Source organism: Pedobacter sp. 22163 (assembly GCF_052045595.1).
Lineage (GTDB): Bacteria > Bacteroidota > Bacteroidia > Sphingobacteriales > Sphingobacteriaceae > Pedobacter.
Map to the genome: position 1 here is coordinate 115,343 of NZ_JBQEPM010000011.1, position 57,671 is coordinate 173,013.

The 57,671-nt window shown below is 36.8% G+C and carries 60 protein-coding genes and 5 tRNA genes (2 of these 65 running past the window's edge); 46 read left to right on the forward strand and 19 right to left on the reverse strand.

What is annotated here, in order from left to right:
* A protein-coding gene (locus ACTJKN_RS23930) for a helix-turn-helix domain-containing protein (protein WP_440828207.1) crosses the window boundary here: on the forward strand, positions 1-121 show its 3' portion. It extends 185 nt beyond the left edge of the window; the window shows 121 of its 306 coding nt (coding positions 186-306); its start codon lies beyond the left edge, outside the window; it ends in the stop codon at positions 119-121.
* Between the two features lie 27 nt (positions 122-148).
* Entirely contained in the window at positions 149-3,535 is a 3,387-nt protein-coding gene (locus tag ACTJKN_RS23935) for an SNF2-related protein (protein ID WP_440828208.1), read from the forward strand.
* A gap of 205 nt (positions 3,536-3,740) precedes the next feature.
* Here ACTJKN_RS23935 and ACTJKN_RS23940 read toward each other — a convergent pair whose 3' ends face one another.
* From ACTJKN_RS23940 to ACTJKN_RS23960, 5 genes are all read right to left on the reverse strand, one after another.
* Positions 3,741-4,562 (reverse strand): SDR family oxidoreductase, encoded by an 822-nt coding sequence (locus tag ACTJKN_RS23940; protein ID WP_440828209.1) that lies wholly within the window; start codon positions 4,560-4,562, stop codon positions 3,741-3,743.
* 47 nt (positions 4,563-4,609) lie between these two features.
* Positions 4,610-5,542, reverse strand: a complete 933-nt coding sequence (locus ACTJKN_RS23945) for an NAD-dependent epimerase/dehydratase family protein (RefSeq protein ID WP_440828210.1) — start codon at positions 5,540-5,542, stop codon at positions 4,610-4,612.
* A 73-nt stretch (positions 5,543-5,615) separates the two neighbouring features.
* The gene (locus ACTJKN_RS23950) at positions 5,616-6,029 is read right to left on the reverse strand and encodes a Crp/Fnr family transcriptional regulator (protein WP_440828211.1); all 414 of its coding nucleotides are present in this window, start codon (positions 6,027-6,029) and stop codon (positions 5,616-5,618) included.
* Positions 5,986-6,222, reverse strand: a complete 237-nt coding sequence (locus tag ACTJKN_RS23955; RefSeq protein WP_440828212.1) for a hypothetical protein — start codon at positions 6,220-6,222, stop codon at positions 5,986-5,988. The genes ACTJKN_RS23950 and ACTJKN_RS23955 overlap by 44 nt, the downstream gene beginning before the upstream one ends.
* 45 nt (positions 6,223-6,267) lie before the next feature.
* Complete coding sequence (locus ACTJKN_RS23960) at positions 6,268-6,849, reverse strand: thymidine kinase (RefSeq protein WP_440828213.1); 582 nt, start codon at positions 6,847-6,849, stop codon at positions 6,268-6,270.
* A gap of 123 nt (positions 6,850-6,972) precedes the next feature.
* Between ACTJKN_RS23960 and ACTJKN_RS23965 the strand changes: the two genes are divergently transcribed.
* Entirely contained in the window at positions 6,973-8,160 is a 1,188-nt protein-coding gene (locus tag ACTJKN_RS23965; RefSeq protein ID WP_440828214.1) for a hypothetical protein, read from the forward strand.
* 586 nt (positions 8,161-8,746) lie between these two features.
* Here the strand turns inward: ACTJKN_RS23965 and rodA are convergent.
* The 7 genes from rodA to ACTJKN_RS24000 all read right to left on the reverse strand — a co-directional run bounded on the left by rodA (position 8,747) and on the right by ACTJKN_RS24000 (position 16,884).
* Positions 8,747-10,009, reverse strand: coding sequence for a rod shape-determining protein RodA (rodA, locus tag ACTJKN_RS23970; protein ID WP_440828215.1), 1,263 nt, complete (start codon positions 10,007-10,009; stop codon positions 8,747-8,749).
* A gap of 1 nt (position 10,010) precedes the next feature.
* Positions 10,011-12,020: a penicillin-binding protein 2 gene (gene mrdA, locus ACTJKN_RS23975; RefSeq protein WP_440828216.1), complete on the reverse strand. Its 2,010-nt coding sequence runs from the start codon at positions 12,018-12,020 to the stop codon at positions 10,011-10,013.
* On the reverse strand, positions 12,020-12,535 hold the full coding sequence (locus ACTJKN_RS23980; protein ID WP_029277298.1) for a hypothetical protein: 516 nt from the start codon (positions 12,533-12,535) through the stop codon (positions 12,020-12,022). Before ACTJKN_RS23980 ends, mrdA begins: the two co-directional genes overlap by 1 nt.
* Entirely contained in the window at positions 12,528-13,367 is an 840-nt protein-coding gene (gene mreC, locus ACTJKN_RS23985; RefSeq protein ID WP_057932503.1) for a rod shape-determining protein MreC, read from the reverse strand. Before mreC ends, ACTJKN_RS23980 begins: the two co-directional genes overlap by 8 nt.
* A gap of 85 nt (positions 13,368-13,452) precedes the next feature.
* Positions 13,453-14,475, reverse strand: coding sequence for a rod shape-determining protein (locus tag ACTJKN_RS23990; protein ID WP_010601761.1), 1,023 nt, complete (start codon positions 14,473-14,475; stop codon positions 13,453-13,455).
* Between the two features lie 318 nt (positions 14,476-14,793).
* Entirely contained in the window at positions 14,794-16,320 is a 1,527-nt protein-coding gene (purH, locus tag ACTJKN_RS23995) for a bifunctional phosphoribosylaminoimidazolecarboxamide formyltransferase/IMP cyclohydrolase (RefSeq protein WP_440828217.1), read from the reverse strand.
* 192 nt (positions 16,321-16,512) lie between these two features.
* Positions 16,513-16,884 carry a winged helix-turn-helix transcriptional regulator gene (locus tag ACTJKN_RS24000; protein WP_440828218.1) on the reverse strand — a complete coding sequence of 124 codons (372 nt, stop codon included), beginning with the start codon at positions 16,882-16,884 and terminating at the stop codon, positions 16,513-16,515.
* A gap of 28 nt (positions 16,885-16,912) precedes the next feature.
* Here ACTJKN_RS24000 and ACTJKN_RS24005 point away from each other — a divergent pair, with 28 nt between their 5' ends.
* Positions 16,913-18,370 (forward strand): MFS transporter, encoded by a 1,458-nt coding sequence (locus ACTJKN_RS24005; protein ID WP_440828219.1) that lies wholly within the window; start codon positions 16,913-16,915, stop codon positions 18,368-18,370.
* 32 nt (positions 18,371-18,402) lie between these two features.
* Here ACTJKN_RS24005 and purN read toward each other — a convergent pair whose 3' ends face one another.
* A complete protein-coding gene (gene purN / locus ACTJKN_RS24010; RefSeq protein WP_440828220.1) occupies positions 18,403-18,981 on the reverse strand; it encodes a phosphoribosylglycinamide formyltransferase in 579 nt (192 codons plus the stop codon).
* Positions 18,982-19,223: 242 nt separating this feature from the next.
* On the opposite strand from purN, the gene rpsT reads away from it, so the two are divergent.
* The 17 genes from rpsT (at position 19,224) to ACTJKN_RS24095 (ending at position 36,631) form a co-directional block, all read left to right on the forward strand.
* Positions 19,224-19,478 carry a 30S ribosomal protein S20 gene (gene rpsT, locus ACTJKN_RS24015; protein WP_029277289.1) on the forward strand — a complete coding sequence of 85 codons (255 nt, stop codon included), beginning with the start codon at positions 19,224-19,226 and terminating at the stop codon, positions 19,476-19,478.
* Between the two features lie 70 nt (positions 19,479-19,548).
* Positions 19,549-19,830 (forward strand): UPF0758 domain-containing protein, encoded by a 282-nt coding sequence (locus ACTJKN_RS24020; protein WP_440828221.1) that lies wholly within the window; start codon positions 19,549-19,551, stop codon positions 19,828-19,830.
* 8 nt (positions 19,831-19,838) lie between these two features.
* Positions 19,839-20,246: a JAB domain-containing protein gene (locus tag ACTJKN_RS24025; RefSeq protein ID WP_440828222.1), complete on the forward strand. Its 408-nt coding sequence runs from the start codon at positions 19,839-19,841 to the stop codon at positions 20,244-20,246.
* A 105-nt stretch (positions 20,247-20,351) separates the two neighbouring features.
* A complete protein-coding gene (locus ACTJKN_RS24030) occupies positions 20,352-21,188 on the forward strand; it encodes an endonuclease/exonuclease/phosphatase family protein (RefSeq protein WP_440828223.1) in 837 nt (278 codons plus the stop codon).
* Positions 21,189-21,191: 3 nt separating this feature from the next.
* Positions 21,192-21,950 (forward strand): prolipoprotein diacylglyceryl transferase, encoded by a 759-nt coding sequence (locus ACTJKN_RS24035; protein ID WP_440828224.1) that lies wholly within the window; start codon positions 21,192-21,194, stop codon positions 21,948-21,950.
* A 5-nt stretch (positions 21,951-21,955) separates the two neighbouring features.
* Complete coding sequence (locus ACTJKN_RS24040; RefSeq protein ID WP_440828225.1) at positions 21,956-23,350, forward strand: radical SAM protein; 1,395 nt, start codon at positions 21,956-21,958, stop codon at positions 23,348-23,350.
* A gap of 1 nt (position 23,351) precedes the next feature.
* Complete coding sequence (locus tag ACTJKN_RS24045) at positions 23,352-23,546, forward strand: hypothetical protein (RefSeq protein WP_215129284.1); 195 nt, start codon at positions 23,352-23,354, stop codon at positions 23,544-23,546.
* Positions 23,547-23,555: 9 nt separating this feature from the next.
* Positions 23,556-23,750: a hypothetical protein gene (locus ACTJKN_RS24050; RefSeq protein ID WP_230145378.1), complete on the forward strand. Its 195-nt coding sequence runs from the start codon at positions 23,556-23,558 to the stop codon at positions 23,748-23,750.
* Positions 23,751-23,884: 134 nt separating this feature from the next.
* Positions 23,885-26,284 carry a phenylalanine--tRNA ligase subunit beta gene (gene pheT / locus ACTJKN_RS24055; RefSeq protein WP_440828226.1) on the forward strand — a complete coding sequence of 800 codons (2,400 nt, stop codon included), beginning with the start codon at positions 23,885-23,887 and terminating at the stop codon, positions 26,282-26,284.
* A gap of 31 nt (positions 26,285-26,315) precedes the next feature.
* Complete coding sequence (locus ACTJKN_RS24060; protein ID WP_057932492.1) at positions 26,316-26,606, forward strand: hypothetical protein; 291 nt, start codon at positions 26,316-26,318, stop codon at positions 26,604-26,606.
* A gap of 33 nt (positions 26,607-26,639) precedes the next feature.
* On the forward strand, positions 26,640-26,930 hold the full coding sequence (locus ACTJKN_RS24065; protein WP_086545136.1) for a cell division protein ZapA: 291 nt from the start codon (positions 26,640-26,642) through the stop codon (positions 26,928-26,930).
* 296 nt (positions 26,931-27,226) lie between these two features.
* The gene (rny, locus tag ACTJKN_RS24070; RefSeq protein WP_029277270.1) at positions 27,227-28,798 is read left to right on the forward strand and encodes a ribonuclease Y; all 1,572 of its coding nucleotides are present in this window, start codon (positions 27,227-27,229) and stop codon (positions 28,796-28,798) included.
* A gap of 147 nt (positions 28,799-28,945) precedes the next feature.
* Complete coding sequence (locus ACTJKN_RS24075; RefSeq protein WP_276902222.1) at positions 28,946-29,461, forward strand: Mpo1 family 2-hydroxy fatty acid dioxygenase; 516 nt, start codon at positions 28,946-28,948, stop codon at positions 29,459-29,461.
* Between the two features lie 111 nt (positions 29,462-29,572).
* Complete coding sequence (locus tag ACTJKN_RS24080) at positions 29,573-32,389, forward strand: TonB-dependent receptor domain-containing protein (RefSeq protein WP_440828227.1); 2,817 nt, start codon at positions 29,573-29,575, stop codon at positions 32,387-32,389.
* A 130-nt stretch (positions 32,390-32,519) separates the two neighbouring features.
* The gene (locus ACTJKN_RS24085; RefSeq protein WP_440828228.1) at positions 32,520-33,725 is read left to right on the forward strand and encodes a hypothetical protein; all 1,206 of its coding nucleotides are present in this window, start codon (positions 32,520-32,522) and stop codon (positions 33,723-33,725) included.
* Positions 33,726-34,035: 310 nt separating this feature from the next.
* Positions 34,036-35,208, forward strand: coding sequence for a M57 family metalloprotease (locus ACTJKN_RS24090; protein WP_440828229.1), 1,173 nt, complete (start codon positions 34,036-34,038; stop codon positions 35,206-35,208).
* A 253-nt stretch (positions 35,209-35,461) separates the two neighbouring features.
* A complete protein-coding gene (locus ACTJKN_RS24095; protein ID WP_440828230.1) occupies positions 35,462-36,631 on the forward strand; it encodes a M57 family metalloprotease in 1,170 nt (389 codons plus the stop codon).
* Between the two features lie 103 nt (positions 36,632-36,734).
* Here ACTJKN_RS24095 and ACTJKN_RS24100 read toward each other — a convergent pair whose 3' ends face one another.
* Entirely contained in the window at positions 36,735-37,040 is a 306-nt protein-coding gene (locus ACTJKN_RS24100) for a hypothetical protein (protein ID WP_440828231.1), read from the reverse strand.
* 148 nt (positions 37,041-37,188) lie between these two features.
* On the opposite strand from ACTJKN_RS24100, the gene ACTJKN_RS24105 reads away from it, so the two are divergent.
* Positions 37,189-37,341: a hypothetical protein gene (locus ACTJKN_RS24105; protein ID WP_215129302.1), complete on the forward strand. Its 153-nt coding sequence runs from the start codon at positions 37,189-37,191 to the stop codon at positions 37,339-37,341.
* Here ACTJKN_RS24105 and ACTJKN_RS24110 read toward each other — a convergent pair.
* The 4 genes from ACTJKN_RS24110 to ACTJKN_RS24125 all read right to left on the reverse strand — a co-directional run bounded on the left by ACTJKN_RS24110 (position 37,338) and on the right by ACTJKN_RS24125 (position 41,962).
* Positions 37,338-37,613 (reverse strand): hypothetical protein, encoded by a 276-nt coding sequence (locus ACTJKN_RS24110; RefSeq protein ID WP_440828232.1) that lies wholly within the window; start codon positions 37,611-37,613, stop codon positions 37,338-37,340. The genes ACTJKN_RS24105 and ACTJKN_RS24110 overlap by 4 nt on opposite strands.
* 115 nt (positions 37,614-37,728) lie before the next feature.
* Positions 37,729-38,883: a hypothetical protein gene (locus ACTJKN_RS24115; RefSeq protein ID WP_440828233.1), complete on the reverse strand. Its 1,155-nt coding sequence runs from the start codon at positions 38,881-38,883 to the stop codon at positions 37,729-37,731.
* Between the two features lie 176 nt (positions 38,884-39,059).
* The gene (locus ACTJKN_RS24120) at positions 39,060-39,872 is read right to left on the reverse strand and encodes a lysophospholipid acyltransferase family protein (protein ID WP_440828234.1); all 813 of its coding nucleotides are present in this window, start codon (positions 39,870-39,872) and stop codon (positions 39,060-39,062) included.
* Positions 39,873-40,210: 338 nt separating this feature from the next.
* Positions 40,211-41,962 (reverse strand): lysophospholipid acyltransferase family protein, encoded by a 1,752-nt coding sequence (locus tag ACTJKN_RS24125; protein WP_440828235.1) that lies wholly within the window; start codon positions 41,960-41,962, stop codon positions 40,211-40,213.
* A 95-nt stretch (positions 41,963-42,057) separates the two neighbouring features.
* On the opposite strand from ACTJKN_RS24125, the gene ACTJKN_RS24130 reads away from it, so the two are divergent.
* The 3 genes from ACTJKN_RS24130 (at position 42,058) to ACTJKN_RS24140 (ending at position 45,069) form a co-directional block, all read left to right on the forward strand.
* Entirely contained in the window at positions 42,058-42,957 is a 900-nt protein-coding gene (locus ACTJKN_RS24130; protein ID WP_440828236.1) for a ComEA family DNA-binding protein, read from the forward strand.
* Between the two features lie 520 nt (positions 42,958-43,477).
* Positions 43,478-44,632, forward strand: coding sequence for an acyl-CoA dehydrogenase family protein (locus tag ACTJKN_RS24135; protein WP_440828237.1), 1,155 nt, complete (start codon positions 43,478-43,480; stop codon positions 44,630-44,632).
* Positions 44,633-44,895: 263 nt separating this feature from the next.
* Complete coding sequence (locus ACTJKN_RS24140; protein WP_440828238.1) at positions 44,896-45,069, forward strand: DUF6496 domain-containing protein; 174 nt, start codon at positions 44,896-44,898, stop codon at positions 45,067-45,069.
* A 92-nt stretch (positions 45,070-45,161) separates the two neighbouring features.
* On the opposite strand, the gene ACTJKN_RS24145 is transcribed toward ACTJKN_RS24140, so the two are convergent.
* Positions 45,162-45,548 carry a hypothetical protein gene (locus tag ACTJKN_RS24145; RefSeq protein ID WP_440828239.1) on the reverse strand — a complete coding sequence of 129 codons (387 nt, stop codon included), beginning with the start codon at positions 45,546-45,548 and terminating at the stop codon, positions 45,162-45,164.
* Positions 45,549-45,717: 169 nt separating this feature from the next.
* Here ACTJKN_RS24145 and rpsU point away from each other — a divergent pair, with 169 nt between their 5' ends.
* The 21 genes from rpsU to rpoB all read left to right on the forward strand — a co-directional run.
* Positions 45,718-45,912, forward strand: a complete 195-nt coding sequence (rpsU, locus tag ACTJKN_RS24150) for a 30S ribosomal protein S21 (RefSeq protein ID WP_025143268.1) — start codon at positions 45,718-45,720, stop codon at positions 45,910-45,912.
* Positions 45,913-46,072: 160 nt separating this feature from the next.
* On the forward strand, positions 46,073-46,957 hold the full coding sequence (locus tag ACTJKN_RS24155) for a tyrosine-type recombinase/integrase (RefSeq protein ID WP_440828240.1): 885 nt from the start codon (positions 46,073-46,075) through the stop codon (positions 46,955-46,957).
* A gap of 14 nt (positions 46,958-46,971) precedes the next feature.
* Positions 46,972-47,319 (forward strand): ribosome hibernation-promoting factor, HPF/YfiA family, encoded by a 348-nt coding sequence (hpf, locus tag ACTJKN_RS24160; RefSeq protein WP_440828241.1) that lies wholly within the window; start codon positions 46,972-46,974, stop codon positions 47,317-47,319.
* A 535-nt stretch (positions 47,320-47,854) separates the two neighbouring features.
* Positions 47,855-47,927, forward strand: a tRNA-Thr gene (locus ACTJKN_RS24165).
* Positions 47,928-47,965: 38 nt separating this feature from the next.
* Positions 47,966-48,048 (forward strand) — tRNA-Tyr (locus ACTJKN_RS24170).
* Positions 48,049-48,129: 81 nt separating this feature from the next.
* A tRNA-Gly gene (locus ACTJKN_RS24175) sits at positions 48,130-48,205 on the forward strand.
* An 82-nt stretch (positions 48,206-48,287) separates the two neighbouring features.
* Positions 48,288-48,359: transfer RNA gene (locus tag ACTJKN_RS24180), tRNA-Thr, on the forward strand.
* 125 nt (positions 48,360-48,484) lie between these two features.
* Entirely contained in the window at positions 48,485-49,672 is a 1,188-nt protein-coding gene (gene tuf, locus ACTJKN_RS24185; RefSeq protein ID WP_057932476.1) for an elongation factor Tu, read from the forward strand.
* An 84-nt stretch (positions 49,673-49,756) separates the two neighbouring features.
* A tRNA-Trp gene (locus tag ACTJKN_RS24190) sits at positions 49,757-49,827 on the forward strand.
* Positions 49,828-49,936: 109 nt separating this feature from the next.
* Positions 49,937-50,134 carry a preprotein translocase subunit SecE gene (gene secE, locus ACTJKN_RS24195; RefSeq protein WP_029279332.1) on the forward strand — a complete coding sequence of 66 codons (198 nt, stop codon included), beginning with the start codon at positions 49,937-49,939 and terminating at the stop codon, positions 50,132-50,134.
* A gap of 8 nt (positions 50,135-50,142) precedes the next feature.
* Positions 50,143-50,682, forward strand: a complete 540-nt coding sequence (gene nusG / locus ACTJKN_RS24200; protein ID WP_025143263.1) for a transcription termination/antitermination protein NusG — start codon at positions 50,143-50,145, stop codon at positions 50,680-50,682.
* 167 nt (positions 50,683-50,849) lie between these two features.
* A complete protein-coding gene (locus ACTJKN_RS24205; protein WP_440828242.1) occupies positions 50,850-51,383 on the forward strand; it encodes a hypothetical protein in 534 nt (177 codons plus the stop codon).
* Entirely contained in the window at positions 51,352-52,296 is a 945-nt protein-coding gene (locus tag ACTJKN_RS24210) for a hypothetical protein (RefSeq protein WP_440828243.1), read from the forward strand. The genes ACTJKN_RS24205 and ACTJKN_RS24210 overlap by 32 nt, the downstream gene beginning before the upstream one ends.
* Before the next feature lie 63 nt (positions 52,297-52,359).
* The gene (locus ACTJKN_RS24215) at positions 52,360-52,875 is read left to right on the forward strand and encodes a hypothetical protein (RefSeq protein WP_440828244.1); all 516 of its coding nucleotides are present in this window, start codon (positions 52,360-52,362) and stop codon (positions 52,873-52,875) included.
* Between the two features lie 78 nt (positions 52,876-52,953).
* Positions 52,954-53,589 carry a hypothetical protein gene (locus ACTJKN_RS24220; RefSeq protein ID WP_440828245.1) on the forward strand — a complete coding sequence of 212 codons (636 nt, stop codon included), beginning with the start codon at positions 52,954-52,956 and terminating at the stop codon, positions 53,587-53,589.
* A gap of 380 nt (positions 53,590-53,969) precedes the next feature.
* Positions 53,970-54,506 carry a hypothetical protein gene (locus ACTJKN_RS24225; protein ID WP_440828246.1) on the forward strand — a complete coding sequence of 179 codons (537 nt, stop codon included), beginning with the start codon at positions 53,970-53,972 and terminating at the stop codon, positions 54,504-54,506.
* Between the two features lie 223 nt (positions 54,507-54,729).
* Positions 54,730-55,173, forward strand: coding sequence for a 50S ribosomal protein L11 (gene rplK / locus ACTJKN_RS24230; RefSeq protein WP_010601094.1), 444 nt, complete (start codon positions 54,730-54,732; stop codon positions 55,171-55,173).
* A 20-nt stretch (positions 55,174-55,193) separates the two neighbouring features.
* The gene (gene rplA / locus ACTJKN_RS24235; protein ID WP_029279316.1) at positions 55,194-55,892 is read left to right on the forward strand and encodes a 50S ribosomal protein L1; all 699 of its coding nucleotides are present in this window, start codon (positions 55,194-55,196) and stop codon (positions 55,890-55,892) included.
* 2 nt (positions 55,893-55,894) lie between these two features.
* Positions 55,895-56,416, forward strand: a complete 522-nt coding sequence (rplJ, locus tag ACTJKN_RS24240; protein ID WP_057932472.1) for a 50S ribosomal protein L10 — start codon at positions 55,895-55,897, stop codon at positions 56,414-56,416.
* A gap of 64 nt (positions 56,417-56,480) precedes the next feature.
* Positions 56,481-56,858 carry a 50S ribosomal protein L7/L12 gene (gene rplL, locus ACTJKN_RS24245; RefSeq protein WP_029279312.1) on the forward strand — a complete coding sequence of 126 codons (378 nt, stop codon included), beginning with the start codon at positions 56,481-56,483 and terminating at the stop codon, positions 56,856-56,858.
* A 157-nt stretch (positions 56,859-57,015) separates the two neighbouring features.
* A protein-coding gene (gene rpoB / locus ACTJKN_RS24250) for a DNA-directed RNA polymerase subunit beta (RefSeq protein WP_057932471.1) crosses the window boundary here: on the forward strand, positions 57,016-57,671 show its 5' end (the start). Its footprint extends 3,148 nt past the window's final position; 656 of the gene's 3,804 nt are visible here — the first part of the coding sequence; the start codon lies at positions 57,016-57,018; its stop codon lies beyond the right edge, outside the window.

The window sequence follows — 57,671 nt, forward strand, 5'->3', positions numbered from 1 at the left end:
CACAACGAAAACTTACATTTCAAGAATCGAAAATAATGCGAGTGACATTAGGTTGTCAACTTTAATGAGAATTATTAAGGTTGGGCTTGGCGGACATTTAAATCTAAACGTAAGTTTATAAAAGATAAAACCTCCTATTTTAGTTTAAATGAGTGAACAGGTAACCGCGCATCCAGTATCAGAACAAAATCCTTACGATTATATCTTAAAAGATTTTAACCTGAAAAATCTGAGCCAGATTGTTATCCTCAAACATTTAAGTGGACTCATTCATACTGATGTAAAGGGTTTTTACCAGCTGTTTCCGGAGCAGATTGAAATCGATTTTGCAGCCTTTAGCGATGAAGCCTCTGGATTACCCTTCCCAATTGTTCAGGTACAGCAGCACTCAGACTCCGTAAAACTTTCTTGTCGTTGCGCTACACCGAAGCATAAATTGTGTGAGCATCAGGCAAGGGTTTTATACAATATTCTTCAGCGCCAGGATCTGCTTATTTTCTTTGATAGTAACCTGCGGAAGCAAAAGCTTTTAAAAATAGCAATTGACTATGGTTTAGAAAAAGAAGAAAACCTCGATCTTCTTTTTAACCTGAGCTACGAAAATGGTCAGGTTGAAATCAAGCCAAAAATGGATGCCCTCCAGCCATTCAATAAAGAAGCACAGCAAAATTTACAGGAACTTTTACTCCCGGCAAATAAAGCTAAAACAAAAGTTCAGACTAAAAACGATCAGGGTAAAATGATCCTGGTTTTTGGGCAACACCGCTATTACAACAATTTAACGGTAGAATTATTTGAAGCCGAAACCACTAAAAGCGGCAAGGTTAAAAACCCGATAAAAGGAATAAATCCCGCTGATTTATTGTTTAAAACAAATGATAACGATCAGGTAAAGTTTTATAGCGGCATTACCACTTTTCAACAGAATTACAATAGTGATCAAAGCGAGGCGGAGATCGAAGCCTTAAAAGCGATCGTTAAAAACCCTGAACAGATCCCTTTTTACCTGCAGGATAGTAAGCAATCTGTCGCTATTCAAGCGTCGACCATTAGAGCAGTTGATGTTCATTTATTAGAAGTAGACCTGCGTCTTTCGGTAAACCAACGTGATGATTATTACGAAATTACCGGGCGGCTGATCATTGAGGGGAAATCTTACGAGCTGGACAACCTGGTATTGGTGCACCAGTATTTTGTTAAACTTAAAGATCAGCTATACTTAATTGGCAGACTCGATTTTCTACGCGTAATCGGGTTTTTCAAAAAGCAGAGCAACAGATTAATTCTGCACAAAACAAAATATCCTGAGTTTCAAAAAGTCATTTTGGTGCCTTTAGAGGGAAGTATCCATGTCGATTATTCTTATTTAAAACCAGCTACCAAAAGCCAGATCGAAGAAAAAGGTTTTGATCTTGAAAACGAGCAACTGATCTACCTGTCAGAATCTGAAGATTATATTCTCCTTACACCTGTAATGCGTTATGGGAACCTGGAAATTCCTGTATTGTCTAAAAAACAGATCCAGGCGCAGGATAAACTGGGCAACCTTTTTACCTTACATCGTGACGAAAAGGCTGAGCTTCAGTTTATTGGAAACGTATTGAAACAGCATCCTTATTTCTACGATCAGGAAAGCAACGATTCTTTTTACCTGCACCGCAAACGCTTCCTGGAAGAAGCCTGGTTTCTCGAAGCTTTTGAAGTATGGAGGAACAAAGGCATTCATATTTTAGGCTTCAACCAACTTAAAAACAATAAACTGAGCGAATTTCAGGCTAAAATTAATATCGAGGTTTTAAGCGGAACAGATTGGTTTGAAACCAAGGTAAAATTAAAGTTTGGCAAGCAACAGGTTGCGCTGAAGCATCTACATAAATCGATCAGGAACAAAAGTAAATTTGTAACGCTTGATGATGGAACACAAGGCATACTGCCGCATGAGTGGATCGAAAAATTTGCTGCTTATTTTAGCGCAGGTGAAGTAACCGAAAATACCATTCTTACGCCAAAAATTAAGTTTGCTTCTATAAACGAGCTTTATGAAGATGCTTTGTTAGACGGTGATGTAAAGAACGAATTGAAACTTTACACACAAAAGTTTGAAGGGACTGATTCAATTCAAGAGGTAGAGGTACCGAAAGGTTTAACAGCAACGTTACGCCATTACCAGAAAGACGGCCTAAACTGGCTCAACTTTTTGGATGATTTTAACTTTGGTTCTTGCTTGGCCGATGATATGGGATTGGGTAAAACCATTCAGGTTTTGGCTTTCATTTTATCACAGCGCGAAAAAGTAAAACACAACACAAATCTGGTGGTGGTTCCGGCTTCGTTAATATTTAATTGGAAAGCCGAAGTAGAGAAGTTTGCACCATCCATAAAGGTAAAAACCATTTATGCTGGCGAACGGACCAAAACAACTGACACTTTCGATGATTATGAAATCATTTTAACCTCTTACGGAACGCTGCTTTCTGATATCCGTTTCTTAAAGGATTATCGCTTTAACTATATCTTTTTGGATGAATCGCAGCTGATCAAAAACCCAGATTCGCAACGTTATAAAGCGGTTCGGATGTTGCAATCGAGGAATAAAGTAACCATGACGGGAACGCCCATAGAGAACAATACCTTTGATTTGTATGGGCAGCTATCATTCGCTTGTCCAGGTTTGTTTGGCAGTAAACAGCAGTTTGCCGATTTATATTCTACCCCAATCGATCAGTTTAAAGATAGCAGAAGGGCAGAGGAACTCCAGAAAAAAATAAGGCCGTTTATTCTGCGCAGAACAAAAGAACAGGTGGCGAAAGAACTTCCCGATAAAACCGAAATTGTACTGTATTGCGAAATGGGGGCAGAGCAGCGCGAAGTGTACGAAGCGAACAAAAAGGAAATCCAGGATTTTATTCTGGGTAAACAGGAAGATGAGTTACCTAAAAGTTCGATGCACGTGCTGAAGAGTATTACCACCCTTAGGCAGATTTGCAATTCGGCCGCATTATTGGCAGATGGGAAATCTTATTTACAGGCCTCATCAAAAATTGATGTGCTGATGGAGCAGATTGAGAGCAAAGCTGGAAAACATAAAATACTGGTTTTTTCTCAGTTTGTAACCATGCTTGATCTGATTAAAAAGCAATTGGAAAACCGCGGCATTAAATACGAATACCTTACCGGGCAAACACGTAAAAGAGCCGAAGTAGTTACCTCATTTCAACAAAACGCCGATATTCCGGTTTTCCTCATCAGTTTAAAGGCTGGTGGTACTGGACTGAACCTTACTGAAGCTGATTATGTTTACCTCGTAGACCCTTGGTGGAACCCTGCTGTAGAAAACCAGGCCATAGATCGGGCATACCGGATCGGCCAGCATAAAAATGTAATGGCTGTGCGTTTAATCTGCCCTGATACCATTGAAGAGAAAATTATGAAACTTCAGGCCACAAAAAAAGATCTGGTTAAGGATCTAATCCAGACTGACGGAAGTTTATTCAAGAATTTAACTAAGAAAGAATTATTGGGGTTGTTGAGTTAAATTAATCCATGTTGTAAACAAAGAGATCAATGTGGATTTCAAAAATCGGTCGTCATTCCCACGCAGGTGGGAATCTTAAAACTTATTGCATTACGATTATTCATAAGCTTTTCTCTCTTCAAGGGCATTCATGAGCACTACGTGGTTCCCAATCAAGTTGGAATGACGCTGCGACTTATAAATGCACCTTAGTTAAGGCGAACATTTAAATCCCAACCTCAAACGTATAATCCAAAAAATCAGGTACATTAACACTTTCCACAATTTTCCAATCTTTCTTTTCTGTAATAAAATCAGGTATGGCAAGTCCTGTGGTTTTGGCTGCATTGGCATAGAAATCCATTTTTGCAGGATGGTTTGGTGAGCAGGCATTGTATGTTTTGCCGAATGCCTGTTTTTCCAAAAGTTTGACCGCAATCCCTACAGCATCTGTTTGGTGAATTAAGTTTACGGGAGCTAAACCATTCGGTATATTACTTTTTCCGGCAAAAAATCGCCCCGGGTTACGGTCAGGGCCTATTAAACCCGCAAAGCGGATCACTGTGCAGTTTTCGGGGAATAGTTGCTTAAATAGAATTTCTGCAGCTAAAACGACTCTTCCCGAATCAGTATCAGGATGTGTCTCGCTGGTTTCATTTACTGTTTTGTTTTCATCAGCATAAACACTTGTCGAACTGATCAACACCACATGTTTCGATTTATCTTTCGCAGCAGCTAAAATTGAATTTATCTTTTGAGGATAATCAAGAAGTTCAGCCGAATTGCGCTTTGGCGGAATACAGATAAACAAGGTGTCGGCATTAAAAAATGCTGGATCGGCTACAATCGCTTCTGCCGTAAAATTGATCAAAAAAGGCTGTATATTCTCAGCCTTAAGTATTGCTAACTTCTCCCGACTAGTGGTAGAGCCTTTAACGGTATAATTTAACCCGATCAATTTTTTGGCTAAAGCCAGGCCAAACCAACCACAGCCTAAAACCGATATGGTTTTAATGCTGTTTTTACCTGTTGTATTATCTTGAATCATTTGCGCTAAAGATAAATAGTTAGCTTTATAATTTGCCCTGATTCATGTCAATTCTGCTTCTTATACATCGTTTTCGACAATTTTAAAATGCCATCATAATAAGGTGTAGGTTTGAAATTAAATGCCTTTTCAAATTTGGTAGAATCGAAATGATAATCATGATCGTACTGATAGTACATTTCTACAGTACCTGCAATTACCTTTTTAAATAAACCTACTAAACGTAGCATCAGTTTATTAATGGTCGAATATTGAGGTTTGGTTTCATAAATCTTTGCAGCCATTTCTATAAAAGCTTTTCCTTTTAAAGGCGCTGCAGTTGGCAGGTGCCATATCTGGTTGCCAGAATCAGGTGTTTGTCCTAACAGAAATAGAGCTTTTCCAGCATCTTCAATGTAAGTAAAACTGTGTAGTGTATTTGGGTCTCCTATCCATTGAGCGCTATTTTTTTTGGCAAATTTGTCGAGTACCATCATGTCAAAAAAACTGTTCATCGAATCTGCTCCGTAAAAATCTGCAGCACGGGCAATGGTTACATTTATTTTACCCGCTTTCGATTCGTTCATTAATTGTTCGGCTACCTTTGCCCTTATTTCTCCTTTTAAACTACAGGGATGGTAAGGCGTATCTTCCCTCATTGGACCATTTACCAGGCCATACATATAAACATTATCAAAAAATATCAGTCTTGCACCAGTTCGTTTAGTTAAGTTAATTACATTTTGAATAATAATAGGCCATTGTTCTTGCCATATTTTAGCATCGTAAACCAAACCAGCGCACAGATATATAACTTTCGAACCTTCAGCAGCAGCAAGAAGCTCGGCTTCATTTAATAAATCGGCCTTAACCCAGCTTGCATTTGGGTTGCTTGCAGAAATTGGTTTTCGGCTAACCAATCTAATGGTTTCGTTAGTATTGGTTAACTCTCTGATCAGTGCGTTTGCTGTTGGTCCGCCGGCGCCAAGTATAGTGTGCATATCTTCGTTTTTGATTAGTTCAAAGTTATGTGGCATTGAACCATAAAAACGTTAACAAAAGATAAGGATTAATTTAATCCTTCAAAATGAGTGTGCGTTTACGGATACGCGAGAGTGAAACAGGGGTAATGCCTAAAAAATTGGCGATATAGTGTTGTGGAACACGCTGAAAAATATCTTTTGCGGTTTTTTCAAGAACAGTATAACGCTCTTCGGGACTTTGGGTAACAAAAGCATTAAGGCGGTCTTCAAAACAGCAGATGTAATATTCAGCAACCAGACGGCCAAACCGTTCCATTTTCAGCGCCAGCACGGGATGGTTTAACATTTTCTGAAGATCGGCATAAGCAATAAGAACAAGTTGGGTTTCCTCCAGGGCCTGAATAAAGTTTGTACTCGGTACTCTTTTTACAAAGCTCTTATAGGCACTTACCAGCTCGTTTTCAAAACAAAAAGTAACCGGTAATTTCCTGTCCGTCTTTAACATGATAATGCCTTACAGCGCCCTGGATAATAAAGGCAATATAATCGCATACTTTTCCTTCAATTACAAAATGTTCCTTTTTCTTTAGGGTAGAAAAACTCAGGTACTGCGTTAAGATTTCCCATTCGCTTTCTTCGAAAGTTACGAATTTTGCTAAACCAGTTCTAAAAGCATTAATTTTAAATTGTTTATCCATAATATTTAAGTGCAACTTAAAGGTACAGATTAATCAATCATGATATTATCCTTTGCCCAGATTATAGCAAGCCCTGCACCGTGGCTCATAACTTTCCTTTTCGCCTAATAAAACGGTAGCTTCATCAGCAACTGTACGGTAACTGTATAGGGCTGGGTTTCCACAGCAAACACAAACGGCATTTACTTTGGTAACATGTTCGGCAATGGCCATTAAAGCAGGCATGGGCCCAAAGGGTTTGCCCGTAAAATCCATATCCAGACCCGCAACAATAACGCGTATGCCTTTAAGGGCTAGTTTATTACAAACATCTGGGAGTTCGTTATCAAAAAACTGCGCTTCATCTATCCCAACCACCTGTGTATTGGTGCCAAGCAGTAAAATAGCCGAAGCGCTATCAACAGGAGTAGAGTTTATAGAGTTTAAATCGTGCGAAACCACAGCAGTTTCATGGTAGCGGGTATCGGTACGGGGTTTGAAAATTTCGACATTCAGTTTAGCAATCTGGGCTCTTTTTAACCTGCGGATCAGTTCTTCCGTTTTACCAGAAAACATAGAGCCACATACCACTTCTATACTTCCCGAAAATTCGCCCCTTCTTCTAAAATTTTGTTCGCTAAATAACATGCCTGTTTTTTTATTCCCCTATGTCCGTTCTATAATTTTTAAACCGAACAAATATGAGAATTATGTGTTATTTTTGAACACATAGTTACCAACATAAATCGACTAAAAATTCGTTTTAATTTTATGATGAACCAACAGGATATTTTCAGAAAGATCGGCAGCATTTTAACAGAATTAAATGAGCAATATCAGTTTTTAGCTCAAAATCCTCAGCAATTAAACGATTTGGAGCTGGAGCTTTTTCTGGCCAATGCCCATTTCCTTTCTGATCACGTGAATATCGTCAAAAAATTAAATACCATAATAGAAGATAAGCCCGCCGAACCTGGAAACCATGCTTTATTGGCCGAACAAAATACCATTATCCTGCCCGAAGTTGAAAAAAGTTATGTAGAAGACGATGAGTGTTTCGATCCGCAGGAACTGGAAGAAGTGGCTACTGCCCAGGAAGAAGAAGAACGTGTGGATGTGAAGCCCGAACAGGAAGTGCTGGATGATGAAATTATTGAAGAAGAAAAAGCTGCATCGCTTTTGAATAAAGATTTCTTTAAGCCAGACCGGGACAACCATACTTTTGAATTTGTACTAGATACACACGATGAAAATGATCAGTTTGAATACGAGGCAAAATCTGTTGAAGAAATTTTCGATCGCCCTTTAAGCAAAGAAGAAGCTGAAATTTTAGCGCAGAAAAAGAAAATACATGAGAAAGAGGCTTCAGCTGTCCAGGAGGAGGTTTTACCAACAGAAGATGATGAAGTTGGTCCCGAACCTTTTTTAATTCCCCACGAAGAAGAGGAAGAACCTTTAGTAATTGCCGAGGAAGAACCTGTTGCAGTTGTTAAAGAAGTGGAACTGGTTGCTGCGCCAAGTGAGCCTATTGATGCAATAAAGGATGTAAAATTGGATGATCCCATTATTTCGCCACCCGTTGAACAGGAGCGCCCTTTGTTTAGACCTGAAGCTGTTCCGGTAAAACCAGCCCCACAACCCGAAGCGGCTAAACCTGCACCAAGTTTAAATGATCTGCTCGCCAAAACAAATGGTAAAAGCGATGAGCCTGTTAAAGCACCTATCACCGATTTAAAGCAGGCGATTAGTTTAAATGAAAAGTTACTTTTTATCAAAGATCTTTTTAATGGGTATAATCTGGCCTATTCGGAAGTAATTGATATCATAAATAAGATGAGCAGTTTCGAAGCAGCAGATAGCTACCTACAGAATAATTACGCAGCGAAAAATAACTGGGCCAATAAACAGGCTACAGTTGATCAGTTTTACGAATTATTGAACCGTAGGTTTAGCAAGTAGGGCGGTAGGCGTAAGGCGTTCGGAGACTGGCCTTACACCGCGCATCGTCTGGCTATGTTAAAAGATCTCTCCACTACGGTCGAGATGACGAGACCTCGTAACCTGTCATCTTATCCCATTGTTTTCTAAAAGCTGAACCTTCAGGATGACGCATCTCTTTTGATATATCAACTTTAGCTTAAGAACCGTGATCATAGAAAAACCATTCCAATTTCGTAAATGATTAGGAAATGATTGTTCAGCATTTCATTGGTGCTGTAGCTCTACCACTACTTCAATCTTTTTGTAAATTTAACTTAATGGGAAATATGATTTTTCCAAAAAGGATTTCCGTTAAATGGGTTTATTAACCCAAAACAGTAGCACAGAACTGCCCACCTAAACCCGATAAAAGCGAACACGAAGCCCGATTTTTTCCATCGAGAGAAGTAAAGCGGTTAGCGGGAATACACATTGATTTTAGAAGAACTTTTGCTTTCCAATAAATAGATTTTCGACCTAAACGCATCCTTAAGAATGCTTTTGCTTCGGAATGAAGAATTCCTTTTGATATATCGACTGCAGACTAAGGACTCCCGACTTAGGACTAAATAAACCCCATCCGGTTAGAATCGAGCTTTAAAAAGATAAACAGTAAGATCGTAAAACTCCATAAAGATGAACCACCATAACTAATTAGGGGTAGCGGAATTCCAATTACGGGAATAATACCAATCGTCATCCCGATATTAATAAAAACGTGGAAAAAGAGGATACAAGCTACGCTATAGCCATACACCCTGGAGAATGTAGATCGTTGCCTTTCTGCTAAATTAACCAATCGGAGGAGCAGGAACATATACAAGCCTATCACTACAGCACAACCCATAAAGCCCCATTCTTCGCCGATGGTAGAGAAGATAAAATCGGTACTCTGCTCTGGTACATAACCATATTTAGTTTGTGTGCCCTGTAAAAATCCACGGCCGGTTGCCTGCCCTGAGCCTATGGCAATTTGCGATTGGATTACATTATAGCCTGCACCTTTATTATCGGTTTTAAGCCCTAACATTAATTCGATACGGCTACGTTGGTGGGGAGCTAAAACTTTTTCGTAGGCAATTTTTATTAAAAAGAGATAGCCAATGGCGAAAACGGTTACCAAGACAGTAGAGAAGATTATTTTTTGTTTTCTCCTGTTGTTATAAATGAAAAGGCCGGCAATTGTGGTAATAATGATGATCAAGATATAGGTAGGGACCAAGAAATCGGCAATAAAGAGCACAATCATTCCCAAAAATATCAATAGAAAATAACCTGATAAACCTTCCCGGTACAATGGGAACATAAATGCAAGAAATACCAATGCCGAACCAGTATCGGGCTGAAGCATAATTAACAATAGCGGTGCGCCTACAATTAATCCAGCAATCATGATTGATTTAACATCGCGGAATTTAGGGTTAAATGCGCCTACATATCTTGCCAAAAGCAAGGCTGTGCCAAACTTGGCAAATTCTGCAGGTTGAAGTTTAAATGAGCCTATTGCGATCCATGCCTGGTTCCCGGCCACTTTGTTTCCAATTACCAATACGGCCATTAACAACAACAGTGTGCCGCCATAAATAAAAGGCGAGAAGACATTGAAAAGCCTCCCATCAAATAATAAGATAGATAAGCCTAAAATTAAACCAGTAATGATATAAATGAGCTGTTTGCCATAAAGCGTGCTAAAGCCAAATACAGCGGTTTGCTCTGGCGGAACTGAAGCATAAATATTGATGAAACCAATAGCGCATAAGGCAATATAGATTAAAACAGTAATCCAATCTACATTAAAGAAAAAACGGTTTCCATGTTGCTGCTGCATTTTATTTCTGGATTACAGGTTTATCGATGATTACTGATTTTAATTCTTTAGGTTTTGTAGTAACCGTTTGTTTTATCGTTGCCGATTTAATTCTCAAACTGTCTTTTATCCTTTTGGTTGAATCTGCTTTTTTAAGCAACAGACTATCTGCCTTCGTTAATTTGATTTTTTTTGTTTTGTCGATTAATAACGGAAGCAGGTTTTGATTCTTCATCCATTCTACCTGAGCAGCTCTTCCACCACTAACACTACCTTTCAGATATTTTTCGATCATATAACTGGCTATCGGCGCTGCATAAGTACTACCAAAACCAGCATTTTCTACAATTACGGCAATAGCAATTTTCGGATTATCGCGTGGGGCAAAACCTATAAAAACAGAGTGGTTTTTTCCGTGTGGGTTTTGTACCGTTCCTGTTTTTCCACAGAGTACTATATCAGGAATCCGCGACAGTATGGCGGTTCCCCAGCTGCTGTTTACGGCATCCTGCATACCATCAATTACAGGTTCGAAATGTTTGGCATCTACCCCAACATAATTTTTAACTACATATTCTTTTTTAACCAGATTTTTATCGCCTATACCTTTAATTAAGTGCGGTTTAATGTAATAACCACGATTAGCAATAATAGCCATGGCATTTGCCATTTGCAATGGGGTAGCGGTAATCTCACCCTGACCAATAGCCTGCGAAATTACGTTGGTGTAGCCCCATCTTTTGCCATAAATTTTATCGTAGTGGTCTGCGGTATAAAAATAGCCTTTTCTTTCATAAGGCATATCAATGTCGAGCTTTGATCCGAAACCAAATTTGGCTACTTTATCGCGCCATTCCTGATAAGTTTGTCTTTGGTTTTTCATCCCGTTTTTGGTAATCAACTTCTGAAAAACATAACAGAAGTAAGTGTTGCAGGAACGGGCAATACCTCTTCTCAGCGAAATTGAACCATCAAAGTGTTCACATTTAATTTTTCTATTTCCAGCCTGATAATAGTGTGGACAAAAGAATGTGGTGTTGGGATCTATTACGCCTTCTTGTAATCCGATTAGCGCATCAACTGGCTTAAATGACGATCCTGGGGGATAGTAACCCATTATTGGCCTTACTAAAGATGGGCGGTATGGATTACCCACAATAAATTCCATGTAATTGTTCCCCTGGTTTCTGCCCACCAAAAGATTTGGATCATAGCCCGGACTACTTACCAATGAAAGAATTTCTCCGGTAGCAGGCTCAATCGCTACAATTGCCCCAACCTTGTTCATCATCAATTCCTCACCGAGTTTTTGAATTCTCATATCAATTCCTGAGATCAATCTTTCTCCCGAAACTGCATTTACATCGTATTTACCATCGGCATAACTTCCCTGTGGGGTATTGTGCGCATCGTATACTGTATTAATTACACCCTTTTCGCCCCTTAAAGTTTCTTCATAAGAAAACTCTAAACCACTTTTGCCCTTATAATCGCCAGGTTTGTAAAAGCCTTCAGATTTTTCGATATCGGTGGGGCTTACTTCTTTTACATAGCCAAATAATTGTCCACCAACACTATCGGGATAATGCCTGATGGTTCTGTCTTGTGTTCTAAAGCCCGGAAAACGGTAAAGGGTTTCCTGCAGACGGGCATAACTTTGAACAGAAATCTGTTTGAGGAAGGGGGTAGCCTGATAACTCGATTTTCCCCTTGCTTTTTTAAGGTTTTTGCGAACGTCCTCAAAAGTAATGTCTAACGCCTGTGCAAGTGCCAAGGTATCAAACGGTTTTACTTCATTTGGCGTAACCATTAAGTCGTACACAGGTTCATTTTGTACAATTACCTTCATGTTCCGGTCTAGAATGGCACCGCGGGCAGGGTATTTATAGATTTTGCGTAAAACATTACTTTCTGCAGAAACGAAAGCTGCATCGCTAATAATCTGGATATAAAATAACTTCCCCAATAAAATCAGGGCGATTACAATAAATAATCCTTGAATGATATATTTTCGGTTAAATAATTGATCCATTAGCGTGGTGTTCTTCTATAGAATATAAACTCTACCAATAAAATAATAAGCAGTGTAAAGATACAACTTAAGCCGCATCTCATTAAGGTATAACCAATTTCGGTTAGCCTAAATGTTTCTAAAAAGAACAGCACCAGGTGGTGTGCAACAACGCAAAGAAAAGCATAAAGTGAAAACCATTGGAAACCCATATAACTTAACGATGGTTCTGGGTCGTCAATTGCGTCGCGGTTTAAACTTATCGATATAAAGGAAATCCTTACAAAAGCCAATACCACGCAGGCTGTAGCATGTACACCCATGGTATCGTAAAAAGCATCGAGCGTTAAGCCTGTTCCAAAAGCCAATAAGTACAGCAAAATATTGGGGATTCCGAATGGAAGCAGGAGCAAAAACAGCACGTAGATAAACGGTGTGGAAAGATCATAAAAGCCCATGTTTTTGAGCAGGAAGATCTGCACAAAAAGCAGTAAAAACCACCTGATCACATTTACAATTATGATTCTACTATTCATTCGGTTTAACTAAGCTTTCCAAAGCCTTTTGCTCTTCGGCCTTTTTATCTTTAACCACATATACATATTGCAATGTGCTAAAATCTGTAAATAAATTTAATTCTCCTGATAAGAAATTATCATTGGTAGCTACATTAGGCTTAATGATTTTTCCAACCAAGATTCCGGCAGGAAAGGATCCGTAACCCGAGGTAACAACGGTATCGCCCACATACATTTTAATGTGGTTCGGCACCTCTTTTACGAAGGCTTTTTTAATGTCGAAATTTCCGTCACCCCAAACCAACGAACCTAGAGCATTATTCTTTTTTAAAGTCACACTTATTTTGGTGTCTTTATGCAATAGCGATTGTATGGTTGCCAAATGTGCGGAAACATCGCGAATAAAGCCCACCACACCCCGTTGAGGCGCGATAACGGCCATGCCACTTTTAATGCCGTCAACAGTACCTTTATTAATTGTCATTACGTTGTTGCGTAAAGTGATCGAGTTTTTAACCACTTTGGCAGCCAAATAAGTGTATTGCTGATTGGTAACTGTATCTACCACTTTAACATCTTTGGTCGTATCTACCGTAGTTAATCCCAGTAACTGGCTTTTAAGCTTAGCGTTTTCTGCTGCAAGGCTATCATTAACCATACCCAGGTTTAAGTATCGTTTAAAAACATTTAACCTTTCGTATGCCGTGCCCACAACCTCATTGCTTGAGTTTAAAGTTACGCTACGCTGATAGGAGTTGTTTTTCACCGTTAGATAGATCCCTACGATAAAAAAAATGATAAATAAGAAAAATGCGTTGTATCTGCTGATGAAAATCCAAAGGTTACGCATTGCTCATGAGATATGAGATTTGAGATATGAGATATGAGTTTGGATAATTAGTCTCAAATCTCACATCTCATATCTCAAATCAAGGTTATTGCATTAAGAATTTATATCCGCCAATGTTTTTAAGGGCGATGCCGGTTCCACGAACTACTGCACGAAGCGGATCTTCTGCAACGTGAACAGGTAATTTGGTTTTAGCAGCTACACGCTTATCTAAACCTCTTAACAATGCACCACCACCGGTTAAATAAATACCAGTTTGGTAAATATCTGCCGAAAGCTCTGGAGGCGTAATCTCTAAAGCTTTTAAAATTGCTTCTTCAATTTTAGAGATCGATTTATCTAAACAGTGTGCAATTTCGGTATAAGAAACCGTGATCTGCTTTGGTACACCGGTCATTAAATCGCGACCTTGAACTGCAAAATCAGCAGGAGCATCCTGTAATTCAGGTAAAGCTGCACCAACTTCAATTTTAATTTTCTCAGCGGTACGGTCACCAATCATAATGTTGTGTTGACGGCGGATATAGTTTACAATATCAGAGTCGAAGTTATCCCCGGCAACGCGAATAGATTGATCGCACACGATACCTGATAAAGCGATAACTGCAATTTCTGTCGTACCGCCACCTATATCGATAATCATGTTACCCATTGGCTCTTCTACATCTATCCCGATACCTACGGCAGCTGCCATTGGCTCATGAATTAAGTATACCTCTTTTGCTCCTGCAATTTCAGCAGAGTCGCGCACTGCACGTTTTTCTACTTCAGTAATACCGGATGGAATACAGATTACCATACGTAAAGATGGGAACATCCATCCTTTACCGCCATTAAGCATACGGATCATGCCTTTAATCATCGCTTCAGCAGCGTTGAAATCGGCAATAACGCCATCTTTTAATGGACGAACGGTTTTAATATTATCGTGGGTTTTACCCTCCATTTGCATTGCCTGACGACCTATAGCAATGACTTTGTTTGTAGTACGATCGAAGGCAACGATAGATGGCTCATCTACAACTACTTTGTCGTTATGTATAATCAGGGTATTCGCAGTGCCTAAATCGATGGCAACTTCTTGCGTAAACCAGTTAAATAATCCCATGTATAAGGTATGTTTTCTTTATTTTATCAAATCTATACTATTCCTAATGTAAAAATAGCTTTTTTATTGTTTTAAGTTTTATTTTCTTCAGTTATTAAATTGTTTTTGAGGCAATTAAAATGTTCAGAAAATAAAAAGCTGTAATTCTTAGGTTAAAGCAGTCCCGCTATCCGATCAATCCGATGAAATCGGTTTAGTTACCAGGAGCCGGCTTTTCAAATTTCCTTTCCCTGCCCCTCCAAGTTTCATACCCGCATGGTGAATTTGAGCTTTCGATAGGTAACCTTCCGCCTTTAAACCCTCTACCTTTTAACTTATCTAGTGTTTAAAATGTCTTACCCCAGTGGTTACCATTGCAATACCTTTTTCGTTTGCTTTAGCAACAGAATCAGCATCTTTTATTGATCCGCCAGGTTGCAGCACAGCTGTAATTCCTGCTTCGGCAGCAATTTCAACACAATCAGGAAAAGGGAAGAAAGCATCAGAAGCCATAGCAGCACCTTTAACACTGAATCCGAAAGCCGCTGCTTTTTCAATCGCTTGTCTTAAGGCGTCAACACGTGAAGTTTGACCAACGCCGCTTGCAATTAAAACATCATCCTTTACCAAAACAATGGTGTTCGATTTAGTATGTTTTACAATTTTATTGGCAAAGAATAAATCTTTTAACTCTTGTGCAGTTGGTGCTTTATCGGTTACGGTTGTCATTTGTTCAGGGCCTTCGATAATTAAATCTTTATCCTGCTCAATTACGCCGTTTAATAAGGTTTTAAATTGTTTTTTGCTCAACTCAACCTCGTTACGTTGTAAAATAACGCGGTTTTTCTTTTTGCTGAATAACTCAATCGCTTCTGCTTGGTAAGCAGGAGCGATTAACACTTCAAAGAAAAGATTGTTGATTTCTTGAGCCGTTTCTAAATCTACCGCAACATTGGTAATCAATACACCACCAAAAGCAGAAACCGGATCACAGGCCAATGCATCAATCCAGGCTTGTTTAACAGTAGGGCGGGAAGCAATACCACAAGCGTTTGTATGTTTTAAGATTGCAAAAGTTGGATCTTCAAATTCGTCGATCAACGCAACAGCTGCATCTACATCTACCAGATTGTTATAAGAAAGTTCTTTACCGTTCAATTTGGTAAACATAGCATCTAAATCCCCATAAAATACACCACCTTGATGAGGGTTTTCGCCATAACGCAAAGTTTTAGCTTCTGTTACGCTTTGTTTGAAAACATCAATAGGTTCTTCTGTATTGAAGTAATTGAAAATTGCCGTATCGTAGTGCGAAGAAGTGTGGAATGCTGTTTTAGCGAACGATTTACGTTGTGCTAAAGTAGTTTCACCATTTTGCGCTTCTAATTGGGCCTGTAAAGTAGGATAGTCGTTTTTCGATGCGATAATTACCACATCGTTGAAGTTTTTCGCAGCTGCACGGATTAAGGAAATGCCACCGATATCGATTTTCTCGATAATTTCTTCCGGTGTTCCACCTGCTTTTACGGTTTCTTCAAAAGGATATAAGTCAACAATAACCAAATCAATTTCAGGGATCTCATATTCAGCAATCTGCTCTTGGTCGCCAGCTAATGCTCTACGGTTTAAAATTCCACCAAATACTTTCGGGTGTAGGGTTTTAACACGTCCGCCTAAAATAGATGGATAACCTGTTAAATCTTCAACCGCTGTAACCGGAAGATTTAAATCTTTGATGAATTGTTCTGTTCCACCGGTGGAAAATAATTGTACCCCTTGCGCGGCCAACAATTTTACCAATGGCTCCAAACCATCTTTATAATATACTGAGATTAAAGCGTTTTTGATTTTAATGGATTGACTCATTCTACTGAAAATTTTGAGCCGCAAAGGTAGTAAAACAGAGGCATTTATTTAGGCGCAGAATCCAATAAAAATGAAATTATTTATATATTTTTCTCTGTTGGGTGTTTTTTCTTTTTCAGCTGCATTTTTGAGCTTTATTTGTGGAGATAATACAGGTACTAAATGAGGCGCCTGGTTACTTTATATGTGTGGCTATTTGTTTGCCTGGAAGGTGTTCCACCAATCTTCTAAAACGTCTATTACCGGAAGGAGGGTTTTTCCTACACTGGTTAGTTTATATTCTACACGTGGCGGAGATTCTGCAAAAGCTTCACGGAGGATAAGACCATCGCGTTCCATTTCTTTAAGTTGTGTGGTTAGCGTACCCTGGCTTAAGAAATTCATCTCGCGCTTAAGCTCGCCAAACCGCTTAGGGCATTGAGCTGCAATGGCCTTGATGAGCATAATTTTCCATTTCCCCCCAATTACCTTAAACACACCTGTCAATGGGGAGTCATTTAAAAATAAATCCTGATTTTCTCCATTTGTAATGGCTTCATACTCATTATTGGTACTGTTTTGCATACTTGGTACGGTTTATAAGACTACTTGATTGCCGTTAAAGCGTTTTCTTACTTTAAATTTTAAATATAAGAAAAGCAAGGGTATGAAAAAAAATCAAAGGTGGTTCCTGTTGTTAATTGTATGTTCGGCTATATTTTTATCTGTACTGGATCTGTTCATTGTAAATGTGGCGCTTCCCGCCATCAAATCTGGGATTAAAGGCACCGATGCTGATATACAGTTTGTAATCGTAATGTATATTGTGGGGTATGCTTCTTTCCTTATTACTGGTGGGCGGGCAGGTGAATATTTCGGTAAGAAAAAGGTCTTTTTAACCGGGATGTTGGTCTTTACGATTGCTTCTTTTGTTTGTGGGTTTTCACAATCGGCAACCCAGTTAAACATTGCCAGGTTTATTCAGGGAATAAGTGCTGCTTTTATGGTTCCGCAAGGAATGGCTTTTATCCCTGATTTATTTCCCGATCCTAAGGAAAGAATAAAGGTTCTGGGTGTGTATGGTAGTATTGCCGGCATTGCTTCTGTTGCTGGCCAGTTTTTAGGGGGCTTAATCCCTGATCTGGAAATTATTTCACAAAGCTGGCGTTTAATTTTTTTAATAAACGTACCCATAGGGATAATTGCTGCGGTTTTGGGCTTAAAATACCTTAAAGAATCGCCAATAAAAAATGCTGATAAATTTGATTTTACCGGAGGCTTGCTGCTGATGTTAACTTTAACAGCATTTATTTATCCGCTTATCCGCGGGAGGGAATTAAACTGGCCAATATGGAGCATTTTGATGTTGGCACTATCAGTAGTTTTGCTACTTGCCTTTATTTATCACCAGTGGTTAAGTAAAAGATTTGGGAAAAATCCTTTGCTCAATATAAAGGTATTTAAGAATTTCGATTTCAGAATGGGACTTTTAATTTCTCTGTTTTATTACCTCGTTCAAGATTCTTACTTTTTGATCAATACCGTTTATTTGCAAAATGGGATGGGGATTAGTTCCGTTCATACCGGAATCTACTTTGTTTGCCAGGGGGTGGGTTATGTGCTCGCATCTATGTTTTTTGCAAGCCGGGTAACCCGTTATGGTAAATATGTATCACTGTGTGGATCGGTTATTATGATTGTGGCACTCGTTTTTCATGTAATTATTTTTAATTCACCTGATGCCCCTAAATGGCAAATTGCCATTATATTATTTGTTTATGGGATTGGCTGTGGTACAATCCTGCCCTCCTTAATGACTATATCTTTAAAAAGTATTCCCGAAAATATGTTAGGCGTCTCATCGGGCATTTATTTAACACTGCAGCAGGTCTCGGTGGCTATAGGAGTTGCGGTGGTTGGAGGTGTTTTCTTTCAACACCTTGATCATCCACAGGTATTAGCATTGTTTCCGGTTGCTTACCGATGGGCCACATTATTAAATATAGGGTTCCTCATTATTGTAGGTACTTTATTGGTTTTGGCACCAAAAGCAAGCAAACAATCTGTTTGATGGATCTAAGATAAGAATCTCTTATATAAAGGCTATTTTTTTATCTTTTTAACAATGGTTTCGACAATACGTGGGTAATGCTGGTGTTCGAGCTGCTGACCTTTAAACTTTACCATTTCCAGGTTATCGTTTTTGTCTATTCTGTACCTGGCCTGATAAATATATTCACCTTCATCATAGTTTTCATTAACATAATGAATGGTTATTCCACCTTCAGTTTCGCCAGCAGCCATAACGGCATTGTGCACGTGATCTCCATACATGCCTTTACCGCCAAATTTTGGAAGGATTGCCGGATGAATATTTACAATTCTGCCGGGATAAGCATGGATCAGGTTTTTAGGGATCAGCCAGAGAAAGCCTGCAAGCACTACAAAATCGATTTCAAGATTTTTGAGCAGGTCTATTACTTCGTCGGTTTTATAGAACTCGTTTTTGTCGAAAATATGAGTGGGGATTTCGAAATTATCAGCCCGCTGTAATACATAAGCATCGGCATTGTTGGTTAATACCAAAGATATTTCTATTTCATTACTCCGTTTAAAATGCTCCATCAGTTTTTGGGCATTGGAGCCAGAACCTGATGCAAAGATGGCTATTCGTTTTTTCACTCAAAAATCGTTTTGCCCAAAAATAGTATTTTTAAGCCTGTTTTCTTAATCGAAAGGAAATTTTATTGAATTAAGTTAAAGTCTTTATAATGAATAATTTTAACGTATTTTTGCAGTTCGGAAATGGGGTTAAACTTTAATGAAAAAAAAGTTGAAAGTGTTTTGTAATTTAAAAACATTAATCCTATATTTGCAACCCGAATTATAGGAAACGAATAAGAAAAATAAAAGGCTAAATAGAAATGGCAAATCATAAATCTTCATTAAAAAGAATTAGAGCAAACGCAACAAAACGTTTACGTAACAGATATCAGGCAAAAACTACACGTACCTTTATTAAAAGATTACGTGCTGCAGAAGATAAAAAATCTGCATCTGATTTATTGCCTAAAGTAATCTCTATGTTAGATCGTTTAGCTAAAAAGAATATTATCCACAAAAACAAAGCGGCTAATAACAAATCAAAATTAACGAAATTCGTTAACGGTTTAAAATAAGCCAATTTTTTTACGATATTAGTAAAGGCATCCTAACCAAAAGTTAGGATGCCTTTTTTTGTCTGAAAAAATGGAAAATTACGAACAGAAACTAGGTATAAAGTTATGGGCTGAAGAAGATCGCCCCCGTGAAAAACTTTTGTTACACGGCCGAAGACATCTAACAGATGCCGAACTGATTGCTATTTTAATTGGCTCGGGAAGTAAAAATGAAACCGCTGTCGATTTAAGTAAAAGGATTCTGTCGTTTTATGATAATAATTTAACAAAATTGGGGAAAGCTTCTATTCTGGAGCTTTCCAGGTTTAAAGGTATTGGAGAAGCCAAAGCATTAACTATAATTGCCGCTTAGAGCTTGGTTTGAGGCGAAAGGAAACTGCTGAAGAGGCCATTACCCATGTTACTACTTCTAACGATGTTTATAAATATTTACATCAAACTTTCGCTAATCTCAATCACGAAGAGTTCTGGATATTACTCCTAAACAGATCAAATCGCGTAATAGGTAAATTTTTGATCAGTAAAGGCGGGCAGGCAGGTACAGTGGCCGATCCGAAAATTATTTTTAAAACAGCTTTAGAAAACAATGCCGCAAATATTGTATTGGCACATAACCATCCTTCGGGAAGTTTAAAACCCAGTGAGAGCGACGATAAATTGACCAGGAATATGGTTGCTTCAGGGAATTTGCTTGGTCTGTATGTGGTCGATCACCTGATTTTTGCCAATAACCGTTACTATAGCTATCGGGATGAAGATTTAATTTAAAAGATATTCGGTTGTTAAAGTACAATTAACGTTAAATTAGTATAATAGCGGCTTAAAACTAAATATTACTGGTTAGCCAGGATTAATAAATTGTGTAATTATTTTATGAATACTTTAAAAATCATCCCTGTTTTTCTTTTGTTGACCGTTCTGGCATTTGCGCAAAAAACGGCAGCCCCTATTAATATTATTACTTACAATATCCGTTTAAATGTAGCATCTGATGGTATCAATGCCTGGCCTAACCGGAAAGATAATGTTAAGGCCCTGGTGAAATTTCATGATGCTGATATTCTTTGTGTACAGGAAGCCTTACCTGAACAGTTTGATGCGCTTTTGGAGAATTCCAATTTCGATGTAGTGGGTGTTGGCCGTGAAGATGGTAAAAGAAAGGGTGAGTTTTCTGCCGTTTATTTTGATAAAAACAGGTTCACTAAAAAGGATGGCGGAACTTTCTGGTTGTCAGAAACACCAGATGTTCCATCAAAAGGTTGGGATGCCGCACTTAACAGGATATGCAGCTGGGTTAAATTGTACGATAAGCAGAATAAAAAAGAGTTTATCGTTTTTAACACACATTACGATCATATCGGTGTTCAGGCGAGGATCGAATCAGCTAAATTACTTAAAAGTAAAATTCAGCAGATTGCACCAACGCTACCGGTTGTTTTTACCGGAGACTTAAACGTTACGCCCGAAACAGAAGCCATTGCTACTATAAAATCTTTTCTTACCGATGCGAAAGATGTTTCTGTAGAGCCTCCATATGGCCCGACAGGTACTTTTAATGCTTTTGATTTTAACAGTGACCTGAAAAACAGGATCGACTACATTTTTGTAAACAAAGGATTTAAGGTGCAGAAATTCGCTGTATTAACTGATAGTAAGGATAAAAGGTATTATTCTGACCATTTACCTGTTTTTTGCAGACTTTGGTTTTAATAAATGCTGTTAAAATCGCTGTTTCCCTTTCAATTCGAACTTTTTGGTAACTTATACCATTATCATTATATTTTCGAAACACTGGCATTTATAATTGGTGTTAGGTTGTATTATTTCTATAAAAAAGGAATTAAAGACCCGATATCTGATGAAAACAGACTGTGGATTATGCTGGGCGCTATGCTTGGGGCATTAATTGGCTCACGTGTAATTGCTGTGCTCGAAACGCCTGAAGTACTTCACCACCTTAGTTTTTCAGTTCTTTATCAAAGTAAAACCATTGTTGGCGGTTTGCTTGGCGGTTTGTTCGGTGTTGAATTGATAAAAAAGATAATAGGTGTGAATATCGCCTCTGGAGATGTCTACGTTATTCCGATTTTGGTTGCCCTTATTGTTGGTCGTATTGGTTGCTTTTCCATGGGGACCGACGAGCCAACCTACGGTATCCCTACCCATTTTTTTACAGGTATGGATTTGGGCGATGGCATATTGCGGCATCCCATCATGCTCTACGAAATGGTTTACCTCGTACTTTTGATTTTTTTGTTCAATGGCTTGAAAAATAAGACATTGATCAATGGAGACCGTTTTAAATTGTTTATGGTATTATATTTCCTGTTCCGTTTTTGGGTAGAATTTATAAAGCCTTACCATTCATTATTTTTAAATTTAAGCAGCATTCATTGGTCTGCATTGTTTATTTTTATTTATTATTATAGATTCATCATCAGAATTTCGAAACAGATTTTACATAAACAGTAAACATTATGGCCAATACCAGAGATTATATATATTACGATTATACCAAAAGTCTTTGCCCCGAATGTTTACAGCTTTGTGATGCAAAAATTGTTTTTCAGGACGCAAAGGTATTTATGCTGAAAAATTGCAGAACGCATGGCGATAGCAAAGTGATGATTGCTGATGATGTAGAATATTACAAACAGATCCGGAATTACAATAAACAATCGGAAATGCCGCTTAAGTTTAATACTAAAGTGCACTACGGTTGCCCTTACGATTGCGGTTTGTGTACAGATCATGAACAACATTCGTGTTTAACCGTAATAGAGGTTACTGATCGTTGCAACCTGGCCTGTCCAACATGTTATGCCATGTCGTCGCCAAATTATGGCAGGCACCGTACGCTGGAAGAAATAGAACGGATGATGGATGTTGTGGTGGCAAACGAAGGTGAACCCGATGTAGTTCAACTTTCGGGTGGAGAACCAACCGTACATCCCGATTTTTTTAAGATTTTAGACCTTGCCAAAACAAAGCCAATTAAACATTTAATGGTGAATACGAATGGGATCAGGATTGCAAAAGATATTGGCTTTGTAGAAAAATTAGCAAGCTATATGCCCGATTTTGAAATCTACCTGCAGTTTGATAGTTTCAGCGCCGAAGTATTAACCAAGCTAAGGGGAGAAGACCTTACCGAAGTAAGAAGAAAAGCCATCGATCACCTCAACCAGTTTAATGTATCTACTACTTTGGTGGTTACTTTACAAAATGGCCTTAACGATCATGAAATTGGCGATATTTTAGATTATGCACTTAAGCAGAAATGTGTTCGCGGCGTTACTTTCCAGCCTACTCAGGTTGCCGGAAGAAATGATGATTATAATGATCAACAGGGAAGAATAACCCTAACTGAGGTGCGCAGAAAAATTTATGAGCAATACCCAACTTTTACCCCTCAAGATTTAATCCCTGTGCCATGCAACCCCGATGCATTGTGTATGGCTTATGCATTGAAAATCGGCGATGAGGTGATCCCGATGACACATCTGATCAACCCGGAGGATTTACTCAACAATTCAAAAAATACCATCGTTTTCGAACACGATGAAAAATTGAAAGAACACATGCTGAATTTGTTTAGTACTGGTGTTTCGGTAGATTGTGCCGAAGATACCTTTGGCGAATTGATGTGTTGCCTGCCAAGAGTAAAATCGGATAGTTTAAGTTATGATAATTTATTTCGGATTATCATCATGAATTTTATGGATCCGCTGGATTTTGATGTACGCGCTGTTAAAAAATCATGTGTACATATTGTGAGCGATAAATATAAAATGGTACCCTTCGAAACCATGAATATTTTTTACCGCGACAACAAAATAGATCTGATCAGGGAAAAATTAAATATGAACTAACATGGAAGGTTTATTCGGATTATTTATTGTTTATTGTCTTACTGCAGTTGTACTCTTTGTTGTGGGGATTATTCAGATTATTATCAAATCATCAAGGAACGAGCCTGTAAAATCTGGGTTAAAATTGCTTATCATTTCGGTAATTATGATGGTGATTGGTTTTGGTGCCTGTGCGGTGTTGCTCTTTAACAGTTAAATATAGGCTATGGGACTTTTTATTGTATATTGGGTAGTTGTCGCATTGTTGTTTGTAATTGGCATCATTCAGATCATCGTAAAAGCTGCAAATAACCAACCCGTTAAACCCGGCCTTAAACTGGTTATTGCATCTGTTATAATGCTGGTAATAGGAGCAGGAGCATGTGCAGTAATTCTATCCAATTTAAATATTAGCCATTAGTCATTTTTATTGTGTCAAGATTACGGGTTTAGCTTTCTCCTTTGACCTTTAAATAATATCTTTGCGTTTTATGAAATTAGAGTGTCCTTCGAGATTTGTCTTGATACTGGGCACTCGCTACCTGATACTCCAAAATGAAAATATCATATAACTGGTTAAAACAATTCGTACAGATCGATAAAACACCTCAAGAGCTTTCGTTAATTCTTACCAATGTTGGCTTAGAAGTAGAAAGTGTAGAAAAAGTGCAGCCTGTTGTGGGCGGTTTAGAGGGCTTGGTTATCGGCGAAGTGTTAACCTGTGTTCAGCATCCCAATGCCGATCGTTTACGCATTACTACGGTAAACGTGGGTGGTAAAGAAAACCTTCAGATTGTTTGCGGTGCCCCAAATGTAGGCGCCGGCCAAAAAGTAGTAGTAGCTACTGTAGGCACAACGGTATATCCATTAGAGGGTGAGCCATTTAAAATAAAAGAATCAAAAATCAGGGGAGAACTTTCACAGGGAATGATCTGTGCCGAAGATGAAATCGGTTTAGGTAAATCGCATGATGGGATTATGATCCTTGCCAATGATACCGAAATTGGAATCCGTGCAAAAGATCATTTCAAAATGGATGATGATTTTGTTTTCGAAATCGGATTAACACCAAACCGTGCTGATGCGGCTTCGCATTTAGGTGTGGCGAGAGATTTGGCCGCTTATTTCAGAAGCGAGTATGAAATGCCTGATCTTTCAGCTTTTAAAACAGATAATGAAAAACTGGTAATTCCGGTAGAAGTAGAAGATTTAGCAGCTTGTCCTCGTTATAGCAGCTTAACACTTTCTGGCGTTACCGTAAAAGAATCGCCAGAGTGGTTAAAAGATAAATTAAAGGTAATTGGATTACGTCCCATCAATAATGTGGTTGATATTACCAATTATGTGCTTCATGGTTTAGGACAGCCTTTACATGCTTTCGATGCCGACAAAATTACCGGCGGAAAAGTAATCGTGAAAAAAGTTGCTGAAGGAACACCTTTTGTAACCCTTGATGATGTTGAGCGTAAGCTGAGTGCAGATGATTTAATGATCTGCAATACCGAAACACCAATGTGTATTGCAGGTGTTTTCGGTGGAAAATCTTCTGGAGTCGATGCCAGCACCAAAAATATTTTCCTGGAAAGTGCTTACTTTAATTCGGTTTCTGTTCGTAAAACTTCTAAAAGACATGGCTTAAAAACCGATGCTTCTTTCCGTTACGAGCGTGGTACTGATCCGGAGATTACGGTTACGGCTTTAAAATATGCAGCATTATTAATTAAAGAACTGGCTGGCGGGGAAATCTCTTCATCAATATCCGATATTTATCCAAGTCATATCAAGCCTTTCGAGTTTGAAGTAAGTTATACCAATATCAATAAACTAATTGGTGCAAATATTCCATCAGCTGAAATTAAACACATTATTACTGCTTTGGGTATTGCGGCTACTAATACTTCTGAAGATACTTTGGCGTTAAGAGTACCATCTTTTAAAGTTGATGTAACCCGCGAATGTGATATTACTGAAGAAGTATTGCGTATTTACGGTTATAACAATATCGAAATCCCTTCAAAGGTAAATGCATCGCTTTCTTATAGCATTAAGCCTGAAAAAGAAAATACGCACAACGTAATTGCAGATATGCTTACCTCAAACGGTTATGCAGAAATTATGTGCAACTCGTTAACTAAATCGGCCTATTCGAAAAATTTAGACGAAGCTGTATTTATTTTAAATCCCTTAAGCAGCGATTTAAATGTAATGCGCCAGCACTTATTGATGCCTGCATTAGAGAGTGTAGCTTACAACCAGAACCGTAAAAATGCTGATGTTAAGTTTTATGAATTCGGTAAAACCTATCATTTAATTAATGGGCAGTATGTAGAGCGCTCAAGGTTATTATTGTTGATCTCGGGTGCTAAACAGAGCGAGCAATGGAACCACAATGCTAAATCGGCTACCTTTTATAACTTAAAATCGGCAGTTGATGCCATTATAAGCCGTTTGGGAATTGCAAGCTATCAAACCGATACCTTAAACGACGAAAATTTTGCTTACGGGATTAAATACTTCCGTGGAGATAAAACCCTGGTGAGTTTTGGTGCCGTTTCAAAAGCCGACCGTAAAGTAGCCGATGTAAGTGCGGAGGTTTTTTATGCCGATTTTGATTGGGCTGCCTTGTTGGATATTGTAAGGAAAAATAAAATTGTTAACAAAGAAGTTTCTAAGTACCCTCAAGTGCGTAGAGACTTATCTTTATTGATCGATCAGGCGGTAACTTTCGATACTTTAAAAGGTATTGCTTTCAAAACCGATAAAAAGCTGATCAAAGAGGTTGGTGTGTTCGATGTGTATGTAGGTGATAAATTACCTGAAGGCAAAAAATCGTATGCCTTGAACTTCATTTTGCAGGATGAGGAACAAACCTTAACCGATAAGCAGATTGAAAACACGATGCAGAAATTAATCGCGAATTTAACGGCACAAGCTGGTGCAGAAATTAGGAAATAAAATATAAATTCGTATTTTTAGAAATAAATTCATGGCTTCTGTTGCAGATCAATTAGATAAGGTATTACAAAAAACGGCTCAGGTATTGGAGCTATGTAATGCGCTACAGGAAGAAAATGATTTATTAAAGCTTGAAAATCAATCGTTAAAAGTAGCACTCGATACAGCGAAAGGCAAAAATGTAGAACTTGATGAAAAATTAAGGGTTACAAAATTGGCTAAAAGTATAGAGGGGACAAGTGAGAAGTCGCTTGACATTAAACAAAAAATTAACGATTTTGTGCGGGAGATTGATAAAAGTATTGCATTATTAAAAAAATAATGATGCAGAGAAATCAGAAACTAAGCTAAACAAATGGGAGAAATCTCGATTAAAATAACCATTTCCGACCGTATTTATCCACTAAAGGTGAATATGGAAGAGGAAGAAATTGTGAGACGGGCAGCAAAAATGATCAATGAACGCATAAAAGATTATCAGGATAATTATGCGGTTAGAGATAAGCAGGATCTTCTTTCTATGGCAGTGTTACACTATGCAACAGCCGTATTGAGAACAGAAAATAAAGTACAAAGCCAGGATACTGCTGTTGCCGATAAAGTTGAAGAATTGGATGTTTTACTCAGTAATTTCTTTTCAAAATAAGGTTCGTTCTTTCAAAGTATACGTCACTCTGAACTTGGTCAGAGCCTGTTAATAAGATCCTGAAATAATTTCAGGATGACGCATGCTTAAATATTAGCATAAAAACATAGCCGCGGCTAGTTTTTGAGTTTCAAATTTTATAAAACTTAACACTTCAATATCTATAGGGTTAAGAGGGCGTATTTCATCTGCTATGGCACCTGAAAATGGCTTAAACCCTAATTATGCTTAGTTGAGGTTTAAAATGTATGAGACTTTAAAAATTAGTTGCGGTTTTTTTTTACTTAAAAAACAAAATGGAAATAGTTGAAATATTAGGATACGTATTTGCCGTAATAGCGGGTATTGCTATCGGAGTGGTGGTAGGAAGATTCCTTCTGCGTAACTTGCTTAAACAGCAGGAAGTTGCCGCACAGAACAAAGTGAAAAAGATTTTAAAAGATGCAGAAAACAATGCAGAGATCTTAAAAAAGAATAAACTTTTAGAAGCAAAAGAAAAATTTTTGCAAATGAAAGCGGAGCATGAGCAGGAAGTGAATGCCAAAAACAATAACATTAACCAACGCGAAAATACCATGAAGCAGAAAGAGCAATCGGTAAACCAGCGCATGGAAAATTTCAATAAAAAAGAACAAGAACTCGATAAGCAAAAAAGCGTTTTAGAAAAGCAAACCGAAATTGCGATTAAAAAGCAAGAAGAAGTTGAAGTGCTTAAAAACCAACACCTAAAACAATTAGAAACCATTGCTGGTCTGTCTGCCGAAGAAGCTAAAGAGCAATTGGTGGAAAATCTGAAACAAGAAGCCCGTACACAGGCCATGATGCAGGTGAAGGATATTGTTGATGAGGCAAAGCTAACGGCGAGCAAAGAAGCTAAAAAAGTAGTCATCCAAACCATTCAGCGTACCGCTACCGAAGCTGCAATTGAAAATTCGGTTTCTATTTTTCATATCGAAAGCGATGAGATTAAAGGTCGTGTTATTGGTAGAGAGGGTAGAAACATCCGTGCTTTAGAAGCTGCTACCGGTATTGAGATTATTGTGGATGATACACCAGAAGCAATTATTTTATCAGGTTTCGATCCGGTAAGAAGGGAAATTGCCCGTTTGGCTTTGCACCGTTTGGTAACAGATGGTCGTATCCATCCGGCTCGTATTGAGGAAATTGTAGCGAAAACCAAAAAACAGATCGAAGACGAAATTGTAGAGATTGGTGAGCGTACAGTAATCGATTTAGGTATCCATGGTTTACACCCTGAGTTAATCCGTATGGTTGGCCGTATGCGTTACCGTTCGTCTTACGGGCAAAACTTGTTACATCACTCGCGTGAGGTAGCTAATTTCTGTGCGACGATGGCTGCCGAATTAGGCTTAAATGCTAAAATGGCTAAACGTGCAGGTTTATTACACGATATAGGTAAAGTGCCTGATGATAACCCAGAATTGCCACACGCAATTTTAGGTATGCAATTGGCCGAAAAATATAAAGAGCACCCTGAAATTTGTAATGCTATAGGCGCCCACCACGATGAAATTGAGATGACTTCGATGATCTCTCCAATTGTACAGGCTTGTGATGCAATCTCTGGCGCACGCCCAGGTGCGCGTCGCGAGGTGGTAGAAAGTTATATCAAACGCCTTAAAGATTTAGAAGAACTGGCTTTATCTTATCCTGGCGTAGAAAAAACGTTTGCAATTCAGGCTGGTAGAGAATTACGTGTGATTGTAGAAAGTGAACGTATTACTGATGCACAGGCTGAACTTTTAGCTGCAGATATTTCAACCCGTATTCAAACCGAAATGACTTATCCAGGACAGATTAAGGTTACTGTAATCAGAGAAACCCGTTCTGTAGCATTTGCGAAATAGATTAAATCGTCATCCTGAACTTGTTTCAGGATCTTAATAACAGAATAATAACAGAAAAGGTGCTGAACTGAATTCAGCATGACGAGTGGTTTAATAAACAAAATATTAAGCGATGGATATTCCATCGCTTTTTTTTATTTTTACATAATGAGCAAGCAAACCATAACAATAGAACCAAAGCGGCCAGTAGATGTGCTTTTTGATAAGTACGCCGAAAGCCATCAAAATCCAACCAACAAGCTGGTGCACTGGATCTGTGTTCCGTTAATTGTATTCAGCTTACTGGGTTTGATCTGGCAGATCCCTTTTCCGCATATCGGTTTTTTAGGTAGCTACAACGGTTTCTTTAACTGGGCATCTTTTCTATTGGCATTTAGCTTGTATTATTACTTTACACTTTCGCCAGTTTTGTTTTTTTTGATGATCTGGGTAGTGGGTTTAATGAGTTACATCATCGTTAAAATTGAGCAGGCGGTAGGCTTAGGTAGTGGAACGGCCTATGCCATTTATGCAGCAATATTTGTTGCGGCCTGGATCGGTCAGTTTATTGGTCATAAAATTGAAGGCAAAAAACCATCATTTCTGGATGATGTTAAGTTCTTGTTAATAGGTCCGATCTGGTTATTGCACTTCATTTGCAAGAAAGTGGGTATTCGTTACTGATTCTAAAAGCGCTTAACGTTTAGTTAACCTTAAGGTAAAGTAATATTAATTAATATCTAACCTGCAGTTAACACTGTGGTAATACTTTTGCCCTTATCAAATAAAGGCAAATTGGATTTACTAAACTCTTTTAAAAGAGCGGCACTCACGGTGTTCGCTTTAACGATTAGCGTACTTGCGTATGCGCAGACAGGAAAAATTTCTGGAACAGTTACCGATAAAAAAACCGGTGAAACCTTAATTGGGGTAACGGTTAAAATTAAAGGTACAACTAAAGGTACTTCTACAGGTGCTGATGGTAAATATACTATTGCTGCATTACAAGATGGTAAATTTATTATCGAAGCATCGTATGTAGGTTATGCTACAAAGGAAGTCCCAGCTGTAGAAGTAAATGGTGGAGGTACAACTACCTTAAATCTCTCGCTCGAAGAATCGAATTCTCAGAAATTAGCTGATGTACAAGTAAAGGGTGTAGCAGGTAAAGAAAGCGAAACTGCTTTGCTGTCATTGCAAAAAAATGCTATCGAGATTAAACAAGGCATCGGAATTCAGGAGCTCTCTAGAAAGGGCATAAGTGATGTTGAAGAAGGGCTAACAAAAATTACCGGTATTACTAAGGTAGACGGTAGAGGTTTGTTTGTAAGAGGTTTAGAAGATAGGTATAACAACTTATTAATAAATGGCTTAGCAGTTCCTTCTAACAATCCTTTCAAAAAAATTATTCCTTTAGATCTTTTTCCAACGGATATAGTAAGTGTTTTAGAGACTTACAAAACTTTTAACTCAGGCTTATATGGCGATTTTGCTGGCGGAACTTTTAATATTGTAACTGCAAAAGGAGAAAAACCAATAACAAAAATTACTATTGGAACAAGCTTTATCTCAAACAGTACTTTTAAGAAATTCTTGAGAGCAGAAGATGCTACTTCGTTTGGTAGTTATTTAGGTTTTAATGGTGATGGAAGATCGTTACCTAAAGTTTTTGGAAAGGCTCCATCTGCTTATACCATGTCGTCTAATGAAGCACTTTCGCAATTTGGTTCTGGTTTCGATGTTGATAATGGCAAAGCGCCTTTAAATACAAGTGTTGGTATTTTACATACACAAAAATTCAATCTTGAAAACCAAAGGTCTTTCCAGTATTTAATCTCTATTAATACAGATAATAATTTTCAAATAAGAGAAGGTGTAGATCGCTTTTTTAATACGGCGCAGGGTATTTATGATAATAACTTGTACACAACTACCAATAGGTTTTCTACTAATTCATCTATACTCGGAGCCTTAAACTATGTTACCAAGAGATTAAGTTTAAGCTTTAATGCCTTTTACTTGAAAGGTACCGAAAACATGATTCAGGATCAACTGGGTTATACCAATAGCCAGGCAACGGTTAACAATACCTTTATCAGGTTAAATCAGTTACAAAAAACTGATTTTTATACCGGGCAAACGTTTGCGAATTATAAAATAACTGAAGATGACGCGCATAGTATTAAAGCCGGTGTTTCTTATTCTAAAACGAAATATGAATTGCCAGACAGAAAGTCTTTCAGAGGATCTCGTATTGATGAGAACACCACATCAATAAATTATTCTGGTAACAGTATATATAGGCAATATATGGATTTTGATGGCGAGTTCTTTGGCTCGGGCATGTTAGAGTACAACTTTAAATTTGGGAACGAAGACTTGACAAAAGCACATAAGTTGAGTGTGGGTTACAACGGTTCGTTTAATAAGGTTGCATCTAAGTCCAGATTTGTAGTGTCGCAAAATCTAGCCTCTAATTCAACAAATTTTGATACAAATGAACCAGATCAAACCCTGGTGAACGAAATTGCGAAGGGTAACTTTACTTATAGAGAAGGTAGTAATGCTACATACGCAGCTACAATGCAAGAAAGTGTAAATGCTGGTTATGCTGATTTAGCATTTAGATTTAATGACAGATTAAACCTAAATGCGGGAGCAAGGTTCGAACAGTCTCAGCGCTTAACAAGATTTAGAAATCCAGGTAGTTTTGATGACCCATTCCAAAGAGAGACTAAAAATAACTTCAATATTTTACCAGCAGCTAACTTGAAATATAGTATAACGGAGAAGTCGAATTTTAGACTATCAGCTTCAAAAACAATCACGAAGCCTGTAATTATGGAAGCATTTCCATTAGAATTTGTTAATCCTGACGCAACCATAGAAAGCGGTAACCCAAATATCGTGAACAGTAATAATTATAATTTCGATGCGAAGTATGAGTTATTCCCAACTGGTAAAGAAATGTTTGCTATTACAGCGTTTGCCAAGTATTTAGAAAATCCGATCGAGCGTTTATTTCAACAAACTGCAGGTAGTGGTGGTTTACAAATTACCTATAACAATTCGAAAAAGGCAGTGCTTTATGGAGCTGAAATTGAATTCTTGTTGCAGTTATCAAGAATAAACGAATCGCTTTCGAACTTCTCTGTTGGCTTCAACACTTCATTAATGTATACTAAAACGACTATTGATGTGGCTAAGAACAGTGCAGAGACCGCTGCCATCGGTAACGATAATACCCGTAAGTTACAAGGTGCATCTCCGTGGTTGATCAATGCAGATATTAAACACGAATCAGACTTTACTAAAAAATGGAAAAGTACAATGACGTTGGCTTACAATATTTATGGCAAGCGTATTTATGCAGTAGGTACAAATGGACTGGATAATTATTATGAAAAGCCTTTTGGCAAATTAGATTTTATCTGGAATAATAAACTTTCTGGTAAGTGGGATTTAAAAGTTGGGGTGGAGAATATCTTGAACCCGACCTATAGAATAGAATTAGGTGAAGAAAGTACCATAAAGATATTCGAAAACGACCTGACTGTTAAAGATTATAAAAGAGGAGTTGGTGTATCGCTAGGTTTAGGATATACATTTTAACCCCTAGCTGTTTACAATTTGTTAACATACTGCTGATGTAATCTTAAAAGTGGGTTAATGTATTGAAAACATTGAGGTGGTAAATTTACATTCAAGGAAAACTAAAATTATATTATAAAAAAGAATTAAAATGAAAAAATTACTTTATGCAATTGCTGTTTCAGCTACCATTTTTACAGGCTGTTCAAAAGATGATGATGATCAACCTATCATAAAAGTGCCTGTTCAAGGTGAAATCACCGGAAATATTACAGCTAACAGAACTTTAGCTTTTGGTAATTATACGTTAAAAGGGCTAGTGAAAATTCAATCTGGTGTTACCTTAACAATTGAACAAGGTAGTACCTTTACTGCCGATCAAGCTGATGGCGAAGATGGATTAGTAGTTTTAAATGGTGGTAAATTAATCGCTAATGGTACAGCTGATGAGCCAATCGTTTTTACAGCTAAAACCAAATCAGGCGGACAATGGGCCGGCATTATCATGTATGGTGATGCACCAATAGTAAATTCTTCAACATTTGTGGGTACTCAAACTGCTAACTCAGAAGATGGCCAACTTTTAAGTTATGGAGGTACTAATGCTACTCACAATGGCGGTTCGTTAAAGTACGTAAGAGTTGAATATGCTGGTTTGGTATTTAATAATAACACAAGAGAGCACAACGGATTTTCATTTTACTCTGTAGGATCAGGAACAGTTTTAGAAAACTTAGTATCATACAAAGGAAACGATGATGGTTTCGAGTTTTACGGTGGTACTGTGAGTGGTAAAAACTTAATCTCTTATGGTAATGCTGACGATTCTTTCGATTGGCAAGATGGCTGGAGAGGCCAGGATAACACAAATTGGTTTGCTTATCAAACTGGTGTGGCTAACTACGGTATGGAAATCGAAGCTAAAGGTGTAAATAATGCATTTTGGCCTAAAGCAACAAACATTACCCTTAAAAGAGCTGCTGGTACTGGTACAGAATTACAAAGTGAAAAACAATACGACGCTATTCAGTTTAAGTCACAAGGTAATGGTGATTTTAGTAACATTGTTATCGATGGTTACGCTTCAGTTGAAGCGGGCTTCGGTTCGGCAGTTCAAATTCGTGATATAGCTACATATGACAGCCAAGTCGTTGGTGGTAAGATTAAATTGAATAATGTAAAAGCAACAAATACTCCAGTATTGTTTCTTTCACAAAATTCTGGTGGTGTGTTCACAGTTAACGCAGCTAGTTTCGGTGCTGCAAACTGGTCAGTATCTACAACTGCAACTGGTGCTTCTTTAACAAAAGGAAAATGGTCAACTGTAGATGGTTTAGATTTATTAGCGAATCTGTAAGCATTACACTTCCTGTACCAACAGGATATAAAAAGGGTGTTCATCGTGTTGATGGACACCCTTTTTTGTGCTTATGATTCATACAATCCATAATTGTGAGGCATGAAGCAATGACGAATGCTCACCACCTCTATCGTCAATCTAGTACAGCATTCCTGATCTTGTATTAAATGCTTTATACTATGTATGTTATATGTGATATATGTTGTTTCTTAATTAAGTTTAATTTGTAGTTATTTTACTATTAAACTTAATGATTTGTTATTGATTGCTTAATAATCAGGGTATTATCTTGTGTAAAAAACATTCTATGAAAAACACATCTATTTTAAGCGCATTCTCACAGACAATACGCTTGGCTCTTTTGCTGTTAACAATAACAGTTTTTTCCTGCAAGAAATCTGAAAACCTTACTACTGCTCTAGATTCAAAAGTTAAGGTTGATTCAGCCATAATTGCCAAAATTAAGGCTTTGGGCTTTCAAACAAAAGGTATTATAGAATTTCAGGAGTATTATTTAGTTGAGGGTGATATCATGATTTCAAAAAAATCTTTATCATCAATAAAGAGTCCAGAAAGATTGATGAGCGTTGGCGGCACGATATCTCAAGCGAGCACAAACAATCTAATTAGTAATATTAATAACCATAATATCAATATATCTGTTGATGCTTCAATATATGGAGACAATACTTGGTATAATGCATTAAAGAAGGCTGTTACAGTTTGGAATAGCACGTCAAATAGCAATGTTAAACTTAATTTGATCTATACATCGTTAACCGATTATTCCTTAGATCAGACGAATATAGACATCACAATTAAAGGAGATAACAATCAATTAGATTTCAATACTGTAGCTCGAGCTGAGTTTCCTACTTATAATGGCAAACCAGGTAGTTTAATTTTGATTAATCTTGATGTTAAAAACCCATTTACGAATAATTATCTAAATGATGGACAGGCTGCCTGGAATGTGATTCATGAAATCGGTCATTGTCTAGGTTTAAGGCATACGAATTGGGAAACCAATGATCCACCAACTTCAATTGGAGAAAATTTAATTGCTGGTACACCAACATCTGATCCAAATTCGGTAATGAATGGTAGCACAGGATTAAGTGACTATAGTGCTTACACATACCCATTGTTACCTTCCAATTATGATGCTATCGCTATCAGTACTTTATATCCAGTTAATAATAGTAGTGTCGTTTTACCTTATATTTCAAGCAATAAGTATTTTTCACCCGGTGGTGAGGATTATTTCAAAATAAGTTATCTAGAACAAGGGGTAAGTTATCATTGGAGGGCCATTGGTATAAATGGCACTAACTATGATGAAACAATAGGAACTTTTACCGCAGATACGACTCCGGGAATAGGTTTCCCTTCTTCTGGCAATTATCAGTTGCAATGCACAATTTCTGGTGGTAAATATACTACGCCAACAACTGTTACAAAAAATCTTATTGTTCAATAAAAGATCTGTCATTTCAACAGTATAACAAAAGGTGTTCATCATTATGGTGAACACCTTTTGTGTTTACAATCTTTGTAACGTACGGCAATCCATAATACATACGGTTAGTTTATTTCTATTTTATGTATGTTTTATTTGTTTTTTATTGTTGATTTTCATTTCATTTTTGTATCTATTGTTAGATATAACTTAACTATTTATTCACTACCACTTAACAGTGAGATGATTAACTTAGTTTAAAATAAATCTAGCTATGAAAAACACATCTATTTTAAGCGCATTCTCAAAGACAATGTGCTTCAGTCTTTTGCTAATTTTTAGCATCTCATCCTGTAAAAAATCAGAAGCACCTGTTGTAACCCCTCCTGACACCAAGTTGGAAGTTGAAGCGACTACAATTGCTAAAATTAAAGAACTTGGCTTCCAAACTCAAAATATTAAAGAATTCGGTGAGTATTATATTGTTGAAGATGATATTCTGATTTCAAAGAAATCTTTATTAGGAGTTAAGCGACCGGAGTCATTAATGAGCACAGGTGGTAAAATATCTCAAGCCAGTACAAACAACTTAGTTAACGGCAATAATTATCACAATGTAAATATTTCTATTGATGAATCTATTTGGGGACATGGAGTTTGGTATAGCGCTGTTTTAACCGCTATTACTGTTTGGAATTCCAATCCTAATTCTGATATCAAGCTTAATCTGATTATTAGCGACTACCAATACAGTCCTTCGCCAAATGTTGATATCGTTATCAGAGGTGATCAGGGTGCACTTCCAACTAATGTAGCCGCATATGCCGAGTTTCCCACAGATAGCCAAAGGCCAGGTAATTTAATTTTGGTGAATTCTGACTTTAGAGATCCCTTCACTCAATCTTTTATTAACCAAGGACAGGGGGCATGGAATGTAATACATGAAATTGGCCATACCTTGGGTTTAAGACATACTAATTACCAAGCGATCGATCCTCCTAGTAACGCCGGTGCAAACTTAATTGCGGGTACCCCAACATCTGATCCAAATTCTGTAATGAACGGAGGTACTGCCTTAAGTGATTATAACTCTTCATACCCGGCATTACCATCTATATATGATGCTGTCGCGATTAATACTTTATACCCTTTAAGCAGTAGTAGCACCATTATCCCTTATATCGGTGGACAGAATGCTTTATTTACAAACGGTCAGGCAACCTATCAGATGAGTTATAAATCTGTTGAAACTGGAATTTACTATAAATGGGAGGTTACCGGTATTAATGGAACCAGTTATTATTACGAATTTACTGATGATACTGATGCAATATTAAATGAGATCGGTTTCAGTACACCTGGCAACTATCAGCTAAAGTGCACCATTTCTGGTGGCAAGTATACAACACCAGTAACAGCAACAAAAAATATTGTTGTTCAGTAATTCTGTTAGTGAAATCTATCAGTTCGCTAATAAGTTTGACTATTGTTTAAAAGAAATAAATCGGGTGTTCATTATGAACACCCGATTTATTTATAATCGTATTTTATACTGTCTCTTTAACCTCTGCTTTTGCTTTCTTTGTTACAGCAGGTTTAGCGGCCTTTGCCTTCGGAGCCACAGGAGTAACTTGCTCTTCTTTGATATATGGCGTTATAGAATCATCTTGAATATTGAAAGTAACTTTTTTAGTTAATTGCTTTGCAAATTTTTCGATTACTTTATCGGCTTTTTTTGCTTTGCCATACTGGATAACAAGTTCGTTAAATGCAAGGGCTAATTTCGATTCTAATTCTTTGCGTAGTTTTTTGCTTGTCGAATGACTTTTCGACTTGGATTTGTTCTTTTTCATCTAAAACTTATGGGTTTTCCCAAAGATAGAGAATCGGAAAGTTAAATTAATATTATGATTATGTTAACACAGAAGCAGCTGCTTAACATATAAAATATTTCTCATAACTTAGGTTAAATCACATAGGTTAGAATTTAATCGAACGAATATGAATTATCCAATATTAATCGGTGTTGCGGTTCTGGTCATCATTTTAATCGCCTACCTGATCAAAAGAAACCAGAAAGACAAAAAGGAATTTGAAGAAGAGGTAATCCAGTCAGAACTTCCGCCTGAGAAAGATGATAAAGAAAACAACTAAAAAGTACTTCCTGGTGCTATATCGCCGCCCAGATCTAGTGTATTCTGGAAACCTTCAAGGTATTGAAGTAAATGCCGCTCCGCATTTGCGTAAGAAGTAAATGTTGATGCCGGTTCATAAGCATCAGCATCAGTTTTGCTTTTGTAAAATGAACTGATTTTGAAAACGAAAACTTTGCCATCGTTAATCGGCGACATAATTCTAGCCTTTATAGCGTGACCGTTCACCTCAACAAAAAATTCCTTTAAAACGGTATAGATAATAGCAGACATAGACAAGGTTTTAGATTTAACTCAATATGAGAAATCTAAATTACCTTAAATAGCTAATGAATCAACCTGTTATTGATAAAATAACGATTTTTTAACATTAATTTAATACGAAGGCCTATTTCTTAGTAGGCTCATATGCATAAACCACTTCGTATTTACTTTTCTTGAAATTTGAAGAAAGTTGTCCGATTTTTAGATTCTGAGCCTGGGGTGTAGGTTCGCAGTACGAATACTTTTTGCCTTTATAAGTAATCGGTTCGCCAATTGGTTTGTCAAACTGAACAGCAATAGTTAAATGTTTAGGGTATAGTAATGCGATCATCGGCAGGTTATATATTTCCTTTACCAAATAGAAAAATAGTGCAGCGCGGTCATCGCAATCGCTGTAGGTACTTAATAATGTTTGTTCAGGAGAGAAGCGTTTTTCCTTACCAAAATTTTCACCGTCATCTTCATATAAAAAACCATAACGGGTAAATCTCATCAGGTAATCGACTCCTTTTTTCTGATCCATGCCTTTCAGGTTTTCTTTCAAGGTGGGAATAAGAGAGCTATAAGTTTCCCGGCTCAAAGGAATATTAAAATAACTCTCAAAATCGACTACCGGATAGTTTTTGAAAATGGTTTGTATATCTTCATTAACTTTTAGCTTAAAATGATGGATTTTTTGACGGTAGCTAAATTCGATGTCTTTTTCCTGATAACTTTCCGGTTTAAAATCGGGCATTCGGGTCACCTTATAAGAGAAAGGGTTTTTAGCCTCTGGAATTACAATTTTAACAGGCTTATAAGCATCGGCCTGTTTAAACAGTTTGCCATAATCATGATAATTCAAACACATAAACTTTTTATCGTCAATCATGAAAAACGGAATATCGCTGATATCCTCTTCATTTCTTACATAAAAGATAACCTGATTATTGCCTACAGCTAACCTTGCATCGTAGCCGCATTTACTCAGTAAAAACCATTTGTATAAAGTATAGCCGAAATAATTATCTGCTTTCGGACTAATCTGTTCGGCTGTTTTTCGGATCAGTTGGTAATAAATCCAGTCGTTTAAATTGTATTTTTTCTGGTATTTTTCTAAAGACGAGATAAGTGGTGCGTATTGGCCGGAAGAGATGCGGCTGTAAAAGTTTGAAACGGCTGATGTAGTTGCTGTTTTTGGTATTGGAAAAACGACTGAAGAATCGATACTAAAGTTGAAAGTTCCATCATAAAAATCGAAAGAATAATTCTGTCCCTTCGAGATGATGGTATTCATCATCAGGCAAACGAACAAAATGGTCCTCAAAATATATGTGTAACTCCCTCTTTTCAAACCGCTCCATATTTGGTTACATTAAATTTACTTATTATTAACATAAAAGCAACAATTTCTTTATGTCAACAACAAGGTAGGTGCTTAACGGGAAATTAACATTGAATTTTTATGAATCCTGATCAGGTTATTTTTTTTAGGGCATAAAGCCCCTTTCTTAAATGTTTTAAAAGCGAGGTATTACAATCTTTACAGTCTATTTCTTTCAAATAAATGGGTTTGCCTATACTGATTTTTAACTGGTGGCCATTTTTGTTGAATAACTCTGAGATCAGCTTTGCTGTTTGTAATGAAGGATGTATAAATTTAAGCAGGCTAAAAAAGATGCCATTATTGCCATGAAAATATACTGGTAGTATTGGTACATTGGCTTTGGAGATGATTTTTCCAACCACGGGATGCCATTCACGGTCGGTAATCTGATTTTTTCTGAATTTATAAGAAGAAACTTCTCCTGCCGGAAAAATAGCAACCGGACTACCATCTTTTAAAACTTTTAAAGTTGTTTTTAATCCGCTAATACTTGATGAATCCTGAACTTTTTCGAACGGATTTACCGCGATAATACATTTCTCAAGATTTGGGATTTTCTTTAACAGAAAATTCCCCATAAACATCGTATCAGGTCGGTGATTGGCAAGCGTACTTAATAATGCCAATGATTCTATAGCACCATAGGGATGGTTTGCAATTGCAATAAATGCACCTTCTTTTGGAATATTGGCTAAATCCTCATCACTGATCTGAATCGTAACGCCCAGAACATTCAGAATATGATTGGCAAATTTTTCTCCTTCTAAGGTATTTGCATTTCTAATCATTACATTGAAGTCGTTAATCTTCAAAAACCTCATTAAAAAGGAAGCAAGACCAGGGATTGGAATATTACAAATGCCTGTCGCCTTTGAAAAATTCTCTTTAGAAATGACTGTCATAATTATAGTTCAAAATTGATTCCATTAAGGAAGCAACCCGATAAATGATTTTTAATTTGAGCTAAATATAAGGGCGGGAAACATTCTGTTCTCACGAAGAAGAATGTTATCATAGCTCATACAGAGTATCTAAAGATAATGCAATAATATGAACAACAGTGTATTAATCGATTAAGAAATTGTAAGAAAAAAAATTCTATAAATAACATTTCATTAATACCAATTTAACAAGGCAAACCTACTTTTGTGGCATAAATATTTGGTTAGTATTTATAAAGTTTAGGTTAGTTGATAATAAAAAACCCAGATGGATGTCTGGGTTTTTTTATTGAATTAATTTATAGATTCTTGCCGAGCTTTTCGAGCATTTCTGGTGGAATATTATGCGTATCAACCACTAAGAAGCCGTCTAAACAATCAGAAAATTTAGGATCGATATTAAATGAGATAATCTTCGCATTCAGGTTCATATACTGCCTCAACAATACCGGAATCTTAATATGCGAGTTTTCGATATCGCCGATAATGCTATCCAGATCTTTAAAAGACTCGCTGCTATCAACCAATGTATCTGTAGAAATGGGTAAAAGATCGGCTTTAAACTTGTTTCTTGGCTTTATATACTTTGCCATCTCATAATCAAAATGGTTTTTTGTAATGTAATCTACAATTAAGGCCTTGCTGAATTTAGAGAAGTTGTTGCTGATACTCACTGGCCCAAACATGTAGCGGTACTGTGGGTTATCGATGAGGTATTTTAAAATCCCTTTCCAAAGTAAAAATAATGGAAGCGGTTTGCCCTGGTATTCTTTTCTGATCCATGATCTGCCCAGCTCGATTCCCTGTCTCAACATTGGGTAGAACTGATCTTTCATTTTAAAAAGTTCGGATAAGTAGAAGCCGCGGCGGCCCATGCTTTCTAAAATTTCATCTCCTTTACCAATCCGGTAGGCTCCAACAATATTTTCTAAGTCCTTATCCCAAATAAATAAGTGGTTATAGTAGATGTCGTAATTGTCGAGATCGATTTTTTTGTTGGTTCCTTCACCAACCTCGCGGAAAGTAATTTCACGTAAACGGCCAATTTCTCTTAAAATATTGGGAATTTTTAAAGTCGGAACAATGTATACTTCGTAATTTTTCTCCGTCCAAACTTTAAAATCCTCTAAAAGCGCGACCTCATCTTTAATTAAAAGCCTCGAAGTTTCTTCAATTACCTCAACAGGTTTCTTTTTAATTTTGAATAGGTTTAGTGGATTAAATAGTTTTTTCTCTGTATCTAAGCCAATACCAAGCGCATATGTACGGGCCCTTAAAAAGTCCATCAGTTTATTACTGCTGTTCATGTGCGAAATTTCAGATACGGCTATTGGTTTGCCGATCCGCACCTTAATGGTGCGCCCATGTTTATTTAGAAACTCCGAAGGTAACTTTGCTGTACGAAGGGTAGGGTGGATGAAGCTTAAAATGTTAAAGAAAACACCGTTATTACCGTGAAAATAAATAGGTACAACGGGTACTTTTGCTTTAGCAATCAGTTTTCCAACAACAGGATGCCACATTCTGTCGGTTACCTGTTGAGCATCTAATTTAAAGGTAGAGACCTCGCCTGCAGGGAAAATACCAATTGGTGTTCCATTTCTAAGCAGATCAAAAGTAGTTTTTAAACCACTAATGCTCGATGTATGTTGAACGTTTTCGAAAGGGTTAACAGCAACAAAAAACTCATCGAGGTTCGGTATTTTTTTCAGGATAAAGTTGACCATCACCTTGGCATCCGGCCTAACCGTACACAATAATTTAACTAAAGCCAAACCTTCTACACCACCATAAGGGTGATTTGCAATAGCAATAAAAGGGCCTGTTTTCGGAATACTATTTAAATCATCATCATCAAATTCTATAGATACGCCAATGGTTTCTAATATCTTGTCTACAAATTCTAAGCCTTTAAAGTGTTGATTTTGAGCGAATACGTCGTTGATGTCGTTCAGTTTCATGATCTCCATCATCAAACCGGCTAAACCTGGTACACCTAGCTTATCTATCTTTGTTGCTTTTGCAAACTCAGATGTAGTTATGATCTTCATATAAAATTCTTAGATTGTTGATAGGCAAAACCTGTTCTGTTTTGCAATTCCAAAAATAAGATTTATATTTATAATACACATGTCATATCGCATCAATGAGAATTTGGCTCAACAAAAATTTTGGTGTTAGCAAAAGTGAATTTAATGGATTGCTATTCTTGGTCTTTATCATTATTGTAATTAAGGCTACACCTATTATATATGGTTATTATCGGCCCGTTTCAAATGATGGCCCAGATCTTTTAGCACAAATTCAGAAGATAACCATAACAGATCGGGTATATGCCAATACCATTCGTGATCGGATTGAAAATTCGAATCCCGAAAAAGCGGTTAAACTTTTCAAATTCAACCCCAACACTTTAGATGCACAGGGTTGGCAAACTTTAGGTTTATCAGCAAAACAGGCACAATCGGTTATAAATTATACCGCTAAGGGCGGTAAGTTTTACAAAGCCGAAGATCTTCAGAAAATGTATACCATTTCGCCAGAAATGTATAAAAAGATATTGCCTTATGTTAACATACCCGATCAGCCCATCAATGCCTCAAGAAAATATGCACCTTTTGACAAAAAGGAATACACTAAAAAAACTTTAGTAATTGTCGATATTAATAAGGCCGATTCTGCACAATTGGATGAGATAAAAGGTATTGGTGGCACTTTTGCGCTTAGAATTATTAAATACCGTGAACGTTTGGGTGGTTTTTATAAGAAAGAGCAGCTGTTAGAAGTTTATGGCTTAGATTCTAATAAGTATGCCGAAATTAAAGATCAGATTGAAATCAGTAATGCTCCATTAAAAACAATAAATATAAATACAGCAACGTTTAACGATTTAAAGCGCAATCCATACCTTTCTTACAAGCAGATTAATGCCATTATTCAATACCGTAAGCAGCATGGTAATTATGCTAACCCATCCGATTTAAAAAAGATCATCATTTTAAACCAACAGGTTATTGATAAGATTACGCCTTATGTTTCTTTTTAGCACCTTGAATTTAAAAGGTTAATCTTAAATGTTATTAGACGCAATGCTCGTGAACCCCAAATCATAGTGCCGGCCGTGCCACCTAAACCTGATCGGAACGAACACGAAGTGCAACGGAGTAAAGTGGAGAGCAGGGCTGAATAACGCCAAACGCTTCTCTACCTGATTTCCAAAAAAAAGACCACTTCCTGTTCCGGGTTAGTATAGTAGTTAATTGTCTGCAAAGTTTAAGAGAATCCATTTTCAACAAATGTTTTGCGAAAAGCTGAATATATACATCTAATACCATTCCTTCAATTTTATCTATATTCATCAAAAACGCTACATAATTAGTTTATTCGGCTATAGTTGTAAGAAAAATAGAAAAAAACTTTCTCCATCAATTTCAAGGTTTAAAATTAACCGATAAACTAATTGAACCGAATACCATTTCATTCTGTAATTGCACAAATATTTAATGGTAACTAACTATCAAATAATTGTTTATAATTGCCTCAACTAACTATAAAATATAAATTTAATGAGCGTAAGCTTCGATTTTTCAGAAACAGAAACTCAGCAGAGTGTAAAGGCCATGGTCCGCGATTTTGCAGAGAAAAATATTCGTCCACATATAATGGAATGGGATGAGGCACAGCATTTTCCTGTCGGATTATTTAAACAGCTCGGAGAATTAGGCTTAATGGGCGTTTTGGTTCCCGAAGAATATGGAGGCTCTGGATTGGGCTATCAGGAGTATGTTGATGTAATTGTAGAAGTGGCCCGGGTTTGTGGTTCAATCGGCTTATCACTGGCTGCACACAACTCTTTATGTACCGGGCATATTCTGGCCTTTGCCAATCCAGAACAGAAGCAAAGGTGGTTACCCAAGCTGGCTACGGCCGAATGGATTGGTGCCTGGGGTTTAACAGAAGCAAACACAGGTTCGGATGCGTTGAGAATGATGACAACCGCTGTTGAAGATGGCGATGACTATATCATAAATGGTGCAAAAAACTGGATTACCCATGGCAAAAGCGGCGATGTTGCGGTTGTTATGGTAAGAACAGGGGAGCAGGGAAGTTCGAAAGGGATTTCGGCCATTGTGGTAGAGCGAGGTACACCAGGTTTTACGGCAGGCAAAAAAGAAAATAAATTAGGCATGCGCGCATCAGAAACCACAGAAATGATTTTTGATAACTGCCGTGTGCCAAAGGCCAATTTATTGGGAAATGTTGGCGAAGGTTTTAAACAGGCAATGAAAGTTTTAGATGGCGGAAGGATTTCTATTGCGGCATTGGCTTTAGGTATTGCAAAAGGTGCTTTTGATGCTGCGGTAGCGTATTCAAAACAGCGCCAGCAGTTTGGTCAGCCAATCTCCAGCTTTCAGGCCATTAGTTTTAAACTGGCCGATATGGCTACAGAGATTGAAGCAGCCGAATTATTGATCCGTCAGGCGGCAGATTTGAAGAACAGGCATTTGCCCATGACAAAAGAATCGGCCATGGCAAAATATTTTGCCTCAGAGGTTTCGGTAAGGGTAGCAACAGAAGCTGTTCAGATATTTGGCGGTTATGGTTATACCAAAGATTTTCCGGTAGAAAAATTTTATCGCGATAGTAAATTATGTACAATAGGCGAAGGAACGTCTGAAATACAGAAAATTGTAATTGCCAGAGAAGTATTATCAAGGTAGAGGGTTTAAGATAGAAGGTTTAGGGCTTATGCATTGAACCTTACCTTAAACCTTTCGCCTTCAACCTTATAAAAGCCAAATATATTATGAGTAATCCGGACGGTTTAACCACCTCCGGATTTTTTTTGTTTTAAAATTTTCAAAACCAACTTTCAATTGCCGGTGTTTTTATTAAAGATTAAAGACTAGTTGGGTTTGGCGTTTGGCGTCAGTTAACCGATTTAAACAATTAATCGATTAAACATAACTAATTAACTAAAAATATGGCAAAGTATTCAGAAAAAGCTGGTGAGAAAGTTGAAAAAACCATGCACGAAATGAAAGAGGGTAAGCTTAAAAGCGGATCAGGTAAAAAAGTAACTTCTAAAAAGCAGGCAGTTGCTATCGGATTATCGGAAGCCAGGAAAGCAGGAGCGAAAGTGCCGAAGAAAGGTTAGAAGGTAAAGGTTTATGGTGTAAGGTTTTAAAACTAATCTTCAAAATAATAGTTTTCCCTAAACCCTAAACCCTAAACCCTAAACCCTAAACCCTATTGCGGTATATCTTTAGTAGTTAAAATGCTATCTACTACATAAACACTAAATCCGCGCCAGGGCAGGGTATTTTTATATTCTTTATAGTGGAGTTCGTAAAATTTGCCGCTATTGGCCATCATTTTGTCGGCTATTTCTTTATTTGCAATAGAAAATTCGAATTCATTATTTTGTAAGGTGCCGGCTTGTTTGGATCGTACCCCACTTTGAATCAACTTGCCCTCGTAAGTTTTAAAGATATAGCCTTTCTTCACTACGTAATTTAATTCGCCTGCTTTAACGCCTTCGCCAAAAACAAAGAAATATCGGTAATAGCAAATTGCTACGAGTAAAATAACGACTATAACCGCGATAATTGAGCCTACTTTTTTGCCTGTTGTCATATCCTATAATGTATATATAAATGTAGGTAAACAACAGTTTAGTTTAACTAACGATTTAAATAAATTTTCTTTTTATAAAACCTTTCTCATTTTCAATATTTTGCTTACATTTGCAGCCCCGATAACACGGGAAAATTTAAAAAACCACGAGAGGAGGTATTTCAGCGTTATGATCATTATCAACATTAAAGACGGCGAATCATTAGATAAAGCCCTTAAACGTTTCAAGAAAAAGTTTGAAAAAACTGGTGTATTGAGAGAACTACGTAGTCGCCAAGCATACGAGAAAAAATCCGTTGCTCGCCGTACTGAAATTAAACATGCTGTTTACATTCAGAATATGAATCTAGATACAACTTCTTAGTTGTTACGATATAAATACATTAAAGAAAGCCCTGATCATTTGATCGGGACTTTTTTGTTTTAAAGGAAATAGAAAACTTTACAATAAACAATTAATTAATGATTTCTTTATATCAAAACTATTTGTAACTTCATATCAATGCCCCTCAAAAAGATATTGAATGTTGCTAAAAAGTTTTATAACCTATTTAACTCACGAGAAGCGCTATTCTCAGCACACCATTACCTCTTATCAAACTGATTTAGATCAGTTTGAAGCGTATGTCAATACTACATTCGATCTAAACTTTTTAGAAGTTAAGCATATTCACCTAAGGAGCTATATGGTAGACCTTATGGAGAAGAAAGTATCAGAACAGACCATCAATAGGAAAATTTCGACATTAAGGAGCTTTTATAAATTTTTACAGCGAAGCGGAAAGATTGATCAAAATCCTACCGTTTTAATTAAAGCACCCAAAATACCCAAAAGGTTACCCGTATTTGTTGATTCACAAAAGATGGATCAGCTATTGGATTCGGAGCATTATTTTAATGAAAGTTTCTCTTCTGTTCGCGATCATCTGGTAATCGAGTTGCTTTTTGGTACCGGCATGCGTTTAACAGAATTACTCCAACTAAAAGATACAGATATTGAGATCTATTCGGGAACAATAAAGGTATTGGGTAAAAGAAATAAAGAACGGATCATCCCAGTAAATAAACAGCTTATCAATCAGGTAAATACCTATATTGAGCTAAAAAAGTTGCAAAACTTTAATAACAATTTGCCTATCTTAATCGTTACCAATACAGGTGCAGCGGCATATCCAAAGTTAATATACCGTATTGTTACCTCATACCTAAACCACGTATCAACCAATGAGAAGAAAAGTCCCCACGTGCTTCGGCACAGTTATGCAACAAGCCTGCTAAATGCAGGAGCAGATCTAAATGCAATTAAAGAACTTTTGGGGCACGCCAGTTTGGCGGCAACCCAGGTTTACACCCACAATTCGATCGAAAGATTAAAAACAATTTATAAACAAGCCCATCCAAAGGCATAAAAAAAGGAGGAAAAATGAAAATCGGAGTTCAATCAATCCACTTCAGTGCAGACAGTAAGTTGTTAGATTTTATACAAAAAAAAGCAAATAAGCTAGATCAGTTTTTCGACCAGATTATTAGCGGAGAAGTGTATTTAAAGTTAGAGAACGTAGAGGACGAGGCCAATAAAATTAGTGAGATAAAACTCATTGTACCGGGTGGGACCCTCTTCGCTAAAGAACAATGTAAATCATTTGAAGAAGCCACAGATCTGGCCATTGAATCATTAAGAAAGCAGATCACTAAGCATAAAGATAAAACACGCGCAAAATTAAGTGAGCATAAAGCAATTTTAAGCGAAAGCGAGGCTACTGATTACTAAAAATTAGCATAATTTTAAGAAAGGGCAACATGATTAATCATTATGTTGCCTTTTTTATGGACTATCGTGAGGGATTTATTATTGTTTTTGGCTAATAAATAATGGTATCGATTGGTTTTTTAAAAAATTTAATAGAGATGTAAACGGTTTTGTGGTGTTAGAGGACATAAGAAGTGGTAACTGGAAAGCGCCAGGACGTGGGGGCAATTGCAATTAAACTTAAAAACCGATCCATATTCGTTAGAACACAGAAAAAGTTGAAAAAATAATACAATTTTAAGCGGAAGCAAAGCGACTGATTATGAAGTACCTATTATTTTAAATCGCCTTAATTGAGTGGGAGGGCTAAAAATTTCGCTATTTTTTTTCAAATTTATTTTGAACTGAAATATAAGTGTGTATATTTGCATTCCCTTTCGGAAACGGTGTTAGGCCAAGAAGAAAAGGCTTGTTCTTTAAAAAGATAAAAGTTTTAAAAAAACACGTTAATAGTATGAAAAATGAAGATTTTTCGTATCATTGCACAAAATTTAAAGCCTCCTTAGCTCAGCTGGTAGAGCAACTGACTTGTAATCAGTAGGTCATTGGTTCGATTCCGATAGGAGGCTCTTTTTATTTTAAAGTGTTAGCATTTTAAAGTAAAAATGGGGAGATTCCAGAGCGGCCAAATGGGACAGACTGTAACTCTGTTATCGCAAGATTTCGAAGGTTCGAATCCTTCTCTCCCCACACTTTAAATGAACGACCAAATGTTTTAATGAGAGATTATTTCTATCATTCTTTCATTCAATCAATCACTAGTTTTTAAAAGCGGAAGTAGCTCAGTTGGTAGAGCGATAGCCTTCCAAGCTATAGGTCGCGAGTTCGAACCTCGTCTTCCGCTCCAATAAAAATTAGAAAGTGGGCAGTTATCGGTAACAGTTTTAATTTGGTTAAAACTAAAAAAGGCTGGAACTGGAAACTAAAAAGCCGACTTAGCTCAGCGGTAGAGCACTTCCTTGGTAAGGAAGAGGTCATGGGTTCAATTCCCATAGTTGGCTCAGGATAATAAAGCTTTGTTAAATCTGTTTAATATGCAGGGTAGACAAGGTTTTTTGTGTTGCATTGCATCAAAACAATAAATAAAATTAATAAAAAGTTAACCTACTAATTAGTTATAAATAAAATGGCAAAAGAAAAATTTGACCGTAGTAAACCGCACTTAAACATCGGTACAATCGGTCACGTCGATCACGGTAAAACAACTTTAACAGCAGCTATTACAAAAGTTTTAGCTGATGCAGGTTTATCTGAGGCACGTTCATTCGATTCAATTGACTCAGCTCCTGAGGAAAAAGAAAGAGGTATTACAATTAATACTGCGCACGTTGAGTATTCAACTGCAAACCGTCACTACGCACACGTAGATTGTCCAGGTCACGCGGATTATGTTAAAAACATGGTTACAGGTGCGGCTCAAATGGATGGTGCTATTATCGTTGTTGCTGCTACTGATGGTCCAATGCCACAAACTCGTGAGCACATCTTATTGGCTCGTCAGGTTGGTGTACCTTCATTGGTTGTATTCATGAACAAAGTGGATATGGTTGATGATCCTGAATTATTAGAATTAGTAGAAATGGAAGTTCGTGAATTATTATCGTTCTACGATTTCCCTGGTGATGATATTCCTGTTATTCAAGGTTCTGCTTTAGGTGGTTTGAACGGAGATGCTAAATGGGTAGCAAAAATTATGGAATTAATGGATGCTGTTGATAGCTACATTCCAATTCCTCCACGTTTAACTGATCTTCCATTCTTAATGCCTGTTGAAGATGTATTCTCGATCACTGGTCGTGGTACTGTAGCAACTGGTCGTATTGAGCGTGGTGTAATCAACTCTGGAGATCCGGTTGAAATCTTAGGTATGGGTGCTGAGAACTTAAAATCTACAGTAACTGGTGTTGAGATGTTCCGTAAGATCTTAGATTATGGTGAAGCTGGTGATAACGTAGGTTTATTGTTACGTGGTATTGAGAAAACTGATATCCGTCGTGGTATGGTAATCTGTAAACCAGGTTCAGTAACTCCTCACACTGATTTCAAAGCTGAGATCTATGTATTATCAAAAGCAGAAGGTGGTCGTCACACTCCATTCTTCAACAAATACCGTCCTCAATTCTATTTCCGTACTACAGATGTTACTGGTGAGATTTCACTAGCTGAAGGTACTGAGATGGTAATGCCAGGTGATAACGTTACAATCACTGTAAAGTTGATCAACGCTATCGCAATGGAAAAAGGTCTACGTTTCGCTATCCGTGAAGGTGGTAGAACTGTAGGTGCTGGTCAGGTAACTGAAATTTTAAAATAAATCTTAAATCCCGATTTATCGGGACTGAAGAAAAATAAGAAAAGCAAAGTGTTTGAGCACGCTTAAGCACTTTGCTTTCTAATTACGGGAATAGTTCAACGGTAGAATAGAGGTCTCCAAAACCTTTGATCAGGGTTCGAATCCTTGTTCCCGTGCTCAAAACAATGGTTGAGTAATTGAATGAGTGAATGATTGAATTTGAAGGTTAGCTTTCGAATATTATCATTCACTCATTTAGTCATTCTGTCATTCAATAAATTAAATATGGCTAAAGTAGTTGAGTTTATAAAAGAATCGTACGATGAAATGACCCAGAAGGTTACATGGCCTACCTGGGGTGAACTGCAAAGTTCTGCAATTCTCGTATTAGTGGCTTCTTTAATTATTGCATTGGTTATTTTTGCAATGGATAAAGGATCGACATTTGTGTTAGATACTTTTTATAAATCACTTTCTAATTAAATTTACTAATGAGCGATCTAAAGTGGTACGTTGTAAGGGCTGTTAGCGGTAAGGAAAAGAAAGTAAAACAGTACATTGATGCTGAGATCAGCCGTTTAGGTTTCTCTCATTTGGTTCCTCAGGTTTTAATACCAATGGAAAAATATTACCAAATGAAAGATGGTAAAAAAATTGCCAAAGAGCGTAACTTTTACCCGGGTTACGTTTTAATCGAAGCCACATTAGATGGAGAATTAGAGCACATCATTAAAGGAATTAATAGTGTTATTGGTTTCTTGGGTGATAAAGCTGGTAATCCAATCCCAATGCGCCAGGCAGAAGTTAACCGTATTTTAGGTGTGGTTGATGAAATGAGCGAGCAAGGTGAAACGATGAATGTACCTTACTATGTTGGCGAAGGCATTAAAGTAATGGACGGACCTTTCAATGGTTTCTCAGGTATTATCGAAGAGGTAAACGAAGAGAAGAAAAAACTGAAAGTTATGGTTAAGATTTTTGGACGTAAAACCCCACTCGAACTTAACTACATGCAGGTAGAAAAAGAGTAAGAAATTATTTTGAGATATTCAGAAGCCCCGATTAATTCGGGGCTTTTTTTTGTCTTCATTTTTTTAGATACGTTTTTGTCTTATTTGTTTGTAGTTTTAAATTTATTGCTATATTAGTTCACCTCATCTCTCAAATAATTATTAATTATCAAATCTAAATTAACAAAGTGAAGAAAAATTATGCAAACTTAAAGCGCTGTGTATTAGCTTTAATATTTTTACTTACAGCTGCTATTGCCATCTATTCTTGTAAGAAGGATAGACCTTTAATGCAAGATGAAATCAAAAATGAACTGATAAAAGAAGCAAAGGATTTTTTTGAAAATGCAGCTGTTGCCAATAAACAAGCAATTCCCAATGACCAAAATTATAGACATGGCTTAACGAAAAACTTGCTTTGGGATAAAGCTTACATTAAAAAAATTTCACTTAGTGATGCAGTAATTGTTCCAATAAAGTTCGATAATGATTTTCGAATAACAAACGACGATAATACTGGTTATAAAAGGGTAACTAGTTACTTGATCATCTATAGAGATGCCAAAGATGTAAGACATGCAGAATGGGTAACCTTAATTCCGAATTTAACTACACAATATGCAAGTGAAAAGTTTATTGGAACCGCAACTATTGAGGATTGGAATGGGGACTTCATAAAAGCTTTTGCATATGGGGGCAGATGGGCAGATCATCTCTGTTAAATTAGCTGAATCTGATATCTATAAACAAGTGGTTTTAAGACGGCTAAATTGTTACACTATTCATTATTATGGACACAATTATGTAGAAAGTGTTGGAGGAAGCGATTACTGGTATGAGAATGGTTCTGAAACCTACTGTCAGAACGAGAGTGGTGTTGATTATGGACCTAATGGAGGTGATTATGGAGATATGGGTAGCGGTGGGGGTGGGACAAATGGAAATTCTAATAGTAACGGAACGAATAAAGACATTCATAACAAAACTACAGACCTTTGTATCTCAAATACCGTTGAAGCAGCATTAAGAGCAAATAAAGATATTTTAGGTGCCATGGCTGATATAATAAAAAACTTCGATGCCAGTAAAACTGTGAATATAAATATTTACGATGGCTATATTTATTATAAAGATCAATATGGCAATAATGATATCACGAGGCCAAAACCTGGTCTAACTACTAATCAGCAATTTATGGGGAACTCATTTTCTGCGGACATTACTTTGGGAATTGATTATCATGATGGCACGTCCAAAGAAAATCTCATCTCGTCGATGATTCATGAAATCGTTCATGCTTATTTAGGATATACTAGCAATAATTTTTTGAAAATAGAAACTGATCATAATGTTATTGCTGAAAAATATATTACCCCTATGGCACATTATTTAAATTCATCCTTTGGCATACAAATGAGTGATGCATATGCGTTAGCATGGAGTGGCGTATCTGATTCTAAAGTTTTCAATGCGGCTACTCCTAACGATACTGAATTTACAGTAGTATATGGTAGTGGTATACCCAACGGTAAAATTACTGTTGGCGATATTAATAGAATTGCAGGAGCGTATAAACTTTCAACAAAAATACCAGCCAATAATGGTTATACCAAGGGTAGCAAAATATGTGACTAGAAAAGATATCCACAGTAATAAAATATAATGTTAGAAATCTAAATCATCTTGAGCAAAAAAAATATGAGAGAAAAAAAAATGGCTGTCACAATCTTTACAATATTGTTCTCAATTTCTTATTTTACGTCAGTAGCTCAAAATAATAATAGAGATAGATTGGTAAATCAAATTCGTAAAGGATTAATAATTGATATAACAAATCTTAAAGATTCAATAGCTTTCTATAGCTTTTCTATTAAGATTGAACTTAAAAAGAATAAGACAAGTGTAGTCGCTAGAAATATAAGCCTAAATGACAGCATTGCTGCTAAAATAATAAGCGACTATACTTTTCTAAAACAAATAAATTATAGTCCGATTGTTGGAAATGCTAAACAAAATTTTTTATTGATTCCAATTGGAGTAATTATTGCGAATTACGAAGAAAATAGAATTTACCCACATAAAATACCTGTTGAAGATCTCGCTGATAAAATAAATAAATTATTCAACTATGACTCACGTATAAACAATAGAATAGAGAATTATCTGTATTTAAACCCTATAATTATTTATGTTGATAAAGCTATCTACAATTAGTACAGTGTAATTATCGATTAATGAGGTTTATAATAATAAAGTGCAGTTCCTTAATTTTAGATTTAGAATATATAAAAAATGAGAAAGATAATTATATTGAATATTTTAATTTATTTACTCGTTTTTTGTTTTTTTTCTTTGAAAGTTAAATCACAACCTTATATTGGCATAACACCTATGCATAAGTTTTTTCAGCAACATGCCGATAGTACTTACATTATTTCATCAAGAGGTAGTTTTGATATACCAAACTATAAAATTCTAAGTAAAGTAGGCGATACGATATCAGCTTATACTTACGAAAGTAATGCGAAAGTTGGCCCTAAACTTAGAGAAATCCCGAAAGTGTTTAGGGATACTTTTTTAAAGAAGAATGCAAATTTAATATATTTTATACCTGCAGATATTAATATTTTTTTCCAACCAAAATATTTGAATATTAATAGCTTGAAGCAATTTTGGACAAAATCTTCTAAATTAAAAATCTGGAGTATTAATGATGATAAAATCGATGGAGAGGGATGTGATGTAAGACAACCTAAATATGCTATATCTGACGGAGGTCATCTTTATCTTCATCTCATCACTAAAGATAGCATTAAGGAATTATTTTTTTATGCACCTGATTACTATAATGAGAAATGTCCCGGTCGAAAAGGAAGAAAAGCTATTTTAGAATTGAGTGATTTATTTAATATCTATTTCAAGAATTAATATGCTATTCTTAAGTCGATGCTCTTATACTAAACTAAAAAATGCTTTACCATAATCAGAGTAAGAATTGTGTTAGTAATGGTAATCTCTTTAAAAGCATAAAATATTAAGGTTTAAAAACTGAAAATCTCATTTCTAATAAGCACCAAACTATGGCAAATAAATATGTGTTTTTGATGATGGGGACTCTAAAGGTTGCATTTCCAAATCTTAGTGATAGAGACGCCTGGGCATTGTCTTGAGGAGGAGTATAAGATACTCCATTTTATAAAACGAAATTGTCTGAAGCTGAACGTGTAGAAAATCAAAATTTAATGGATAAACATAGAAAGATCACCGCTGCAAATTTGAGACACGGTACTTATTCTGATTAATCGAATATGAAAGGAATAATTATTAGTATTAGTTTCCTATTGAGTTTTGTAAATATATGTCTCTCACAAGAATCCAAAGTAGAAGAATTGACATCAATAGTCATTACCTCTTCTGGGCAAAAAGCAGACATGAGAGTCGCCATTTTGAAAAGATTGGATAAATACATTAAGAGCGAGGCGCTATTTAATAAGCCCAAAAATAGTGCATTTTTATTTTCGGTTGGTCTTTCCGTTGATTCTTTAGGAAATGTTGATGATATTTTCTTTTCAGATAGTGTGACAAAAAATAAAACCAAAATTATTGTTGTAAATGAGCACTTAATAGCTGATTTTAAAAAAATGCATTTGGATGATTTTGACTATAGAAGTAAGATATTAGTTCTACCAATACTTTTTAAGCGACCAGATGATGATAAAATTTCTAATTTGAATGAGTTTTTAAGTAGTTTCTCGTCATTGTGGCCAGTAATCAAGACAAGCAATAAACATAGGGTTATATTATTAGAGCCATTTATCAATATTTTTTTTGACCCTATAAATTAGATATTAGTTTCGGTGTTAAGTTTCTTTTAATTTGAGTCAGTTAGGCTTAAGTTGTAAAATTGAGTTTAACTACGCTTGAAATATATTTTTATCAAACTATTGTAGGACTGCAAGATTATCCATATCTTTGCAGTCCTTTTAGTTTTATAGGAACATAAAGGAATTTAAATGTTACATGCTTCCAATATTTAACATTGAGTTTTAAATAAACAAAAAACACAAAATGGCAAAAGAAGTCAGTGCAATGATCAAATTACAGATCAAAGGCGGAGCGGCAAATCCATCGCCACCAGTAGGGCCTGCATTAGGTGCTAAAGGGGTGAACATTATGGAGTTTTGCAAACAGTACAACGCTCGTACCCAAGATAAAGCAGGTAAAGTATTGCCAGTTGTAATTACTGTTTATGCTGATAAGTCATTCGATTTCATCATCAAAACCCCTCCTGTAGCTATCCAGTTAAAAGATGCTACTAAATTACAGAGTGGTTCTGCTGAGCCTAACCGTAAAAAAGTTGGATCGGTGACCTGGGACCAGATTAAAGTTATTGCTGAAGATAAAATGCCTGATTTAAATGCATTTACAATCGAATCTGCAATGAGTATGGTTGCTGGTACAGCACGCAGTATGGGAATCACCGTTTCTGGTGACGCACCCTGGAACAATTAATTAAAAAACAGTTTACAACAGTGGCGAAATTAACTAAAAATCAAAAAAAGGCACACGCTAAAATAGAAGCTGGTAAAGCTTATACTTTACAGGCTGCTGCTGCTTTGGTAAAAGAAATCACTACCACTAAATTCGATGCATCAGTTGATATTGATGTATCTTTAGGTGTAGATCCGCGTAAAGCGAATCAAATGGTACGTGGTATTGCTACTTTACCACACGGTACAGGTAAAACTGTACGTGTTTTAGCTCTAGTAACTCCTGATAAGGAAGAAGAAGCGAAAGCAGCTGGCGCAGACTTCGTAGGTTTAGACGAATATGTGGCTAAAATTGAAGGTGGTTGGACCGATGTAGACATTATTATCACAACACCAGCTTGTATGGCAAAAGTAGGTAAATTAGGCCGCGTTTTAGGTCCAAGGAACTTAATGCCAAATCCAAAATCTGGTACAGTAACTAACGAAGTTGGTAAAGCTGTAACAGAGGTTAAAGCAGGTAAGATTGATTTTAAAGTAGACAAAAGCGGTATTATACACGCTTCAATAGGGAAAGTATCATTCCCAGCAGATAAAATTTATGAGAATGCACTTGAAATCATTCAGGTAATTTCAAAATTAAAACCATCTGCTGCTAAAGGAACTTATTTTAAGAGCATTCACGTGTCTTCTACAATGAGTCCTGGAATTGCAATTGAAACAAAATCAGTAGCGGGGATTTAATCATGAACAGAGAAGAAAAAAACGAAGTAGTTTTAGAACTACAAGGACAAATGCAAGAGTATGGCAATTTTTATATTGCTGATACTTCTAGCCTTTCTGTTGAGCAGATTAACAACATCCGCCGCAAATGTTTCGAAGGTGATATCATCATGAAAGTTGCTAAAAACTCTTTAATCCGCAAAGCGATTGAAGGTTTAGATGGCGATGCTTCTGAGATATACGAAGCCCTTAAAGGTTCATCATCTTTGTTATTCTCAAAAACAGCAAACGCTCCGGCGAAGTTGATTAAAACTTTGAGAAGAACATCTGATAAACCAGTGCTTAAAGCAGCATATATAGATTCATCAGTATACGTTGGCGATGACCAATTGAATAACTTGGTAAGCTTAAAATCGAGAGAAGAGCTTATTGGCGATATCATTGGATTATTACAATCACCAGCTAAGAATGTTATATCTGCGCTTAAATCAAGCGGAGGCAAAATTGCAGGAATTGTTAAAACTCTACAAGAAAGAGAAGGTTAACGAACACCTTAAGTTCGCAATTAAACAAAATTATTTTTACGTAAATTTTTAAAATCTTAATAAAATGGCAGATTTAAAATCGTTTGCTGAGCAATTAGTAAACTTAACAGTTAAAGAAGTTAACGAATTAGCTCAAATCTTAAAAGACGAGTATGGTATCGAGCCTGCAGCTGCTGCTGTAGTTGCTGGTCCTGCTGCTGGTGGTGATGCACCTGCTGCTGCTGCAGAAAAAACATCATTTGATGTTATCTTAAAAGAAGCTGGTGGCGCTAAATTAGCAGTTGTAAAACTTGTTAAAGACTTAACTGGCCTTGGTTTGAAAGAAGCAAAAGACTTAGTTGACGGAGCACCAAAAGAATTAAAAGCTGGTGTTACTAAAGACGAAGCAGAAGCTCTTAAAAAACAATTAGAAGAAGCTGGAGCAGTAGTTGAGATTAAGTAATCACTTAACTTAGCTAAGCTAAAAATGTATTAGACACCGACTGAAAATGTCGGTGTCTTTACCTGTTTATAAACATCTCATTTTGTTTGGTTAATGAGAATGCTTGAAACTGAAACCAAACAAATAGTTTATTCTTAAACTAAAATCTTTTAGTCCATTGGCAAAGACAGTCGAACAAAGAGTAAATTTTGCAACTAGTAAGCACATTATAGACTATCCGGATTTTCTGGATGTGCAATTGCAATCATTCAGAGAATTTTTCCAGATAGATACCACATCAGACGATCGCTCTAGCGAAGGTTTGTTTAAAGTGTTTGCTGAAAACTTTCCAATAACAGATTCAAGAAATATCTTCGTATTGGAGTTTCTTGATTATTTTGTTGATCCGCCACGTTACGATATACATGAGTGTATTGAGCGTGGATTAACCTACAATGTTCCATTAAAAGCAAAGCTGAAGCTTTCTTGTAATGATGTAGAACATGAAGATTTTGAAACCATTATCCAGGATGTGTACTTAGGTACAATCCCGTATATGACACCAAAAGGTACGTTTGTTATCAACGGTGCAGAACGTGTTATCGTTTCGCAATTACACCGTTCTCCAGGAGTGTTCTTCGGTCAAAGCCGTCACACAAATGGAACCAAACTGTATTCTGCACGTGTAATTCCTTTCAAAGGTTCATGGATCGAGTTCGCTACAGACGTTAATAACGTGATGTATGCTTATATCGATCGTAAGAAAAAATTCCCGGTTACCACTTTATTACGTGCTATCGGTTACGATTCTGATAAAGATATCTTAGAACTTTT

Excerpts from the sequence above, each read along its gene's own strand:
- ACTJKN_RS23935 (WP_440828208.1), top strand. The coding sequence starts at position 149 with ATGAGTGAACAGGTAACCGCGCATCCAGTATCAGAACAAAATCCTTAC.
- ACTJKN_RS23940 (WP_440828209.1), bottom strand. The coding sequence starts at position 4,562 with ATGATTCAAGATAATACAACAGGTAAAAACAGCATTAAAACCATATCG.
- ACTJKN_RS23945 (WP_440828210.1), bottom strand. The coding sequence starts at position 5,542 with ATGCACACTATACTTGGCGCCGGCGGACCAACAGCAAACGCACTGATC.
- ACTJKN_RS23950 (WP_440828211.1), bottom strand. The coding sequence starts at position 6,029 with ATGTTAAAGACGGACAGGAAATTACCGGTTACTTTTTGTTTTGAAAAC.
- ACTJKN_RS23955 (WP_440828212.1), bottom strand. The coding sequence starts at position 6,222 with ATGGATAAACAATTTAAAATTAATGCTTTTAGAACTGGTTTAGCAAAA.
- ACTJKN_RS23960 (WP_440828213.1), bottom strand. The coding sequence starts at position 6,849 with ATGTTATTTAGCGAACAAAATTTTAGAAGAAGGGGCGAATTTTCGGGA.
- ACTJKN_RS23965 (WP_440828214.1), top strand. The coding sequence starts at position 6,973 with ATGATGAACCAACAGGATATTTTCAGAAAGATCGGCAGCATTTTAACA.
- rodA (WP_440828215.1), bottom strand. The coding sequence starts at position 10,009 with ATGCAGCAGCAACATGGAAACCGTTTTTTCTTTAATGTAGATTGGATT.
- mrdA (WP_440828216.1), bottom strand. The coding sequence starts at position 12,020 with ATGGATCAATTATTTAACCGAAAATATATCATTCAAGGATTATTTATT.
- ACTJKN_RS23980 (WP_029277298.1), bottom strand. The coding sequence starts at position 12,535 with ATGAATAGTAGAATCATAATTGTAAATGTGATCAGGTGGTTTTTACTG.
- mreC (WP_057932503.1), bottom strand. The coding sequence starts at position 13,367 with ATGCGTAACCTTTGGATTTTCATCAGCAGATACAACGCATTTTTCTTA.
- ACTJKN_RS23990 (WP_010601761.1), bottom strand. The coding sequence starts at position 14,475 with ATGGGATTATTTAACTGGTTTACGCAAGAAGTTGCCATCGATTTAGGC.
- purH (WP_440828217.1), bottom strand. The coding sequence starts at position 16,320 with ATGAGTCAATCCATTAAAATCAAAAACGCTTTAATCTCAGTATATTAT.
- ACTJKN_RS24000 (WP_440828218.1), bottom strand. The coding sequence starts at position 16,884 with ATGCAAAACAGTACCAATAATGAGTATGAAGCCATTACAAATGGAGAA.
- rpsT (WP_029277289.1), top strand. The coding sequence starts at position 19,224 with ATGGCAAATCATAAATCTTCATTAAAAAGAATTAGAGCAAACGCAACA.
- ACTJKN_RS24020 (WP_440828221.1), top strand. The coding sequence starts at position 19,549 with ATGGAAAATTACGAACAGAAACTAGGTATAAAGTTATGGGCTGAAGAA.
- ACTJKN_RS24030 (WP_440828223.1), top strand. The coding sequence starts at position 20,352 with ATGAATACTTTAAAAATCATCCCTGTTTTTCTTTTGTTGACCGTTCTG.
- ACTJKN_RS24035 (WP_440828224.1), top strand. The coding sequence starts at position 21,192 with ATGCTGTTAAAATCGCTGTTTCCCTTTCAATTCGAACTTTTTGGTAAC.
- ACTJKN_RS24040 (WP_440828225.1), top strand. The coding sequence starts at position 21,956 with ATGGCCAATACCAGAGATTATATATATTACGATTATACCAAAAGTCTT.
- ACTJKN_RS24045 (WP_215129284.1), top strand. The coding sequence starts at position 23,352 with ATGGAAGGTTTATTCGGATTATTTATTGTTTATTGTCTTACTGCAGTT.
- ACTJKN_RS24050 (WP_230145378.1), top strand. The coding sequence starts at position 23,556 with ATGGGACTTTTTATTGTATATTGGGTAGTTGTCGCATTGTTGTTTGTA.
- pheT (WP_440828226.1), top strand. The coding sequence starts at position 23,885 with ATGAAAATATCATATAACTGGTTAAAACAATTCGTACAGATCGATAAA.
- ACTJKN_RS24060 (WP_057932492.1), top strand. The coding sequence starts at position 26,316 with ATGGCTTCTGTTGCAGATCAATTAGATAAGGTATTACAAAAAACGGCT.
- ACTJKN_RS24065 (WP_086545136.1), top strand. The coding sequence starts at position 26,640 with ATGGGAGAAATCTCGATTAAAATAACCATTTCCGACCGTATTTATCCA.
- rny (WP_029277270.1), top strand. The coding sequence starts at position 27,227 with ATGGAAATAGTTGAAATATTAGGATACGTATTTGCCGTAATAGCGGGT.
- ACTJKN_RS24075 (WP_276902222.1), top strand. The coding sequence starts at position 28,946 with ATGAGCAAGCAAACCATAACAATAGAACCAAAGCGGCCAGTAGATGTG.
- ACTJKN_RS24085 (WP_440828228.1), top strand. The coding sequence starts at position 32,520 with ATGAAAAAATTACTTTATGCAATTGCTGTTTCAGCTACCATTTTTACA.
- ACTJKN_RS24090 (WP_440828229.1), top strand. The coding sequence starts at position 34,036 with ATGAAAAACACATCTATTTTAAGCGCATTCTCACAGACAATACGCTTG.
- ACTJKN_RS24095 (WP_440828230.1), top strand. The coding sequence starts at position 35,462 with ATGAAAAACACATCTATTTTAAGCGCATTCTCAAAGACAATGTGCTTC.
- ACTJKN_RS24100 (WP_440828231.1), bottom strand. The coding sequence starts at position 37,040 with ATGAAAAAGAACAAATCCAAGTCGAAAAGTCATTCGACAAGCAAAAAA.
- ACTJKN_RS24105 (WP_215129302.1), top strand. The coding sequence starts at position 37,189 with ATGAATTATCCAATATTAATCGGTGTTGCGGTTCTGGTCATCATTTTA.
- ACTJKN_RS24110 (WP_440828232.1), bottom strand. The coding sequence starts at position 37,613 with ATGTCTGCTATTATCTATACCGTTTTAAAGGAATTTTTTGTTGAGGTG.
- ACTJKN_RS24115 (WP_440828233.1), bottom strand. The coding sequence starts at position 38,883 with ATGATGAATACCATCATCTCGAAGGGACAGAATTATTCTTTCGATTTT.
- ACTJKN_RS24120 (WP_440828234.1), bottom strand. The coding sequence starts at position 39,872 with ATGACAGTCATTTCTAAAGAGAATTTTTCAAAGGCGACAGGCATTTGT.
- ACTJKN_RS24125 (WP_440828235.1), bottom strand. The coding sequence starts at position 41,962 with ATGAAGATCATAACTACATCTGAGTTTGCAAAAGCAACAAAGATAGAT.
- ACTJKN_RS24130 (WP_440828236.1), top strand. The coding sequence starts at position 42,058 with ATGAGAATTTGGCTCAACAAAAATTTTGGTGTTAGCAAAAGTGAATTT.
- ACTJKN_RS24135 (WP_440828237.1), top strand. The coding sequence starts at position 43,478 with ATGAGCGTAAGCTTCGATTTTTCAGAAACAGAAACTCAGCAGAGTGTA.
- ACTJKN_RS24140 (WP_440828238.1), top strand. The coding sequence starts at position 44,896 with ATGGCAAAGTATTCAGAAAAAGCTGGTGAGAAAGTTGAAAAAACCATG.
- ACTJKN_RS24145 (WP_440828239.1), bottom strand. The coding sequence starts at position 45,548 with ATGACAACAGGCAAAAAAGTAGGCTCAATTATCGCGGTTATAGTCGTT.
- rpsU (WP_025143268.1), top strand. The coding sequence starts at position 45,718 with ATGATCATTATCAACATTAAAGACGGCGAATCATTAGATAAAGCCCTT.
- ACTJKN_RS24155 (WP_440828240.1), top strand. The coding sequence starts at position 46,073 with ATGTTGCTAAAAAGTTTTATAACCTATTTAACTCACGAGAAGCGCTAT.
- hpf (WP_440828241.1), top strand. The coding sequence starts at position 46,972 with ATGAAAATCGGAGTTCAATCAATCCACTTCAGTGCAGACAGTAAGTTG.
- tuf (WP_057932476.1), top strand. The coding sequence starts at position 48,485 with ATGGCAAAAGAAAAATTTGACCGTAGTAAACCGCACTTAAACATCGGT.
- secE (WP_029279332.1), top strand. The coding sequence starts at position 49,937 with ATGGCTAAAGTAGTTGAGTTTATAAAAGAATCGTACGATGAAATGACC.
- nusG (WP_025143263.1), top strand. The coding sequence starts at position 50,143 with ATGAGCGATCTAAAGTGGTACGTTGTAAGGGCTGTTAGCGGTAAGGAA.
- ACTJKN_RS24210 (WP_440828243.1), top strand. The coding sequence starts at position 51,352 with ATGGGGGCAGATGGGCAGATCATCTCTGTTAAATTAGCTGAATCTGAT.
- ACTJKN_RS24215 (WP_440828244.1), top strand. The coding sequence starts at position 52,360 with ATGAGAGAAAAAAAAATGGCTGTCACAATCTTTACAATATTGTTCTCA.
- ACTJKN_RS24220 (WP_440828245.1), top strand. The coding sequence starts at position 52,954 with ATGAGAAAGATAATTATATTGAATATTTTAATTTATTTACTCGTTTTT.
- ACTJKN_RS24225 (WP_440828246.1), top strand. The coding sequence starts at position 53,970 with ATGAAAGGAATAATTATTAGTATTAGTTTCCTATTGAGTTTTGTAAAT.
- rplK (WP_010601094.1), top strand. The coding sequence starts at position 54,730 with ATGGCAAAAGAAGTCAGTGCAATGATCAAATTACAGATCAAAGGCGGA.
- rplJ (WP_057932472.1), top strand. The coding sequence starts at position 55,895 with ATGAACAGAGAAGAAAAAAACGAAGTAGTTTTAGAACTACAAGGACAA.
- rplL (WP_029279312.1), top strand. The coding sequence starts at position 56,481 with ATGGCAGATTTAAAATCGTTTGCTGAGCAATTAGTAAACTTAACAGTT.